This is a genomic window from Larkinella humicola, from assembly GCF_008727875.1.
In the GTDB taxonomy this organism is placed as follows: Bacteria; Bacteroidota; Bacteroidia; order Cytophagales; family Spirosomataceae; genus Larkinella; species Larkinella humicola.
Genome location: NZ_VTWS01000007.1, coordinates 288357 through 346027 on the forward strand (window position 1 = coordinate 288357; position 57671 = coordinate 346027).

At 53.2% G+C, this 57671-nt stretch carries 39 protein-coding genes (2 of these 39 cut by a window edge); 27 read left to right on the top strand and 12 right to left on the bottom strand.

Translation table 11 applies throughout. The annotated features are described in order from the left end of the window. The 8 genes from F0P93_RS25245 to F0P93_RS25280 all read left to right on the top strand — a co-directional run. Positions 1 to 35 carry the 3' portion of a D-ribose ABC transporter substrate-binding protein gene (locus tag F0P93_RS25245; RefSeq protein WP_150880499.1) on the top strand. It extends 937 nt beyond the left edge of the window, so the window shows 35 of its 972 coding nt (coding positions 938–972); its start codon lies off the left edge, out of view; its stop codon occupies positions 33 to 35. A 145-nt stretch (positions 36 to 180) separates the two neighbouring features. Further along, positions 181 to 810, top strand: a complete 630-nt coding sequence (locus tag F0P93_RS25250) for a DUF2291 domain-containing protein (RefSeq protein ID WP_150880500.1) — start codon at positions 181 to 183, stop codon at positions 808 to 810. 1 nt (position 811) lies between these two features. After that, positions 812 to 2314, top strand: coding sequence for a sugar ABC transporter ATP-binding protein (locus tag F0P93_RS25255; protein WP_150880501.1), 1503 nt, complete (start codon positions 812 to 814; stop codon positions 2312 to 2314). Between the two features lie 11 nt (positions 2315 to 2325). Next, positions 2326 to 3306 carry an ABC transporter permease gene (locus tag F0P93_RS25260; RefSeq protein WP_150880502.1) on the top strand — a complete coding sequence of 327 codons (981 nt, stop codon included), beginning with the start codon at positions 2326 to 2328 and terminating at the stop codon, positions 3304 to 3306. A 4-nt stretch (positions 3307 to 3310) separates the two neighbouring features. After that, complete coding sequence (locus tag F0P93_RS25265) at positions 3311 to 4801, top strand: FGGY family carbohydrate kinase (RefSeq protein ID WP_150880503.1); 1491 nt, start codon at positions 3311 to 3313, stop codon at positions 4799 to 4801. 226 nt (positions 4802 to 5027) lie between these two features. Next, positions 5028 to 5192: a lmo0937 family membrane protein gene (locus F0P93_RS25270; protein WP_114407910.1), complete on the top strand. Its 165-nt coding sequence runs from the start codon at positions 5028 to 5030 to the stop codon at positions 5190 to 5192. Positions 5193 to 5337: 145 nt separating this feature from the next. Then, on the top strand, positions 5338 to 5739 hold the full coding sequence (locus tag F0P93_RS25275) for a hypothetical protein (RefSeq protein ID WP_150880504.1): 402 nt from the start codon (positions 5338 to 5340) through the stop codon (positions 5737 to 5739). A gap of 99 nt (positions 5740 to 5838) precedes the next feature. Beyond that, positions 5839 to 6954: a hypothetical protein gene (locus tag F0P93_RS25280; RefSeq protein ID WP_225309637.1), complete on the top strand. Its 1116-nt coding sequence runs from the start codon at positions 5839 to 5841 to the stop codon at positions 6952 to 6954. A gap of 16 nt (positions 6955 to 6970) precedes the next feature. On the opposite strand, the gene F0P93_RS25285 is transcribed toward F0P93_RS25280, so the two are convergent. Next, positions 6971 to 8536, bottom strand: coding sequence for a glycoside hydrolase family 43 protein (locus F0P93_RS25285; RefSeq protein ID WP_150880505.1), 1566 nt, complete (start codon positions 8534 to 8536; stop codon positions 6971 to 6973). A gap of 106 nt (positions 8537 to 8642) precedes the next feature. Between F0P93_RS25285 and F0P93_RS25290 the strand changes: the two genes are divergently transcribed. From F0P93_RS25290 to F0P93_RS25310, 5 genes are all read left to right on the top strand, one after another. Beyond that, positions 8643 to 9410, top strand: coding sequence for a toxin-antitoxin system YwqK family antitoxin (locus F0P93_RS25290; protein WP_150880506.1), 768 nt, complete (start codon positions 8643 to 8645; stop codon positions 9408 to 9410). Positions 9411 to 9548: 138 nt separating this feature from the next. Then, a complete protein-coding gene (locus tag F0P93_RS25295; RefSeq protein WP_150880507.1) occupies positions 9549 to 9872 on the top strand; it encodes an ArsR/SmtB family transcription factor in 324 nt (107 codons plus the stop codon). A 19-nt stretch (positions 9873 to 9891) separates the two neighbouring features. Further along, positions 9892 to 10374 carry an SRPBCC family protein gene (locus tag F0P93_RS25300; RefSeq protein ID WP_150880508.1) on the top strand — a complete coding sequence of 161 codons (483 nt, stop codon included), beginning with the start codon at positions 9892 to 9894 and terminating at the stop codon, positions 10372 to 10374. Between the two features lie 6 nt (positions 10375 to 10380). Then, complete coding sequence (locus tag F0P93_RS25305; protein WP_150880509.1) at positions 10381 to 10770, top strand: DoxX family protein; 390 nt, start codon at positions 10381 to 10383, stop codon at positions 10768 to 10770. Between the two features lie 48 nt (positions 10771 to 10818). Then, positions 10819 to 11382 (top strand): DUF4256 domain-containing protein, encoded by a 564-nt coding sequence (locus tag F0P93_RS25310; protein ID WP_150880510.1) that lies wholly within the window; start codon positions 10819 to 10821, stop codon positions 11380 to 11382. 26 nt (positions 11383 to 11408) lie between these two features. On the opposite strand, the gene F0P93_RS25315 is transcribed toward F0P93_RS25310, so the two are convergent. The 5 genes from F0P93_RS25315 to F0P93_RS25335 are packed head-to-tail and all read right to left on the bottom strand — an operon-like array spanning position 11409 to position 24041. Beyond that, entirely contained in the window at positions 11409 to 15080 is a 3672-nt protein-coding gene (locus tag F0P93_RS25315; protein ID WP_150880511.1) for a sensor histidine kinase, read from the bottom strand. 21 nt (positions 15081 to 15101) lie between these two features. After that, on the bottom strand, positions 15102 to 17660 hold the full coding sequence (locus tag F0P93_RS25320; protein WP_150880512.1) for a HEAT repeat domain-containing protein: 2559 nt from the start codon (positions 17658 to 17660) through the stop codon (positions 15102 to 15104). Beyond that, positions 17635 to 18207 (bottom strand): GNAT family N-acetyltransferase, encoded by a 573-nt coding sequence (locus F0P93_RS25325; protein ID WP_191908916.1) that lies wholly within the window; start codon positions 18205 to 18207, stop codon positions 17635 to 17637. The genes F0P93_RS25320 and F0P93_RS25325 overlap by 26 nt, the downstream gene beginning before the upstream one ends. Beyond that, the gene (locus tag F0P93_RS25330; protein ID WP_150880514.1) at positions 18204 to 20867 is read right to left on the bottom strand and encodes a TonB-dependent receptor plug domain-containing protein; all 2664 of its coding nucleotides are present in this window, start codon (positions 20865 to 20867) and stop codon (positions 18204 to 18206) included. The genes F0P93_RS25325 and F0P93_RS25330 overlap by 4 nt, the downstream gene beginning before the upstream one ends. 6 nt (positions 20868 to 20873) lie before the next feature. Continuing rightward, a complete protein-coding gene (locus tag F0P93_RS25335) occupies positions 20874 to 24041 on the bottom strand; it encodes a WD40 repeat domain-containing protein (RefSeq protein ID WP_150880515.1) in 3168 nt (1055 codons plus the stop codon). A gap of 550 nt (positions 24042 to 24591) precedes the next feature. Here F0P93_RS25335 and F0P93_RS25340 point away from each other — a divergent pair. After that, entirely contained in the window at positions 24592 to 25359 is a 768-nt protein-coding gene (locus F0P93_RS25340) for a DUF2490 domain-containing protein (protein WP_150880516.1), read from the top strand. Between the two features lie 112 nt (positions 25360 to 25471). On the opposite strand, the gene F0P93_RS25345 is transcribed toward F0P93_RS25340, so the two are convergent. From F0P93_RS25345 to F0P93_RS25365, 5 genes are all read right to left on the bottom strand, one after another. Further along, the gene (locus tag F0P93_RS25345) at positions 25472 to 27691 is read right to left on the bottom strand and encodes a ligand-binding sensor domain-containing protein (protein ID WP_150880517.1); all 2220 of its coding nucleotides are present in this window, start codon (positions 27689 to 27691) and stop codon (positions 25472 to 25474) included. A 128-nt stretch (positions 27692 to 27819) separates the two neighbouring features. Further along, positions 27820 to 30039, bottom strand: coding sequence for a hypothetical protein (locus F0P93_RS25350; protein ID WP_150880518.1), 2220 nt, complete (start codon positions 30037 to 30039; stop codon positions 27820 to 27822). 26 nt (positions 30040 to 30065) lie between these two features. Then, complete coding sequence (locus F0P93_RS25355; protein ID WP_150880519.1) at positions 30066 to 31259, bottom strand: sialidase family protein; 1194 nt, start codon at positions 31257 to 31259, stop codon at positions 30066 to 30068. A gap of 4 nt (positions 31260 to 31263) precedes the next feature. Beyond that, a complete protein-coding gene (locus F0P93_RS25360) occupies positions 31264 to 32319 on the bottom strand; it encodes a polysaccharide deacetylase family protein (protein ID WP_150880520.1) in 1056 nt (351 codons plus the stop codon). 124 nt (positions 32320 to 32443) lie between these two features. Continuing rightward, the gene (locus tag F0P93_RS25365) at positions 32444 to 34693 is read right to left on the bottom strand and encodes a ligand-binding sensor domain-containing protein (RefSeq protein WP_150880521.1); all 2250 of its coding nucleotides are present in this window, start codon (positions 34691 to 34693) and stop codon (positions 32444 to 32446) included. Between the two features lie 166 nt (positions 34694 to 34859). Here F0P93_RS25365 and F0P93_RS25370 point away from each other — a divergent pair, with 166 nt between their 5' ends. The 13 genes from F0P93_RS25370 to aac(6') all read left to right on the top strand — a co-directional run bounded on the left by F0P93_RS25370 (position 34860) and on the right by aac(6') (position 57467). Further along, the gene (locus tag F0P93_RS25370; RefSeq protein WP_150880522.1) at positions 34860 to 36254 is read left to right on the top strand and encodes a purple acid phosphatase family protein; all 1395 of its coding nucleotides are present in this window, start codon (positions 34860 to 34862) and stop codon (positions 36252 to 36254) included. A gap of 181 nt (positions 36255 to 36435) precedes the next feature. Then, positions 36436 to 36975, top strand: a complete 540-nt coding sequence (locus tag F0P93_RS25375; protein WP_150880523.1) for an RNA polymerase sigma factor — start codon at positions 36436 to 36438, stop codon at positions 36973 to 36975. A 181-nt stretch (positions 36976 to 37156) separates the two neighbouring features. After that, positions 37157 to 38197 carry a FecR family protein gene (locus F0P93_RS25380; protein WP_150880524.1) on the top strand — a complete coding sequence of 347 codons (1041 nt, stop codon included), beginning with the start codon at positions 37157 to 37159 and terminating at the stop codon, positions 38195 to 38197. Positions 38198 to 38325: 128 nt separating this feature from the next. Then, entirely contained in the window at positions 38326 to 41922 is a 3597-nt protein-coding gene (locus tag F0P93_RS25385) for a SusC/RagA family TonB-linked outer membrane protein (protein WP_150880525.1), read from the top strand. Between the two features lie 22 nt (positions 41923 to 41944). Beyond that, positions 41945 to 43639: a SusD/RagB family nutrient-binding outer membrane lipoprotein gene (locus F0P93_RS25390; RefSeq protein WP_150880526.1), complete on the top strand. Its 1695-nt coding sequence runs from the start codon at positions 41945 to 41947 to the stop codon at positions 43637 to 43639. A gap of 150 nt (positions 43640 to 43789) precedes the next feature. After that, complete coding sequence (locus F0P93_RS25395) at positions 43790 to 47206, top strand: SusC/RagA family TonB-linked outer membrane protein (RefSeq protein ID WP_150880527.1); 3417 nt, start codon at positions 43790 to 43792, stop codon at positions 47204 to 47206. Positions 47207 to 47229: 23 nt separating this feature from the next. Then, a complete protein-coding gene (locus F0P93_RS25400) occupies positions 47230 to 48870 on the top strand; it encodes a SusD/RagB family nutrient-binding outer membrane lipoprotein (protein ID WP_150880528.1) in 1641 nt (546 codons plus the stop codon). A gap of 116 nt (positions 48871 to 48986) precedes the next feature. Further along, positions 48987 to 50249, top strand: a complete 1263-nt coding sequence (locus F0P93_RS25405) for a hypothetical protein (protein WP_150880529.1) — start codon at positions 48987 to 48989, stop codon at positions 50247 to 50249. 128 nt (positions 50250 to 50377) lie between these two features. Continuing rightward, positions 50378 to 51754 carry a PhoPQ-activated pathogenicity-related family protein gene (locus tag F0P93_RS25410; RefSeq protein WP_150880530.1) on the top strand — a complete coding sequence of 459 codons (1377 nt, stop codon included), beginning with the start codon at positions 50378 to 50380 and terminating at the stop codon, positions 51752 to 51754. Between the two features lie 108 nt (positions 51755 to 51862). Beyond that, positions 51863 to 53644 (top strand): purple acid phosphatase family protein, encoded by a 1782-nt coding sequence (locus tag F0P93_RS25415; protein WP_150880531.1) that lies wholly within the window; start codon positions 51863 to 51865, stop codon positions 53642 to 53644. Beyond that, positions 53641 to 54450 (top strand): glycerophosphodiester phosphodiesterase, encoded by an 810-nt coding sequence (locus tag F0P93_RS25420; protein ID WP_150880532.1) that lies wholly within the window; start codon positions 53641 to 53643, stop codon positions 54448 to 54450. The genes F0P93_RS25415 and F0P93_RS25420 overlap by 4 nt, the downstream gene beginning before the upstream one ends. Positions 54451 to 54739: 289 nt before the next feature. Then, complete coding sequence (locus F0P93_RS25425; RefSeq protein ID WP_191908917.1) at positions 54740 to 56824, top strand: T9SS type A sorting domain-containing protein; 2085 nt, start codon at positions 54740 to 54742, stop codon at positions 56822 to 56824. Positions 56825 to 57029: 205 nt separating this feature from the next. Further along, complete coding sequence (aac(6'), locus tag F0P93_RS25430; protein ID WP_150880534.1) at positions 57030 to 57467, top strand: aminoglycoside 6'-N-acetyltransferase; 438 nt, start codon at positions 57030 to 57032, stop codon at positions 57465 to 57467. An 18-nt stretch (positions 57468 to 57485) separates the two neighbouring features. Here aac(6') and F0P93_RS25435 read toward each other — a convergent pair whose 3' ends face one another. Continuing rightward, positions 57486 to 57671, bottom strand: the 3' portion of a protein-coding gene (locus tag F0P93_RS25435; RefSeq protein ID WP_150880535.1) for a sensor histidine kinase. It continues 1110 nt past the right edge of the window; 186 of the gene's 1296 nt are visible here — the last part of the coding sequence; its start codon lies off the right edge, out of view; the stop codon is at positions 57486 to 57488.

Consider the following 57671-nt stretch of genomic DNA (forward strand, 5'->3'; position numbering starts at 1 on the left):
CTAACATCAAGGATTACAGCGCATTGATTAAATAAAACTAGGACTTTCGCTTTTGCCCCTAAATCCCCTAAAGGGGACTTTCTGCATCCGGAATTAGCTGCGTCCAAGTCCCCTTTAGGGGATTTAGGGGCAAAAGCGAAAGTGTAAATAATTATCAGACGTAGTCCTAGAAACTAAACCATGAATAAACCCGGATTAAAGTATGGAGCCTTGCTTCTGCTGTTGGCGGTAGTGGTCTATCATTCCGTTTATTTCAAAAAACTGGACGAAGTGAAGGCCAAAGGAGCCCGGACGCAGTTCGATGCCGCAGCCTACGCCGATGCCTTCTGGAAAACCAAACTGCTGCCCGCAACCACCAAAGCAACCGACCTGAACACCTTGATTCAGGCCTTGAAAACCGATAAAGACCAGGCGTTTGCTGCACATTCCAACGCGATGAGTATCGGCAACATCCGGTATTTTCTGGTCAAAGGGCAGGGTAAAATAACCGCAGTTCGCGATCAGGAGGTCACGGTTTCGCTGACCAACGGACCTGACATCATCGTGGCCACGGAATACATTTTCGGAAATGCCGCCCGCGATGCGTCGGGGCTGATCAGCCTGACGGAGTTTACCAATACGATGGATTTAAACAACGTCTCAGCCGAAATCAACCAGATTATTCGGAAGCGGGTGGTGGCTCCGTTTAAAACCAGCGTAAAAACCGGGATGGAAGTGGAGTTTACCGGGGCCATCGAACTGAACCGGGCCCATTTGCATACCGAAGCCATCGAAGTCATTCCCATTTCCATCCGGTCCGTGGGTACGTGATATGCTAAGAGCGGAAAACATAACGAAGCGATTTTCGGGGGTAACCGCGCTGGACGCCGTTTGCCTGGAATTTCAGGCCGGAAAAGTGACGGCGGTGATTGGTGAAAACGGTGCCGGAAAGTCCACGCTGATGAAAATCCTGTCGGGTGTTTATCCCGACTACGAAGGCCAGATTTGGTACAAGGGGAACCCCGTTCGGTTTGCCTCTCCCCGCGACGCGCAGGACTGCGGCATTGCCATCATCCACCAGGAACTGAACCTGATTCCGTACCTGACCATCACCGAAAACATCTTTCTGGGCCGCGAACTGACAACCCGCTGGGGAACCCTCGACAAGAAGGCCATGCGACTGCGGACCGGGCAACTGCTCGACCGGCTGAATCTGTCCATCAGCCCTGACACGCTGGTTTCGGAGCTGAAAGTGGGACAGCAGCAGGTGGTCGAAATCGCCAAAGCGCTGCTGATCGACTCGGAAGTCATCATCATGGATGAACCCACCTCGGCCATCAGTGAAAGCGAGGTGGAAGTGCTGTTCAGAATCATCGCGGATTTAAAAAAGGCACAGAAAGCCATCGTTTACATCTCGCACAAACTGGACGAACTGTTCAAAATGGCCGACCGGTTTGTAGTACTGCGCGACGGCAAATCCATCGAATCCGGCGAAATGCAGGGCATGACCCACGATAACATCATTCGAAAAATGGTGGGGCGGGCAGTTCATACCATCCGTCGGCAAGCCGGTTTTTTGTCTCCCAAACCGCTGCTGTCGGTGGAGAATCTGTGTCTGAAGCACCCCGAACGAACGCAGGAAAACCAGCTCAGGAACATTTCCTTCACGGTGGGGCGGGGCGAAATCGTCGGTATTTTCGGGCTGATGGGCGCGGGACGAACCGAATTACTGGAAACGCTTTTTGGCCTGCATTCGAAGCGAACCAGCGGCAAAATTCGGCTGGATGAGCAGGAAAGGTATTTTAAGTCGCCCGGCGACGCCATCGCAGCAGGTTTGGCGCTGGTGCCGGAAGACCGCAAAAAAGACGGACTGGTACTGGGGCTGGATGTACGGACGAACATCAGTTTGACCAACCTCAAAAGCATTGAACGGAACGGACTGCTCAGCCGGGCGAAAGAATCCAGTCTGGCAAACCGATACATCACCGACCTGACCATCAAAACATCCTCGGAGCGGCAAACCGCCCGGAACCTGAGCGGGGGCAACCAGCAGAAAATCGTTCTGTCGAAATGGCTGGCGACCCATCCCAAACTGTTGATGCTGGACGAGCCCACGCGTGGCATCGATGTCAACGCCAAAAATGAAATCTACAAGCTCATTCTGCAACTGGCCGACGAAGGCATGGGCATTCTGGTGGTTTCCTCGGAACTCCCGGAAATTCTGGCGATTTCCGACCGTATTTTGGTCATGAGCGAAGGAAATCTGACGACCGAACTCCCCGCCAATGCCTCGGAAGACGAGATCCTGAAAGCCGCTATTCCTCAAACCATTTAACGAAGGCATCCATGCAAATTTCCTTGCAAACCTACCGACCCATTATCCTGAAATTTCAATCGCTGATTGCCCTGCTCCTGCTTTGCATCACGATCGGCGTTCTGTCTGACAAGTTTTTTACCGTGGCCAACGGCTGGAACGTTCTGCGGCAAATCTCGGTCAACATCTGCATTTCCGTCGGCATGACGCTGGTGGTGCTGACGGCCGGCATCGACCTCTCCGTCGGTTCGGTGCTGGCGCTTTCGGGTGCCATTGCCGCCGGTTTGTTGCGAAATGGAATTGAACTCCCCGCCAATAATCTATACATCGGTTTTACGGTTTTCGGGGCCATCGTTGCCGGAATTCTGACCGGTAGTTTGCTCGGCTGGTTCAACGGCTGGGCGATCACCCGGTTCAAACTGCCACCGTTTGTCGCCACCCTGGCCATGCTCACCATCGCCCGGGGTTTGACGATGCTCTGGACCGAAGGATTTCCCATCACCGGTTTGGGCGATTCGTTCACTTTCCTTGGAACCGGCTGGTTTTTAGGCATTCCGCTCCCGGTATGGATTTCCGGTGGCATTGTTCTGGTCACGGTTTTACTCATGGATCAGACCCGGTTTGGCCGGTACGTCTACGCCATCGGCGGCAGCGAAAGCGCGGCCCGGCTGTCGGGCGTCAACATCAATCGCATCAAAATAGGGGTCTACACTCTGGCCGGTGCGCTGGCGGCAGTCGGTGGATTGCTGGTGACGTCCCGGCTGGATTCGGCGCAACCCAATGCCGGAACGAGCTACGAACTGGATTCCATCGCGGCCGTGGTCATTGGTGGCACCTCGCTGTCGGGCGGACGGGGCAGCATCCTCGGCACGGTGCAGGGAGCGGTCATCATTGGCGTGTTGAACAACGGACTGGTGCTGCTGAACGTCTCGCCGTTCTGGCAGCAGGTTGTCAAGGGAATCGTCATTCTGCTGGCCGTTATCATCGACAAATCCAGCGCCAAAGGCGAGTAAGAACATGGAAAATAGCTTCATTCTGGCGATCGATCAGGGCACGAGCAGTACGAAAACGCTGCTGTTTAACGAACACGGAGAAGCCGTTGCGCGGGCATCGGAACCGCTCAGAACCCGGTATTACGGCGACGGTTACGTCGAGCAGGACCCTGAACAGCTATTCGCCAATGTGCTGGTTTCTGTCAAAAAATGCCTCGAAACTTTTGCAGCTCAGGGCGGTGATCTTCGGGCCATTCGGACCTGTGGCATTTCAAACCAGCGCGAAACCTTCGTCGTCTGGGATCAGGCCGGTGTGCCGCTCTATAACGCCATCGTTTGGCAGTGCAAACGCTCGATCGAGGTGTGTGAGCGTCTCAAATCCGAAGGGCTGGAAGAGCAGGTAAAAACGAAAACCGGTCTGTTCATCGATCCTTATTTTTCGGGAACCAAACTGATCTGGCTCTACGAAAACAACGAAAAAGTGCGCCAGGCCGTCGATGCCGGAAATGCGTACTTTGGTACGGTCGATACGTGGCTGCTCTACCAGTTAACCGACGGCCAGGCCTATTTTACCGACTACACCAACGCATCTCGAACGCTGTTTTTTAACCTGAAAACGCTGGACTGGGACATGGAACTGCTGGCAGCTTTTGGTTTATCCCAACTGAATCTCCCCCAGCCCAAACCGTCGGCTTTTTCGTTCGGCGCGTCGAATTTCAACGGTTTATTCGATCATCTTCTTCCAATTACTGCCCTCATCGGCGACTCCCACGCGGCTGCGTTTGGCGAGGGGTGTTTTGAACCCGGCACCGCCAAGGCGACGTTGGGAACGGGCTGTTCCATCCTCATGAACATTGGCTCGGAGCTTCAGGAGTCAAAACGCGGAATGGTTTCCACGGTTTGCTGGAGCACTGAAGACCGCGTGGATTACGCCCTGGAAGGTGTGATCGTCACCTGCGGGGCCACCATCGAATGGCTAAAAAATAGCCTGAATCTCTTTGCTGAAAGCCGGGAAACCGAAGCGATGGCCACGGCCGTCAAAGACAACGGCGGGGTTTACATCATCCCGGCGTTCAGCGGTTTGGGAGCGCCCCACTGGCAGATGGCCCGCAAGGCAACCATTTCCGGACTCACGTTCGGTTCCAGTAAAAACCACCTGGTGCGGGCGGCCCTGGAGTCGATTCCTTACCAGATCAAGGACGTCATTGTGGCGATGGAAGCGGATACCGGAATCCACCTGCAGGAATTGATGGTGAACGGTGGGATGACCGCTAACGGGTTTATCCTGCAATTTCTGGCGGATTTGCTCGGTAAAATGGTCGGCAACGGCGGCATGCCGGATGTTTCGGCGCTGGGTGCGGCTTACCTAGCCGGATTAAAAGCCGGTATTTATCCAGGTCTGACTCACCTCAAAAGTCTGAATACCGGAAAGAAGTCGATCTACCCGGAGGATTCCAAAATGACCCGGATTCATTACGCTGGCTGGCTGGCGGCTCTGGGCGAAACCCGAAACTGATTCTTTTTTTCTCCTTTCAAACGAACCACAAATCGCTCTTTCAACTGAAGTGGGTAGTATTTTCTACACTGTGACACCATTATTGTGTCATTCATGGGTACAACTTTTTACGAATAAAGCTAAAAACAGCCGTTTTTTGCCTCATTAACGCCTTTTCCACAATTGGCACGCATTTTTCTAATCAATAACCGTATCACAGTTTCATTAAACCAAAACAGGAAACGTCATGGGAAATTTGCTTTATGTCATTGCGGTGATTTTAATCATCATTTGGCTGGTAGGATTATTGGGCTTTGGTAGTTTTGGTATGGGTAACATCATCCACGTTTTGCTGGTGATCGCCGTCATTGCCATTATTTTACGATTGATTCGCGGAGACCGGGTTGTGTAGATAGCCGAAATCAACAGACTATATAGGTAAAGCCTCCGGAGTTTTCCGGAGGCTTTTTGCTTTTCAATCAATTTTCTTCTCCCCGTTAAACCTTCGCTGCCAATACGCATCCAAAACACATTAACGAACAACAATTCATACGAACATGAAAAGGATACTGATAATGGTAACAGCCGTAACTCTGATGATTGGCGGTTGTACGACGCAAAGGCCAATATCAAATGACGGACGGTATGACCGGACCAATGACCGCTACGACCGCAATGATGATCGGTATGGTCGTTACGACAACCCCAACGTTCGGGAAATCCCTCTTGAAAATAAACTGGAACGCTGGCAGAACGAACTGAACCTGACCAACCGCCAGAAACGCGAAATCAGGAACATTCAGGATCGCTACGAGCGCCGGGGCCTGACCCGCAATGAACGCAACGACCGTCGGGAATACCGGCAGTTGCAGCAACAGAAACGGAAAGATTTACTCTCCGTGCTGACTTCCCGGCAACGCGACCGGCTTTATCAACTGGAACAACGAAACCGGAGCTAAAACCGGCACAGGCTAATGAACGATGGGCACCCGAACGGTGCCCTTTTTCTTTTTTCGGGAAATCAATACCTTGCCGCCCAATCCCCTTCCTGAACCTTCATGAAAAACCGTTCCCTTACCCTGCTTATCAGCCTGTCTTTTCTGTGTTTTCTCCCTCCCTGGTTGGCCGGCCAATCCAAACCGCCCAAACGAAAAACGACAGTTTCCATCGTGGGCGACCAATTCTACATCAACGGCAAACCCACCTTCCAAGGGCGCACCTGGAACGGCCACAAGATCGAAGGGCTTTTGCCCAATTCCCGCATGGTGCAGGGCATTTTTGACGACCGCAACCCGGAAACCCGCCCCAAGTGGGCCTATCCCGACACCAAAACCTGGGACCCCAACCGCAACACCGCGGAGTTCGTGGCCGCCATGCCGGTTTGGAAAAAACACGGTTTGCTGGCCATCACCCTCAATTTGCAGGGCGGAAGCCCGGAAGGTTACTCCAAAAACCAGCCTTGGATCAATTCGATGTTCAACCCAAACGGCAGTTATGAACCTCACTTTGCCAACCGGCTCAAGCGAATTCTGGACAAAGCCGACGAGCTGGGCATGGTGGTCATTCTTGGTTTGTTCTATTTCGGCCAGGATGAGTACTTAAAAAATGAAGCGGCTGTCGTCAATGCCGTGGACAACACGATGGAAATTTTGGCTAATGGCGGTTACCGGAATGTGTTGATCGAAATCAACAACGAGTGTGACATTCGGTATGACCACGACATTTTGAAGGCGGAGCGGGTTCATGAGCTGATCCGGCACGTGAAGGCAAAGAAACAAAACGGCCACCGGTTTCTGGTCAGCACGAGCTACAGTGGCGGAAAAATCCCGCAAGAGAACGTGGTGCGGGAAGCTGATTACCTGATTCTACACGGCAATGGTGTGAAAGAGGCCGCCAAAATTGCCGACATGGTTCAGCAGACCCGCGCCGTGGCCGGGTACCGCCCCATGCCGCTGGTCTTCAACGAAGACGATCATTTCGATTTCGACAAACCCACCAACAATTTTCAGACCGCTACCAGCGTCTATGCATCCTGGGGATTCTTCGATTACCGCCTGAAGGACGAAGGTTTCAACGACGGTTATCAATCTATTCCCGTCAACTGGCAGATCAGCTCACCGCGGAAAAAAGCGTTTTTTGATTACCTGAAGAAAATGACGGGCGGTTTGCCCTGAAAACCGGTCTGGTTTTTCAATGATACTGCATCCCGATGGACCGCACGACCCCGTAGCCTGGTTTTTCACCCGAAACACTCAGGCCAATGCGCGGGGCACGATCCCAGCGGGGCAGGTAGCCGCCACTGACCGGCATCGCCATTAAAGATTCCGGTTTTCCTCCTTCCGTTGACCAGAAAAAATCATAAAGCTGGCCGAAACGGCTTTTTAGCTGCAAATGAACCGCAGCGGTTGTCGTCGGCAGTGATTGTGATTTCAGGATTTGCCGGACACCCTCTTTCACCTGCCAGAGTTCCAGCGTTCCCTGGCGAACCCCAAACCCCAGCGCATTCGCAGCATCGCCGTAAAGCGTGATGCTTTGCACCACATCCGGTTGCGGCTCAACCGTGGTTGAGAAAGTATAAGTGCCTTTTTTAACCACAAATCCCAGAAAATTCCCGATTGGCGTAGCGACGGTGTTCTGCATTTTGAACGAACCACCTGCCACGTTGAACACCGGTTTTGGCAAGCTGACATCCCACACCCAGGGCAAATCACCCCCCGGTTTTTCAAAGTTAACAGCCAGATTTCCGTCCGTTTTCTGCCCCACTCGGGTGGGCGATTCGGCCTGCGCGGGCGTCGTGGTTCCATACCGGAAAACCGGCCACTGCGTTTTTTCATCCCAAACCAGCTCACTCAGAACACCCTGGCGGCCCGTAAACGTAAAATCGGTGCCATTGTAGGCGTGATGCAAATAGAAATAGCGGTTGTCGGGGGTCGTCACGACGGTTCCGTGTCCGGGGCATTTCCAGGTATCGTCGCCCACCAGCACCGGGTTGCCGGCGTATTTTTCCCACGGCCCCTGCAGTTTTTCGGCGCGAGCAAAACCGACCTGGTAGTTGCAATTGGCTCCGCAACAGGTATTGCCCGAATAGAGCATGTAGAAATACCGCCCCCTTTTAAACAAAGCCTGCCCTTCGGCGCCACCCGCTTCCCAGTTGCCGCGTTCCGCCGTTAGCAAAGTGAACGCCTTGCCGGTCACCTTCAACCCATCGGGCGACAGTTCGGCCCCCAATAGCTCGATGGCCTTTCCTTTGTCCAGCCCGTAGGCTTTCCAGGTGATGTAGCGTTTCCCCTGATCTTCCAGCACAAAGGCGTCGATGGCCTCAGACGTCCATTCGAGCAGGACGCCCTGATCGGAAAAGCCTTTCCGCAGGTCGCGGGTGGTGGCCACGCCGATGAACGAACGCTGGTCTGATTTCCGGCGGGCTGTATAATAGACGTAAAAAATCCCGTTGCGGTGATACAGTTCCGGCGCCCAGAAACTCCCCATCGTCCATTCGGGCAGGGCGGTGAAAACCGGGCCTATATACGCCCAGTTGACCAGGTCCTTCGACGAATAAATTGGGTAGGCGGGTGCCCATTCAGACGACGTACCAGCCGCGTAGTAGGTGTCGCCCACGCGGATGACCGACGGATCGGCAAAATCACCGGCAATAACCGGATTGCGGTACGTAACCGTCGGACTTGGTTGCGGACCTGACTGCGCCAGACCCTGAAAAAATAAAAAAAATGTAGCAATGGTTATATAAATTGACTTCATGCGCTATTTTTAGTTACTGAATGATCAGGCTGACCCGATTTCGTTGAACAAAAGTACGCGTTCGCAGCTATATAGTACGTGAAAAGTAAAATCCATTCCGCGCCCGATGAACAGCTTCTTTCTGATAGCCCTGGCCACCTTGCTGGTCGCCCAGCCCGACGACGAAAACAAGAAAAGTCGCCGGATGAAGAACCGGATTGAACGCCGGGAATTTCAGAATTCGATTGAGGAAGTCACCTACCACGATCGTTGGAAACGCGTGGCAACCTTCCGCGTGTATGACAAAGCCAACCGGCGGCTTTTGGAAGAACATTACCGGGATTTTCAGCTCCGAATCCGCCACGGACAAACCCGGGCCTGGTATCCGAACGGACAACTGCACTGGACCTGCGATTTTAAAGATAGCCAGATCAACGGCCCCTATTTTTCGTATTATGAAGATGGCTCCCCGAAACGCCGGGAATTATACAAACTGGGAACAGCCCGGAAAGGCGAATGTTTTACGCCCGAAGGAACACCGGTCGAGTGCCAGCCTCTTATCAAAAAAGCAGAATTTGAAGGCGGTAAAAAGCAATTTATCACCGTATTGAAGGAGCGGCTTCGTCACATTCAGCCCACCGAACCATCGGTTTTTTTCACGCTGGAAGGAACCCTGTCGGAAGAGGGCATTCTGTTTGGCCTCAAGCCACTGGCCTACATCCAAAACCGCCCCCCGGCCGAGCGCGAACTGGCCCGTCAACTCGTAACGGCTCTGCGAGATATGCCCCGTTGGCAACCCGTTATCGTTGATGATCAGCCCATTGCCAGCGATTTACTGATTAGTATCTACTTCAGCAATGGCAAAGTCTACGGCGGCAGTTACGACATCCAGTAACGCCAGGCCGGTAGGGCCAACCACCCAACCTCTTCACCCAACTTTCATGGGTCAGCCCTCCCCTGACTTATAAAAAAAATCAAAAAAAATTGCGTAGTCAAATAGCTACACGTAAATTTGTAGCCAAATGACTACACAATGAATTTACGACGAGATGTATTCCAGGCCCTGGCCGACCCGACCCGCCGGGCCATCCTGCTGCTGGTGGCTTCCCACTCAATGACGGCAGGAGCCATCGCATCCAATTTTGACACCGCAAGACCGACCGTTTCCAAACATTTGCAAATACTGACCGAGTGCGAATTGCTGGAACAACACCAAAACGGCCGGGAAATGTACTATTCCATCAATGCGAAAAAGATGAAAGAAGTAGCGGATTTTATCGAACCATTCCGTGCAATGTGGGATGATCGGTTCAACAAATTGGAAACCCTAATGAAAAATTATAAACCCGGGCAATAGACGGATACAACAGGCTGGTATGGAACGAAAAACAAAAATAATGGCCGAAGACGGCAAACAGGAATTGGTGATCACGCGGGAATTTGAATTGCCCGTATCGTTACTTTTCAAAGCCTACACAGAAGCTGATCTGGTGGCGCAATGGATGGGAACGAAGGTGCTGAAACTTGAAAATAAAAAGCACGGCAGTTGGCAATTTGAAACCGCCGATGCGCAGGGAAACGTAGTATTTCAGTCCCATGGCGTGATTCATGAATTGGTACCGAACCGGAAAATCACCCGTACCTTCGAGATGGAGAACACGCCCGGTTCGGCGATCCGATTTGAGGCTCAGCTTGAATTCCTGGAATTTGATCACCTGACCGACGACACCAGCAAACTCACGATGCACATTGTCTACCGATCCGTGGCCCTCCGGGACCAGATGCTGCGGCTCCCCTTTGCCCAGGGCATCAACATGGCTCACAACCGTTTACAGGACATCGTACGCCAATTAAACTAACCGGAAATGAAAAAGAGAACTACAGTAATCTACTGGATTGCCACGATCTGGCTGGCCCTGGGAATGCTGTCAACCGGAATCGTACAATTGATTAAAATGAAAGAAGAAGTTGACATGATGACCCGGTTAGGCTATCCCGTCTATTTTTTAACGTTGATCGGAATTTGGAAAATAGCCGGTGTTATCGCCATCCTCATCCCTAAATTCCCGTTACTCAAGGAATGGACCTATGCCGGCTTTTTCTTCGCTATGTCGGGGGCGGTTTTTTCTCATTTAGTCGTACGGGATGACGCTAAAGAATTGTTTGGCCCCCTATTATTGCTAATCTTAATCGGTGTATCCTGGTCTTTCAGGCCGGTGGACCGAAGGTTTACTATGAGCCTGTCAGTAGGATGATGAAGGCTTGAATCAACAGTTAGAAAAAACGTATAAAAATCTATCAGAATGAGCCATCGAAACGAATTGTCTTCCCAACAACGCGAAGAACTTCTGAAAATTTTAAAAGCCCGTTTTGAGAAAAACGCGAACCGCCACGCCGGGCTAGATTGGGCGAAAGTGCAGGCCAGACTGGAAGCGAATCCGGCCAAACTGTGGTCGCTCGACGACATGGAAAGCACGGGTGGCGAACCGGATGTGGTGGGCTATGATCAGAAGACGGACGAATACATTTTCTATGATTGCTCGGCGGAAAGTCCCAAAGGCCGCCGAAGCCTTTGCTACGACCATGCAGCGCTGGAATCCAGGAAAGAGAACAAACCGGCCAACAGTGCCGTTGAGATGGCGTCAGACATGGGCATCGAACTCTTAACGGAAGACCAATACCGGGCCTTGCAGCAACTGGGAACATTCGACACCAAAACATCGAGCTGGATTCAAACCCCTGCCGAGATCCGAAAACTCGGTGGTGCGCTCTTTTGCGACCGTCGCTACAACACGGTTTTCGTCTATCACAACGGTGCCGAATCGTACTATGCGGCCCGGGCGTTCCGCGGCTCGTTGCGGGTTTAACCAGTCCGCAAAACCGCCACCATACGTTAGTCACCCAAAACCGGCAGCGTCATCTGAATCTCGGTGTACTCGCCTTCTTTCGAGCTGATTTCGATTTTCCCCCGGTGGAGTTGCACAATGTCTTTGGTCATGAACAGGCCGAGGCCGGTGCCTTTGGAGGTGGGTTTGGTGGTAAAAAACGGATTGAAAAGGTTGGCAATTTCCCGCTGCGGGATGCCTTTGCCGTTGTCCCGAATGCGTACAATAACGTGGTCATCAACCCGACTGGTAACAATCCGTACTTCGGGCATGAAGTCTTTGGTCAGCTTGCTCTTTTCAAACAGGGTATAATACGAATTGCTCACAATGTTCTGAACCACCTGCCCGAATTCGTTCGGTAGCAGGCTGGTTCGGACGGGCTTTTTGTCCAGATTCAGCACCAGATTGATGGCAAAATCCGGGTAATCGCCTTTCATTTCGTGTAACGCAACCCGGGCTTTGGTTTCGACAAACTGATTGAGATCGGTGTCCTGAAAATCCCGGGATTTTTCCCGCAGCAATACCTGCATGTCTTTCAGAATCCGGGTCGTACTGGCGCTGTGTTCCTGAATTTTAGCCAGATTCATCTTCAACACGTCCAGATCATCCATGATGTCGTCCCGCACATCGGCGCTGAGCACGTCCTGCTCCTTTTTAAGCCGGTCGGCAAATTCGTGGATGATTTCTTCCGACAACTGGGAGAAATTGCTAACGTAATTGAGCGGATTCAAAATCCGATCCACAATGCCTTTGGTCAGTTGACCAACCGACGCCAGCCGCTCCTGACGGATCAGTTCGTGCTGCGTGTTTCGGAGGTCGTGCAGGGTATTTTCGAGATTCTCCAGCAGCCGGGTTTTGATGAAAGCGGCAATCAGGTGTTCCCGCAGATTCCCGATCATGCTGATGTCGCGCTGGTCGAACGCGCCCGACCGGGTGGTGTTTTCGAGCGTAATGAACCCTTCGATGTGGCCTTTGTTCTCGATCACAATGGTAATTAACGACTTGGGCGTATCCAGATCATCGATCGGATTGTTCAGCGGTTCGTAGTAAACGTCATTTTTCAGGTAAATGTCTTCGAATACTTCGACGGTTTGCGACAGGTAGCGGTTTTCGGCCTGTTCGCGCGTGAGCCCAACCGACGCCACGTGCGACAACTCCAGATTACTCCGCAGCGCTTTGAAGAGGTATGAATTCGTCGGTTTGTCATACACCAGAAAGCTCGCGCTCGTCATGTTCCGGATCACCGAAAACTTCGTTAGAATGGTCTGGAAGAGATTGGCGAAGTCGATTTCGGCATTGATCGACTGCACAATGAGGTCGATTTTTTCGAGCTGGTCGTTCTTGATCGCCAGTTCTTCCGACTGCTTTTCCAGCTCCGATTTCTGGCTGACCACCTCTTCCGTCCGCTCCTGAATCAGCGTTTCCAGCGCCTGTTTTTCCCGCATCAGCACCTTCAGTCGCCAACGCACCAGGAGGTAAATGAGCAAACCGGCAGCCAGAACAAATAGCGTGATCACCCACCAACGACCATACCAGGGCGGAAAGACCCGGAAGGAATAGGTCGCTTCTCGACTCGGGGTTTCATAAATATTCCGGGCGCGCACCCGAAACACGTAGTTGCCCGGCGGCAGGTTGGTGTATTCTTTCTTGCTTTCCGACGTCCAGTCCGACCAGGCTTTGTCGTAATTTTCGAGCCGGTATTGAAAAGTCAGTCCTTTTGCAATTGGAAAACTGGCCGCCGAATACTCAAAGCTCACGTCACTGAACTGGTTTTTCTCATCCAGCGTCTGGACTTTCCGAATCAGAGCCTGATACGGCAATTCGTATTTTCTGGCAATGGCGGCATTGTACCGAATCACGCCATCGCGCCCGCCAAACCACACCAGCCCCTGCTGATCCAGGTAAATGACGTTGACCGGCGAGGTGGAAATCGGCAGAAATGGCGTCGTAAATTCAGTAAAACCGCTGCCCTGTTTTTGATACAGCGTCACGCGTTTTTTGTCGCCTTCCACCGTCCAGAGGTTCCCGCTCCGGTCTTCCATCAGGTTATTTTTCCAATACGCCGTCCCTGGTTTTTCCGTACCAAACGGATTGTAGGCGGCAAAGCGGTTTTGCTGCGGATTGTACCGATAAATGCCTTTTTCGTTGAAAACCAGCACGCCCTGCGTCGTAACCGCAACGCGGTTGTAAATCAAGGTGGGCAACCCCTGCTGACTTTCTACCACCTGAACCCCGTTGGTCGTAGCGGTCAACCGGTGTAAACCCGCCGTCAGCGTTTCGAGCCAAACCGTGCCGGATGGGTCTTCGTGGATGCCGACCACACGCTCGGAAAAATCGGAAATGGACCGATAGGACGCCGGTCTTTCGCGGGAAACCGTGAGAATACCCGCACCGTTTTCCGTTCCGACGTACAGACGCGACGGGTCTTTTCGAGACACGGCAAGACTAAGTGCGTACGATTGCGTCAAAGCCTGCGTTTGGCTACCGGTCAGTTGATAAACGCCTTTGCTGGTGGCGATTAAAAGCGAACCGGCGGCTTCGGCCAGCGAAAAACAGCTCATGTTCAGGCCCGGCACCGGGCGAACGGCCGCGTTGGTCAATTGAAAAAGACCATTCACCGCAGCCAGATAAACCGTGCCCCCCATCCGACGGATGTCCATGATTTCGCCCGTCAGCCGCGACGATGTGCCGAACAGAGTCAGTTGCGAAGGTACCTCCATCTGCGCCAGACCGTTGTTGAGCGCCAGCCAGACGGTCCCTTCGCGGTCGGTAAACATCGCATTGACGAGCTGGTCGGTCAGCCCTTCGATGCCCCGAATGGTCTGTTTGAGCTGCCCATCGGGATTCAGGATCAATATGCCACCCCGCAAGGTACTGATGGCCAGGCTACGATCATTCAACACCGCGCCACTGGTGGCCTGATGGGCCGAAAGAAAAGCGTTGACCGGACTGCTGAAAACGTCGATGGTGTTGTTGGACAACTGAAAAAGGCCCTGGTTGCTGGTGATTAGCAGCGACTGATCCTTACTCAAAGGCAAGATATCAAGCAAGTCAAACAGCACCGGCACGTTTCCGTTCTGGCGGACCGGCGCGATCGAACCGTTCCGAAACACGCCTAATCCGCTTTGTTTCCGAAACAGATAGAGTGATTGATTGACCTCAAACGCCGACAGAACCGCCTGCTCCACGGCCCACTCGTTGACGGTTTTTCCGTTCCAGCGAAATACCCGGTTTTGGCAAATGAAGTAGATTCCATCCGGCATTTCGAGCACCGACAGCACCTCATCAAACCGGCTTTTGACCCGCTGACTCAGACTGACAAACCCGAGCGTTCCGGTGCTGTCGGCTTTCAGAACGCCAAATTCGCCATTGGCTCCTACGTAAATGGTGCCGTTTTTGGCCCGCAGCAACGCCGACACTTTCGTGATGTTGGTGGTCGGGATCGTCCGCCAGTTCAATCCGTCGTATTCGAGCACCCCGGCGAAATTGCCGACGTAAATGACGCCCCGCCGATCCTGCGTTACGGCAAAATTTTGCCCGTTCGCGTTGTATTGGTCGGGCAAATACAGTCGCGTCGGCGGCACGCCTTCATCCGCCCCGCCGGGCTGTCCTACCGCCATCCCGGCGTTTACCAGCATGAACAGGGCAATCCCACAAAGGCATGACACAAACCGACTCATTGTTTCCAGCTATTGACACCATTAATGTACACTCACTTCCTCCACCGCAACGGCTTCGTTCCGGCTTATTAACAGCTCGGCTTGCGACCGAAAACCGGCTACCCGACTGGCAAGACGGCAGCGTTCTGAATCGGGCTGTAGCAGCAACATCCGGTGCAACTCCCCAAACCGGGTCGGATTCAGTTCTTTCAGGACAAAGAACGCAGTTTCGGCGATCCGCTCCTCCGGTGACGAGACGTTGGCCACCAAAATGGTCGTCGGATCAGTTTCGTGCCAGACCAACAGTTCGCGAAGGACGACGGCTTTGAGTTCCGGCGTAATCTTGTTGAAATCCTTGTTGATGATGTCGTGTAGCCGGGCTTCTACCGACAACTGTTGCTGCGGGTGATTGACCGCGCTTCTCCGCAGTCGCTCGGCGAACGAGATGTCCGAAAAGAGCGGTAACACGCTGCCTTTCACCTCTTCGGGCAAAGCCGTACTGAGCAATTCGATCAGATAGCCTTTGATTTCGTCGTTTTTTTGTGTGATCAACTGGCTGATCAGATCGAAGCGGTTGTCGCCGTAGAGGGTGGCCAGCAGGTTGAAAACGGTAGGAACGATCCGGTTTTTTTCGTCCCGCAACGCATTGATGATCGGCGCATTCCGGGGATACGAGTCCAGATCTAGCCGGGCCGCTGTTAACCAGACCAGCAAGCCCACCTGCTCGTCGAGTTGCAGCAGCACGTGGGGCCGTTCCAGCACGGTGGCGCGGTGATTCAGGTGATTCAGTCCTTCAAACACTTTGTCGCGCACGACCTGAACGGGGTGGTTGATCCGCGCCCGCAAAAACCGCAAAGCCGCGTCGCCCCCCATCTCGTTGATCATCCCAACGATGTGAGCCTGCTGTTTTCCGGACAAATTGGCCTGATTGAAAAACCGGGCCAGCGACGGAATCACAGCGTCGCCAACCGATAAAATCGCGGAGGTCGCCGTGTCGCGGTAGGATTCATCGAGCAGGTGTTCGAAGAGACGTGGCCACAATTCCGGTTTCCGCAACGCCCCCGAAGCCAGCAAAGCCGCCTTCCGGACGGTCGGATTTTCGTCGTACAACAGTGTCTGTAAGTGGGTGTAGGCATAATACCGCCCCGAATAGCCCAACTCCGTAGCCGCCAGCGCCCGGTCGTCGGGGTTGTCCGATTCGGCCAGCCGTACCATGCTGGAGAACGCCTGAGCCGAACTGAGCGATCGTTCGGCTTTGGGACGAATCGTCGTGTGATCAATGGTATTTTTATACGCCAGCGTCGCCGACCGAATTACGGCGGCATTCAGAGTCGCCCGGTATTCGGATTGAATCCGGAAAGAAACCACCGCCCAAAAAACCAGAATGACCAGAAGCAGATAGCTCAAATGAACGAGCGTAATGGCGCTGAAACTGGTCAGAATCAGCAGTAAAATGCCCGGCAAAATACTTCCCAGGGCCTTGGGACCACCCTCGATGCGGCTTTGGATCAGCGTCCGTTCGGCCGACGGTATGGGTTGAAACAGCACCTGGAAAGCCGGTTCGCTGATCGACCTCCGTACTGAACTCAGAAAAAAGCGACTCAGGGCAATCAGCGCAAAAAACAGGGAGGTCGTTCCGTACACGGTGCCATAAACCGCCCCAACGGTGTAACTGACGAGCAAAGCAATGGGCAAGATCACAATACCGGCCCGAATGGAATACGCACTGATTAGCCGGTTATACAGGAATGACTTGATAATCAATTCAATCACGGCACAGATTCCAAAAAACATACCCAGAAAACCGGCGAGCAGTTCCTTGTTGGGGAAAATCTCTTTCGACAGAATCGTGAACATGAATTCGACGTAAATCAGGCCAAAAACCGTGAGCAACGCAATGATTGCCAGCATCGACTCATACGATTTGCTCGCCATCGCACCGGTTTCGACCGGCTGAGTTGCGGCAACGAGTGAAGGCGGGGCCGTTGTCAGCTTTGGCTGGAAGCGTTTGTAGATGTAGGTCATCAACAAGGCGCAGAGCACCAGCAACACCAGCGCCAGCACCAGCAAATCGTCGGTTGAAACGAACGTCAGCAGAAGCGGTACCGATAAATAACTCAGGATCGACGCAATGACGTCACCCGTCGTAATGAAACTGAGCAGTCGTTTGCTTTGGCCAAAATTGAAAACGCGCCCGGCAGTGGCCCAGAACGTGATGCCGTGGATGAAAACGAAGACGCGGTTCCAGAGGTAGAGCACAAAATAGACCCACTTGTTATTCAGGCTGCTGGCGGCCAGCAGCAAACCAGCAACGGACAGGAGCATGAACGCCAGCAAATAGCCATTGACGCGCAGGAAAGACGCTTTTCGGCGGAGGTAGCGTACGCCCAGGCCGAGGACATAGACCAGCGATCCACTGGCAATGAAGGCCATCGGCAATTGATTACGCTCGAAATTGACCAGAAAAAGGGAGGTGGTACTGGCGAAAAACAGGGCGACCGCTCCTCCCATCAGCAGGGAGTAAACGACGAACAGCAACACCGTTTTGCCTTCGCCCGACTGGAGGTTGAGAAATCTATAGACTGAGTCCCGCCGGAACATCCGCGAATTGTTTTTTAAGATCGTACTGCATGAAAAACAGAGGCCAGTCGGGTCGTTCGGGGGCGTTCCGCAATTCGCAAACCGTCGAAAAACCCAGCTTCGTCAAGGCTCGGATCCGAAAGTTGAGCTGCGTTGAAGCCACAATCACATCGACCTTTTTCTTTTCGGCCATCCGGATGCGCGCCCGGTCCAGTTGTTCGGCAAACCCGTTTCCGCGAAACTGGGGGTCAATCACCATCCGACTGAACGACGCAATGGTCTGATTTTCAAACCGAAAGCGGCTTTCGTTTTTGGGCAGCAGAAACGAATACGGAGCGGTTTCGATGGTTTCGTGAATGTTCATCCGGGCAGCCGCCACAATGACGCCGTTCCGGGTAATGACCCAGTGGTAAGCCGTTTGGTCGAGAGGTTCGATCCAGGTTCGATTGGAAAAGAAAAGGGGATTGGCACCCGGTTCGTTGATCCAGGCCCGCACGCGAAGCACACCAATTTCGTCCATCCGATCCGGATACGTTACCTTTTCCAGACAGTACTTTTCAGCAATCATTGATTCCATGTCACAGGGCCCGACTCCTTGGGTTTAAGGGTGTAAAAAACCGCCAGCGACAGAATCCGGCGATCCATCAGGAAACGGGAAGCGTACGTAAAATTATCGGCTTCCCGGATTCCCGGAACAAAGTATTCCTTGTTGAGCAGGTTGTTCACCGACAGTTGCAGCGACAAGCCATTCAGCAAATTATGGTAGGTAAGGTTCGATTTGAGTACCAGAAACGGGTCGAAACGCCGGGATGGGTTGTTGCTGCCCGCCGTTCCCGCACCGGTTTTTCTCGCACTGACGTAGTTGCCCGCCAGGTAAAAACTCAGCCGGGGCGTCAACTGGTAATCGGCACCGGCGTTGGTCATAAAATCGGCGATGTCGCTGATGCGGAGTTTGGCATCTTCGTCATACGGGTTGGTGTACGTAAAATTCCACCAGATGTTCAGTTTGGCAGACCGGTAGCTGCCTTCGCCCTGCAACCCCCAGATCCGGCGTCGGCCAATGCCCTGAAACTGCTGCGTCATGCTGCCATTTTCCTGCATGACCTGGGCCGTTCCGACGGCGTTGCTGTAGTTGGCAAAATAACCGACCACATTGAACGACATCTGCTTCGTGGCCTGGAGGTACGCGCTCATTTCCAGGTTGTTCACCCGTTCGGGCAGTAGCGTCGGGTTCGGCAACCGACGGGTAGCCGTGGTGCCGTATTTCTGCAAAAACGACGCATCCTTGAAGGCTTCGGCATAAATGGCCTTGAAAATCACTTTGCCCCGGTTATAAATAGCCGCCAGCCGGGGCGTTGCCACGGTGCCGTAGCCCCCGTTGCTCCGAATCCGGTTGTTATCGACCCGTAAACCGCCCACCAGTTTCAGGTCTTTGAGTGGTCGGTAGGTGACCTGCGAATACACCCCGATGTCGTTGGCTTTGAAGTTGTTGCCCCCCGCCAGTCCGGACGCATTGGCCACCGAGCCGGTTTCGTCGGCAAACATCAGCGTCGAGGTGATGTAATTGCCCTGAATCAACCCGCTTCGCAATTCAATCCCCCCGCTGACGTCGAGGTTGTATAAAGGACTCCAGAACAACCGGAGTTCGTTCCGAAACTGGGTCGAAATGCGGTATTGATACGTGGCTGTCGCCTTCGGAATCGAGTCTTTTTCCAGTTCCAGAAAACCGAGTCGCCCATTGTAATAGCCGTTGTAAGTCACCAGGTTCGTTGTGCCCTTGATCTCGTGCAGGAGGTACGACGAGATGTTCATGATCTGAAATTTATCACTGAACGCCTTGTTGTAGGTAATCGAAAACGCCCGGTCCTGCGTCACCCAACGCGGGTTTTTCTCCGTCGAAATCGTGGATTTATTGGTATACCAGGGCGTTCCGCTTTCGTCGGTTTTCCAATTTAGAAACGAAATGGTCAGGTCTTTGAACTCCAGTTTTCCCCGAAAAAACCAGTCGCGTTTGGTATTACTGAACCCTACTGCATTGCCGTTCAGGGTGTTGCCAAACAGATTGTTATCCAACCGGGCGGCTCGTTGAGCCCCTTCGGGTGTCAGGCGCAGGGCCGTAGCCTTGCCATCCGGGGCGTAATCCACTTTATATAGGTTACTGTTTGGATAGAGTTTGGTCAGGTTCGTTCGCTGGAGGTACTGCTGCGCCCGGTAATTACCGCTGGCGTCGGTGCCAAGCTGGTCAAATTGGCCGGTGTAATCCCCCGCTGTCCGGGCATCAAAATTCCATTCCGGGTAGTCCGACAAATCGCGTTCGCCGGATTGGTAAACGCGGCCCGTGACCGACAGGGCGACGTCGGCGTTTTTGGCCGTCAGCACGCCATCGACCTGATTCCGGCCGAGCGCGCCCGACCGGGCGTGACCGTTGAACGCCACCTGTTTGGCCGGTCCCGGCAGATTCCGGAAATTTTTGGTGATGATGTTAATGACGCCCATGAATGCATTGGCCCCGTACAGCGTCGAAGCCGGGCCGTAGATGACCTCCACCCGTTCAATGTCCGACAAGGGATACTGCGGAGCGATCAAAACCGTGTTCGAAACCAGGTCATTCTCCTCCACCCCATCGATCAGAATCAGCGTCCGGTCGTTGGACGTGGAGCGATAGCCCCGCTGGTAGAAATTGGTCGAGCCGATGCCGTTGCCCCGAATGACGTCAAAACCGGGCAGATCGTGCAGAATATCCTCCAGTGACTTGTAGCCCCGCTGGGCAAAATCCTTGCTGTTCAATACCGCCACCGTGGCCGGTACATACAACAGATTTTCCGCTTTTTTGGAAACTGACGTTACCTGTAAAATCTGCTCTTTCGATTCCCGCACCTGCTGAAAAAGCGTTTTGTAGCGCGGAGACGCCGAAAAATCGGGTTCAAATTTCGGATTGAGCGTCAGAAGCTGGCTGATCGACCGCGCACTTTGCGGCAGGGAATCAATCGCCAGGTAAGTCATCGACAGAATCTTGTAGGCCTGCACACGGGCATATTCGCTGAACCCCTTCTCGACGCAGGGATTCAGGAGCGCAAACACCTCATCGAAGTTACCGGTCGCATACCGTTTTTCAGCTTCCGGGATCACAGCCGATTCGTCGCAGTTGGCCTGCGCAAAGGTCGGCAGCCGAGCCCATCCCAGCAGCAAAAAACTCAGTATCAAACCAATCGGGTAAAATTTAGTCATGTACGGTTAATCAGGCTTCGTTTTTTCGTAGGGAATATCCTTCCCGATGTACTTCTCCCACTCTTCTGTGCTCAGGTTGCGCTTTACTTTCCGGGCCAGTTCGGCATACAAATCCGCCGGATCGATGTTACGGATGCGCACCGTCCGGTCGGCCCCGCAGGCAATCAACCGTTTGCCGTCATTGCTGAACCGAATAGCCATCACCCACGAGTCGAAATCGTTGATGACGATGGGTTGCTGCTGTTTGATCAAATTGTTGTAATCCCAAATGTGTATCGACCAGTCGGCGCTGCTGCTGGCCACCAGTTTGCCGTTGGGCGAGAAAACAATGTCGCTGACCGTAGACGAATGCCGCCCCGACAGGAGGTTTCCCACCGCTTCGGGGGCATTTCCGGTTAGTTTCCAGGCATAGAGCAGGCCGGTCGAGGTGCCGGTCAAAAGCTGCGTTCCGTCCGGGCTAAAGGCCAAGGCCGTCACCCGGTTGCCAAACTGCCGACGGGCAATCACTTCCGGTTTTTTCGTCAGATCCGCTGCGTCGAAACTCAGAATCTGCCCGTTGTTCGAACCACACACCAGCCGTTTGCCGTCGCGGGTGAGCCGGGCGCAGTAGATCGCAAAACCGGAACGGTTGTTCTGCAACGAATCGAGCCGGTTGGCCGCCGGTTTCCAGCTCCGAACCTGCCCGTCGCCACTGACCGAGATCAGCCGGGATAAGCCATCGGCCGGCAACAACGCCAGCACCGGAACTGCATGAGCTTTGATTGCCGATGGCATGGCCTCCGGTTTTTCGATATTCCAGCCGTACAGCCAGCCGTTCTCACTGCCGCCAAACACGGTTTTCCCATCCGGACTAACGGCCACGGCCCGGACGCCATTGGCGTTCCGGCGGGGTGTTTTCAGAGACACAGGTACACGATTCGCATCGCCGGTTGCCCACAGTTTCACCGTACCGTCGTCGCTCCCCGTTGCCATGAGTGATCCGTTAGTACCGGGTTGCATTGCCACCGTTCGTACCACATCGGCATGAGGGCGCAGCACGGTATTGGCGTCCGACGATTTGGATAAGGCATTGAAAATGTCCGGATTATCGGGCAAACCGCCGTTCTTCACATTCAGGCGATAGGCTTCCAGCGCCAGCAAAGCCGGCAGATCATCCTGCGTGTTTTCGTTGAGTTGATACGACTGAATCGCCACTGTCCGGGCCACGGCCTTTCCGCGTTGCTGTTCGGCAAATTGCTGGGCCGTCTGCGCCACGGATCGCTGCGATTCGGCTTCTTTCTGCGAGCCTTCCGCCCGGCTTTTTTGCTGTTCCGCTTCTTTCCGGGCTTCCTCCGCCTGCTGGCGTTGCCGCTGCGCATCATTTCGGGCTTCTTCGGCGCGTTGGGTCTGGGCCACGGCCAATTGGCGGGCGGTTTCGGCCTCCTGCCGTTTCAGTTCAACGGTTTGCTGTCCACGGACGGCAATCACCCGCTGTTCTTCGGTCAATCGCTTCTGCTGCTCGGCCATGATTTCCTGCTGTTCGGCGATTTTCTTCTGCGTGATGGCTTCACGGGTCTGGGCTTCGGCGCGGTTTCGCTCAAAAAGGGCAATCTTTTTCTCGGCAATCGCCGTTTCTTCGCTCTGGAGGGCTTCGGTGCGCAAAACCGCCGAAACAATCAGAAAAAAAAGCGAGATCAACGCACCCACGCCCAGAAAAGCCGCAAAAAACCGCGCCCGTTTCAGCTCCCGTTTCTGCCGTTCTTCCTTGTTGCGGATTTCAAATTCGTATTGGTTCCGACTGTATTCCAGAAAGTTAACCGCCCGTTCAAGATACGGATCGTAGCGGTTGGCCCAGGCGGGTGTCGGGCGGTTTTCGACCAGCCACTTCAGGCCAATCTGCAATTCGGGGTTGACCCACAACCCGGTTTTTCCTTCGTGATACAGCGTCGCCGACTGGCTCACCTGCTTGTAAAATTTAGCCGAATCGGTTTCCTCCTTAACCCAGGTTTGCAGCCGTTCCCACAAAATCATCAACCGCTCATGGCTAATGTCGATGATCAGATCGGGGTCGGCGTGCAGGGCAATCGACGGCGTTAAAAAGGCGACATCCCGCTCCCGAAACCGGTTCAGAACATCGATCAACAGGTATGGATTGACCCCCGAAATCTCGCTGATGGTCCTCACGGGAATGGGCCGGATTACGCTCGTGTTGCCCGCTCCCAGCACGATCAGGGCTTTGAACAGCTTTTCGGTGGCCAACTGGCTTTTTTCATCGGGCAAATTCCCGTACACCTCCTCGGCGTGTACCGTAATGGCCTTCTGCATTGTGCCAATGGCTTCGTAGTCAGACAGATCGATGGGATTATCGGTATTGCGGTTGAGCTGCCAGTAGTTCCACGTTCGCATGAGCGCGTGTTGCAGGATCGGCAATTGATCGGCCCGGTTTCCAAGGTCGGTGAGCAGCCGGGCGGTAAGTTCTTCGGAAATACCGGCCCCCATCACCTGAATCGGCGTCACGATGGCCTTCCGGATTTCGTCCCTGTTCATCTTGGGCAACAGATACGAGCCGTGGTTGATGGCTTCCGTCAGCCCTTCATAATCCGTGCAGTCATCGAGGTAATCGGAGCGCATCGTCAATACAACATACACCGAGTCATTCTGCCGGCGGCTCAACGCCAGAATCAGGTTGATGAACCCCGCCACTTCTTCGTGGCCGTCGTCGGTCGATTGGTAGCGAAACACGTCCTCAAACTGATCGATCACGAGCAGCAGGTTTGCGTTTTCACACCAGTCCAGCAGGGTTTCAGGCTCGGTTCGCAGCCACGTTTCTACCTCTTCCGGTGAAAACTGTTCGGCAAACGGGCGGTTTTGCCGGGCAAAAGTCTGGTGAAGCGCAAGGGCAAAATTCCGGTTCGGCGTTGCTTCGGGATTGAATGAAACGACCTGCCAGGTTTTAAACGGAGCCGACGGCAGATTACTCGTCAGCAGTTGCGGAACCAGACCGGCTTTGACCAGCGACGATTTTCCGCTTCCGGACGAACCCACAATGGCTAAAAAATGCGCATCCGCCAGCCGCTCCTTTAAATCGTGAATCTGGTTCTCACGTCCAAAGAACAGCCGGGAGTCTTCCGGCTCGAAACTTCGTAAGCCCGGAAACGGGTTAGCAAAAGCAACTTTATGGTACGTTTCAATCATTCCCAGTCACAGCGGACTCCTGACAGCCCGGTTGTCATTTTAGTATCGGCTTTCGAAACAGCCATTCGCTTTCGTCCCAGGTGTGTGTTTTGTTGTCTATGGCCGATGGAAATGCTGTTTGAAGCAAATGTAGGGGGCCTTTTCCAAAAAGAGTGTCGCAATTATCCCAACCACTATCGCATTTGTACCAAAAAACAACTCAATTTACGTTCAGAGCCGATTGTTACCAAAAAAATGCATGTTTTTACTTAGTAATCTATCATTCGGTAGAAATCAGGCAAAAATCTGAGTAAAAACCGCTATTGATCTCCCTCCCTACCAGTCCAAAAAGTGAATCCATTTAACGTTCGTTGCCAAGGCGAAAAAAAGAACTCCTTATACTCAGTGTTACCACAAATAACGTACCAGTAACCGGATTCAAAAACCAGGCTGTTTCGCAGAGTGGAGCGGAGTTTAAACCCCTTCTCCGCGTTACTTTGCGAAACAGCTCTTTACTTTTTAATCCTACTGAATGGCTCAGCCTTTATGGCTTCGGATTGGTTCTACAAAGATGAGTCTACGAACGCTTGGGTGGGTATCGGTATTCTGGCTGGTATCGATTGTCAGTTTTGGTCAACAGAAGCGCATCATCGATCGCAACCCCATCGGTTGGTTTGTTTATACCGGCGATCACAAGCTGAGTGAAAAGTGGTCGCTCCACACGGAATATCAATGGCGTCGCATCCAATATGTGAAAACCTGGCAACAGTCGCTAGCGCGGCTGGGAGCGAATTACAAGCTGACCGACAAAGTCCAGCTCGGAGGTGGTTACACCCATTTTGTAACGTTTCCCTACGGCGATCACCCGGTGGCCGACCAGGGTGTACCTACGCCGGAACACCGGCTGTATCAGGACATTCAAGTGAACGACACCGTGGGCCGGTTGCTTCTTTCCCACCGATTTCGGTTCGAGGAGCGTTGGCTCAGTCAGATTGCCGAAACCGGTTCCCGGCGCATCAGCGGCTGGGACTACGAAAACCGGGTGCGGTATCAAATTGCCGTCGAATTGCCCCTGCAAGGGGTCACCATCGACGACAATGAATTTTACCTGACGTTTTTCGATGAGCTATTCATCAGTTTTGGTAAAAATGCGGGAGTCAATATTTTCAACCAAAACCGGATTCTGGGCGGTTTGGGCTACCAGTTCCGGGACCATTTCAAGCTGGAACTGGGGTATTTGAATCAGATCTCGCAGCACGCGGAAACCGACCCGGTGTCTGGCAACCCGGTTTTTGAGTTTAACAAAGGGTTCCGGGTTAATGTGGTGTTTGATTTTTAATACGAGTTGTGTCGCGGAGTTGAGCGGAGGAAAGGGGAGTTAAGCAGAGTAAAAGAAAGTAAAAATAACTCTGCTTAACTCCCCCTTCCTCCGCTCAACTCCGCGACACAACTCATTTTACCGGTGCGGAGATGACGCCCAGATAACGCCCCATCCAGTACGGCAGCAGGAACGAATCGCCGGCGCTGAGTTCGCTCATGCCGTTGCCGCCGGGCCGGTCGAGTTTAAAGAGGTTGCGGTTGTGTTTGAGTTCCGGGCGCTCGTCGGGTGGCAGAACGGAGGTGGTGGTTTGTTCGCGGAAATTTTCCGGCACAAATTCGAGGTCTTTTCGGTGGCTGTTTACGACGCTCCACTCGATCATGTCCAACGGAAACTCCTGCAAATGCCAGATGCTTTCCTCCAGATCGAAGGCTTTGGCACCTGTCCCGGCATAAATAAAGTTCCAGAGGCTGTTTTTCTCGGGCCGTTCAAATTCCCAATGCTCTTTGATCGTGGCCCCGAACCGGGTTTTCAGTGTGGTGTCAAATGCGTAGCGGTACAGGCTCCCGTACGCCAGAAAATACATTTCGTCGTCGGAGTGGTTCCACTCTTTGGAGAGCATTTTGGCCCAGTCGCTGGCGTTGGGCGGAGTTTTTCCGATTTCACCCATGGGCCGCAGCAGGTTTTCGAGGTAACCATGTTTCTGCATCAACTCATACGCCTTCTCCTTATAAATCGGCTTTTGGGTGAAGTGATAAGCTGCCTGTAAAAACGCAATGATGTTCGACGAGTTAATTTTTCGGTCGCCCACCATCGTCGGAAAACCGTTCACATAATCCGGATGCCATTTTCCCCAAAGCGTCGGTTTGCCGTCAAAATCAATCAGATACCAATTATTGTTGATGATGTTTGTCATCAGTTTATCGATCAGGTCGATGGCCCGTTTGCGGGTAGCGCCGTCCGTTAACTCGGCAATCTGGGTGAGGGCGAAAAATTGCCCGACGGTCTGATCGCTGCTGGTCGTGCCACGCCAGTCCCAGTTACCGTCTTTGGCGTGGGTCCAGCCGTTGGTTAAACCGCCGTCCCATTGTTCCGGTTTGAACTTGAAATACCCTTTCCGCTCGAAGCCCCGCGCGAAGTAACCCTTCATGCCGGTGATCGTAAAAAGCCGCTCCATCGCGTCGAATGACTCCATCCAATTTTGCTGAGCCTCGGGGTCGCCGGTTACTTTATGGCGATACAACTGGCTGACCAGATACATGGCCGTCCACAGATTGTCACTGTCGCGCTGGCCCATTTCGAAGGTAGACAAATCACCGTTTTTGAGCGTCGAAACGTCGCAGTTGAAACCGTAGCGGATGTGTCGTTGCCGCACCTGTTTTTCGTATACGAGCGATTTGTCGTACAGCGTCATCGGCTTGAACCGGATCTCGCCCAGCCCTTTGTTCGTCAAGAGCAGCACACTATTTTCCGGGCCTTCTGAAATATGAATAATCCGATTTCCCGGCACCCAGCGTTCGCCGTAGTAATAATTAAATTTCCCATCTGGTCGCAGCATAAAGGCACCGAGTTTGGAGCCAAACCAGAGGTTGCCGTGCGCATACGAAATCGTGGTCAGATCCGTCACCGGAAGTTTCTTCTGCATCGGGCCAACGGGTTTATTCAGGGCCGGATCAAAAACCAGGTAGCCGTCGGGCGTTCCCAGGTAAAGCTGAGTTTTAACCAGTTCAAAACAGGTTAGTCCGGGTTGGCGGAACACGGTTTTCAGGGATTTGTCCGCTAGCGAAAACGCACTCACGGACTGTTCACCAAGAATCCAGAAGCGGTTTTGAGCCGCTTCGAACCGGATGTCTTTCACCTGATCCGCTGCCAGTTTTCCCGTCCAGATCACCGCCGAATCCTGAAGCATTCTCAGTGTGGTGCCATCCGAAACCAGAAACGAAAACCGGTCGGCACCCGGACAGAAAATCCGGGCCTTCGGCAAACCGTGCCGCGCCAATAGCTTCCCGGCCCAGGCATTGCTCAGAACGGTTTGATCGTCGAGGTATACGAATTGCTTCTGAACGATGGCCAGACCGGCCAGCTTTTTATCGGCCATCGGCCGGTAAGCCCGAACCGGTTCCAGCGTTCCCGGATATTGAAATTGACCGCCGTTGGGTTGCAGCAATCCTTGGGCCGAGAGCACCTGAATGACGCCGTTTCGATCCGCGAAAACCCGGGAGAGTGCGAGCGTCGTGTCTTTCAGATAGTGCTTGACGCTGTAGTCCTGATCGTAGACAATATCCTGATATACTGCCTGTTGTGCATTCGCAGTAAAGACAACTAAAAGAAGTAAGGCGTAAAAACCTTTCATAAATCTTGCGTGAGGGTTAAAAAGTTATTTCGCAGAGTTGAGCGGAGAAAATCAGAGTTTATCAGAGTTTTTTTCTCTGTGTAACTCCCCTTTTCTCTGCTTAACTCTGCGAAATAATTCTTTCTTTTCTATTTCACCGGCGCAGAAATCACCCCCAGATACCGCCCCATCCAGTAGGGCAGCAGCCAGATATCACCCGCGCTATTTTCCGAGCCGCCACTCCGGCCTTTGCGATCCAGATTGAACATGTTGCCGTTGTGCCGTTGGATGGGCCGCTCGTCGGGGGGCAGCACTTCCTTCGTCGTTTGTCTGCGGAAGTTTTCCGGCAGCAGTTCGATGTCTTTGCGGTGGCTGTTCTGAATCGACCAGTCGATGAGGTCAAGCGGGTGTTCGCGCAAATACCAGGCGGCTTCGTTCAGGTCAAATTCCTTCGTGCCGGTCAGGGCCGTGAAGATGTTCCAGGCACCCTCCTTTTCGGGCCGTTCCGCCTGCCAGTGGTCAATGATCTGCTGCTTGTATTTAGCCTTCAACGTGTCGTTCAGCGCATACCGATACAGTCCCCAGTAGCCAACGAAATACATCTCGTCGTCCGAGTGATTCCAGCCATCCGACATGTGTTTGGCGTGTTCGTCCGCATCCGCAGGGGCTTTTCCGATCTCGTTCATCGACCGCATCTGGTTGGTCAGATAGCCGTGTTTCTGCATCAAATCCAGGAGCTTCTTTTTGTACTTTTCCTTTTTCGTGAAGTGGTAAGCGGTTTGCAGCATCGCCGTAATGTTCGACGAATTCAGCTTCCGGTCGCCCACATTGGTCGGGAACGAATTGACGTAGGCCGGATTCCATTTGCCCCACATCGTCGGTTTTCCGTCGAAATCGATGAGGTACATGTCATGGCTGATGATGTGACTCATCAGCGTGTCGATGAGCGTGATGGCCCGGCTTTTCAGGTTTTTGTCGGGAATCAGTTCGGCCATTGCGCCAAAGGCGAAAATGTGACCAATCACCTCGTCACTGCTCGTGGTCGATTTCCAGTCCCACTCCTTATCACTGGCGTGTTGCCAACGCTCCGAATCGGAGAGTTCCTTCATATGCCCACTGCGTTCGAACGATCGGGCCGGAAAACCCGGCACCGGCGTGATGGTGTAAAGCCGCTCCATGGCATCGAGCGACTCCCGGCAATTTTGCAACGCTTCCGGATCTTTGGTAGCGGCATAGCGGAAAATCTCCCCGCCCAGATACATGGCAGTCCACAAACCGTCGTTGTCGGAATCGTCCAGATACCCCGTTGCCAGATTGCCTTTTTCCATCCGGTCCAGCGTCGAGTTGAACCCCACCCGAATGTGCCGACTCCGAACCTGATTATCAAAAAAGACGGCCTTGTCATAAAGCGTCATCTGCTTGAAACAGATTTGCCCCAAACCGGCTTTGGTCAGAATCAACACTGAGTTTTTGGGGCCTTTCGAAATGTGCGTGACCTCATCGCCCGGTAGCCAGCGTTCACCGTTGTAGTAATCGAACTTGCCGTCCGCGCGCAGGGCAAACGCGCCTTTGGTCGAACCGAACCACAGTTTCCCGTCCACTTCCGCCACGGCGGTGATTTCGGTCCACGGCAGTTTCCGGCGAACAGTTCCCACCTGCTTTTTCGTGGCCACATCGAATTCCAGGTATCCGTCGTTCGTTCCGACAATGACTTTTTTGCCCTGATTGGTCACATCCAAAGCCGTGAAACCGGCTCCATCCAGCACTTTCGTCAGTTTTGTCCCCGAAACCGACAGGGTATACAACGATTTTTTACCCAGAACCCAAAACTGATTTGCGCCGGGCTGGTAGCGAATCGCCACGGTTTCATCACCCGGCAAACTGCCTTTCCAAAGGCTTTTTGAATCCTTCAGCAAATTCAGGGAAGTGCCGTCGGATACCAGAAACGTAAAATCCGGCCCTCCCTGAAAGAATTTGGCATTCGGGAGACCGTGTGCGGAAAACAACTTTCCCGCCCAGGCATTGGCAAACACCACCTGATCGCTGAGGTAAACGAATTGCTGCTGGTAGCTTCCCAAAGCCGTGAGCTTTTTGTCCTTCATAAACCGGAAGGTGTTATCGGGTTGCAGGGTGCCGGGATAGAGAAACTGGCCGTCGTGCGGGTGCAGCAAATCGCCTTTGGAAGTCAGAATCTGAATGGCACCGTTGCGGTCGGCTTGTGCTTCCAACAAGTCGCCATTGGGTTTGTCCGCGTAAAATTTAATGCTGTAATCCTGCCAGTAAGGTTTATCCTGGTAAACCGGCTGCGTCTGTGCGTAACCAACGCTGGAGAAAATGACAAAAAGAAAACTGTAAAGTGGTGTTCGCATAAAAAGTGGGGATTTTGCCCACCCCCTCAGCGGTCGGAGACCCTGCCAGCGGTGGGAATGACAACTACATATTTGATTGATTTCCGGCCTTTTTCAAGATGATAGGAATACGTCAGGTGAATCAGTCCGTCCGGCGTCTGAATCATCGACGGGTAAGAAAAACCGCCCTGGCCGGGTTGTTTGTCTTCGATCCGGGTCTTCCATTTCCAGGTTTTGCCCTCATCGTCCGACAAAAAAAGGCTCAGCCGGTGGCGTCCGTCGTCGATGTCATTCCCGAAAAACGCCCATTTTCCATCCCGAAGCCGAAGCAGTTCGACACTGGCGGTGTTGGCAATATCAGACTTCACGGTGGCCGTCCAGCTTTCTCCCTGGTCGGTCGATTCGCTGATGTGAACCCGGCTGGGCTGATCACCACTATCGCGCATATACGCCACAATGCTTCCGTCGCGCCGTTGCGCCAGCGCCGGTTGAATCGGTCCGCGCCCCACAATCGGCAGACTGGGGCGCCAGGTGGTTCCGTCGTCGTCGGAGATGGCAACCATCGACAGATTCAGCCCGTCGGAATACAGCGGCAGCAGAATCCGGCCCGTTGGCAGCAGCAGCGGTTTGATGCGCGTCATCCAGCCGGTACTGCGTTTGCGCAAATCGCGGCTGGCTTCAATAATCATATCGTCGTATTTTGGCGCATATTCGGCCCATCCGGCGGTATTTTCGGGCAGCTTTTTGAATTTTGCGGCCACTTCCTTTTCAAACCGCTCATCGGGTTTGAGCAGCATGTTATCCTGCCAGTTCCAGACCGGCGCACCGGGTTTGGCGTAATCAATCGCGGTTTTAAACCGCAGAATCGAATGCTCCCAGCGGTTGGCCTGAACGGCAATCCAGACCAGAAAAAGGGTATTCTGCCGGTTCAGGAACAGCACGGGATTACAGTCCGGCAAACCGGGGGTGTCGGCCATCAGAAACGGTTCGCTCCAGATTTTCTGTCCTTTTGTCAGACGCGCGCCCATGATCCGCACATCATCCGCCGTGCGTTCTCCACTGCCCTGAAACCAGGTAGCCAGAAAATCGCCGTTGGGCAGGACCACCAGGCTACTACCGTGAACGTGCTCGTTCTGATACGGAAAAATCAGTTCTTCCCGAACAACGGATACGGGCGACTGGGCCAGCAACCCGTTTGTTACCAGCACAAAAGCCAAAAAAACCGCACGAAGTTTCTTCATGGTTTTATTTGATCGCTTTCCTGCGTTGCATGAGTTCGCGCCAGGTCGTCAGCACGATGCCTTCGGATTCGACAAACGCTTTCAGTTCGGGGTCCATCATCGACAGCATGTCGGCATACCGCGAACCGCCGGAACCGCTGATGTATTTGAAGGTTTCGTTCAGGTCGTTGCTGTGAATGATGATCATGGCGACGCCCGGTTTCATTTTCGTCAGGATTTCCTTAAACCGCTTCGTTTTGTATTTCCCCCAGACTTCCGGACTCGGGTCTTTCACGTCTTTCGGTTTCCACTGTCCGGTATCGGCATAGAGGTCATCGAGGACGGGCAACCCCGCTTTCCAGATTTTATCGCCGATGGCCGGGGCCTGTTTGAGCGACTCCGGAATGGGCAGATTCATGCCTTCCCGGTATTTGCCTTCCGCTTTGAGTTTGTCGATCACCGGCTGAATTTCGCTGTCGACCAGCAGCGTGTTGTTGCCACCGGGAAACATGATCGGAAGGCCGTAATCGACGCCCACTTTGATGTATTTTTCCAGGAAAGCCGGGGTGGCAAACAGCGTCCCCATGTGCGAATCGAGGTGCGTCGGTTTCAGGCCCATGGTAATGGCCCGGTCGATCTGCGCCCGCATTTCCAGTTCCAGCTCGTCGGGTTTGGCGTGCTTCACCACGTCGGCGACTTCCGGCCACAAGGCCCCTTCCGAATCGGTCAGGCTCGGCACCTGCTTGATGCCCGCCAAGGGCGACCAGCGGTAATCTTTCCATTCGGAGGTGAGCGTCAGGTGAATACCGGCATCGACCGTCGGGTTTTTCAGCACGTATTTGATAAAGCTGGCCGACCACGCACACGGCATCATGATGCTCGTCGAGGTTGCCACGCCCTGCTCGATGGACTTGATGGTTCCCTGATTGGCCGACAGAAACATACCCGCATCATCGACGTGGAAGATGACAATTTTCTTGCCCTTCGGGTAGCCGAGCTGCTCGGCGTAGGTGGTTTTCGGCTGCGCGACCCCGTAGGAACTAGTTACCAGAATAAGGATGCTTGTTAGTAATTTGTTCATATCGTTAAAATTTACTGTTTCGCGGAGTTGAGCGGAGGAAAAGGGAGTTAAGCAGAGTTTTTCTGAAACTTCTTTTCTCTGCGCAACTCTCTTTTCCTCCGCTCAACTCCGCGAAACAACCCTCTCATTCAATCATTTTCAAATACCGCCCCATCCAATACGGCAGCAACCAGAAAACCGGTTCGCGTTCGATGGCGGGGTCGCCGTTGATGGCTGACCACGGGTTTTTGTCCCAGCGAACGACGGTTCGGATGCTGGCGGGCGGCAACTCATTGATCTGCAATTCATCCAGAACCGGGTGTCGCGAAATCCGAACGTCTTCCCGCTTCGTGTGATCGAATGGCCAGTTGACCAGATCCAGGGGTGTATCGACCAGAAAAACCACGGATGCCGCCAGCTCGGTTTTTGTATTTCGTGCATAGCAATAAAAGAAATTGACGAGCGGATTGCGGTCATTCCGACGCCGTTCCATCCACGCATCCATGTGTTTTTCGTAGAATTCCCGCAGTTTGGGATCTTTCTCGCATTGGATCAGAATCGGATAGACATACGCCTGCAACATGACGTCGAAATAGATGAACCAGGCCGGATTCTGCTGCGCAATCTGCGCCATGTTGTCGAGGTAATGCTCCTGATCGATGAGCCGCCGGTATTCGGTTTCGTATTTCGCCTGACCCGTCACGTGGTGCGCCAGCTTCAGAAACGACAGCATTTCCATCGAATTCTGGCTGCGGTCGGGTGTCCACTCGGGGTCGTGATTCAGTTGCTCCGGCGACCAAACCGCCCAGCGCGTCGGCTTGCCATCGACATCGACCAGATTGTAGTTGTGTTTGATCAGATAGTCCACAATCCGGGCGATGTGCTGGCGGACGACGGTTTTTTCGGCCTCATCCGCCACCAGTTCATAATACAGGTAGTAGCCAATCATGTGGCCGCACAGTTCATCGCTGCTCGTGTCGCCTTTCCAGAGCCACTTTCCATCTTTCGATTTCCGCCATCGGGTTTCGACGGGTTTGAAACGCGGTTCCTTCACCAGTTCGTCGGCCCGTTCCCGTGCTGTGAAGGTGCGGTTTCCGTCGTGAACGCTTGTCCAGTTAACCGGCACAATGGTTCGGGCAAAAAAACCGTCGGTGTCCGTTACTTCCTGCAACAGTTTCAAAAAACGGAAGGCTTTGGTGGCTTTCGCCTTCGCATCCAAACTTTGGGTGGTGGCATACCGGAAGCATTCCATCGCCAGGTAATTGCCGGTATATTCGCCGTCGTTGTCGTCATCATCGGGTGCCCAACTCGTGGTGTCGCCGGGTGTCAGCAGCTTACACTGCCCCGCAATCCACGGTTCGCGGATGTGGCGTTTCATCAGGACATCGTAGAAATAATCGTTTTTCTGCGCCAGATTCATCTTCCGTTTTTTGATCGCGCTTACGCCTTTCGCCGTGGCAATCCAGGCGTTTCCGGCGGCATCGAACGCCAGGTCGTTGACGTGATCATCGAGCAGCCAGCGTCGGCTGAACCGCAGCGAATGACGGCCATCGGGCTGATACCGCACGACCCCCACCTCCGTTCCCACCCACATCGACCGGTCGGGCGATTGTTTGACGCAGGTGACAAAATTGGACGGAATGCCTTCCTGCTGCCGCAACGTTTTCACGTTTTGATGCTGGTTCAGAATGGTCACCCCCCCCAGTCCGCCCGCCCATACGTTTTGCGCCGAATCGAAGGCAATTCCCTTGATGTAGGCACTCATCAGGTGATCGGTTTTGTAAAGATGCACCGTCGAGTCGGCCTGGCTGTGGTACAACCCCACATCGGTGGCCACCCAGATACCGCCCTTCCGATCCGAGATCACATCCCGAATCGAGCGGGCTATCGGGTATTTTTTTGGTTGCCAACCCGCAGCCGTATGAAGCCAGACGCCGTGGGGGCCGAGTGCATAAACGCCTTCGCTGGCGGCACAAAGCGCCGAAATGGGTGCGACCGGCCCGTTCATCCGCTCCAGTTTCCGGTCTTTAAACCGATACACCCCATTCCAGGTCCCGAGCCAGACCGCCGAATCGCCAGCCACTTCGACGGCAAAAGCCGGGCCCTGGTCGGCTTCCGTCATCACCGGGGTCCACGTGTTTTGATCGGCTTGTTTGCTAAAAATACCGGCGGCCGTAGCAACCCAAACCGTAGATTCCCGATCAACAGCCACGCTGCGCACCTCATTTTCTTCCGGTCGGGTGCCGATCGGATACGCTTCGTGGTATTCCTGCCAGAAAGCCGAATCCTGGTAAACGGCCCCTTCTTCCACGACCCGATCGCCCGATCCACACGACCAGAACAGGCCGAACAGCAGGTACAGCGGGAGGGTATAAAGACTTCGTTTTAGGCTCATGAACGATCCGGAACGGTTTCTGCTGTAGTATACTCCGCAATCGGAATTCCGGGCTATCGGGCCGGGGACGCAAATTTCAGGTTTTCCTAAAACCAAAAGATTAACACAGCGGTAATAGTCCTTTTAGCACCTTTGGCAGTATTTCCATTGGTAAAAATGAGTCCTTATGAAATTTCACCTGCCATTTACGCTGCGTTTTGCTTCTTTTCTGGTCCTTTTTCTCTCTTTTCAACCCACCCATGCCCAGGAGCATAAACCGTATCTCCCATCGGTTTACCCGGACCGTCTGACGTTGGGATGGCAGGACAATCCGGCCACTTCGCAGTCGGTCAACTGGCGAACCGATTCGACCATCACCAATGCCGTGGGTGCGATTGCGGAAGCTGATCCATCCCCGGAAGTGGCTGCGAAAGCCATCACTGTTCCCGCTACGACCCAGGCGGTCAAGCTGGATGGTACCACGAAGCTGTATCATACCGTTCATTTCAAAAACCTGAAACCGGCCACGAAATACAATTACCGCGTGGGAAACGGAACCTACTGGACGGAATGGTTTCAGTTTACGACGGCCAGCGACAGCCCGGTTCCGTTTTCGTTTATCTACTTTGGTGATGCACAAAACGACATCCGCTCGCTCTGGTCGCGGGCCATTCGCGGGGCGTATTCCACGATGCCGAAAGCCGCTTTCATGATTCACGCGGGGGATCTGATCACAACCTCCAACGCCGACTGGCAGTGGGGTGAGTGGTTCGAAGCCGGTGGCTGGATCAACGGTATGGTGCCGACGCTGGCGACACCCGGCAATCACGAATATTTCAAGGATGATGACGAACAGCGGAAGGTGTCGCGGCACTGGCGGCCGTCGTTTGTGCTGCCCGAAAACGGCCCCGAAAAACTGAAAGAAACCGCTTATTACGTCGACTACCAGGGCACCCGGTTTGTTTCGCTGGATTCGCAGGGAGCCTTGCTCGACTCGACGGTTTTGAACCAGCAGGCCGACTGGCTTGTGAAGGTGTTGACCAACAACCCCAACCGCTGGACGGTCGTGACGCACCACCACCCGATTTATTCGACCAAAAGCGGACGCGACAACCAGGAATGGCGCGACAAAATGGAGCCTCTTTATAAAAAATACGGCGTCGATCTGGTGTTACAGGGGCACGACCACACCTACGGGCGCGGCCTGAACATGCCGCTGGGAAAAAGTCGCAAATATCCCGACGGGCCGGTGTATGTGGTGTCGGTTAGCGGGCCGAAGATGTACGACATCGGGTTGCAGGACTGGATGGACCGGGCGGCCTCCAATACGCAGTTGTACCAGATCGTTTCCATCGACGGCGGGAAGCTCGCCTACCAGTCGTTTACGGTTACGGGCGAACTCTACGACTCGTTTGAACTGGCTAAAAATGCCAAAGGCAAGAACCAGCTCACCGATCGGTCACCCACTCTCAAACCCGAGCGACTCGACCTGCCGACCGAGTACCAGAAGCGATTCAAACCCGAGCAACTGGAAGAATACAACCGCAAATACAAGGAATACAAAGCCCGAAAAAACCAGTAAATTCACCTAAAAACCGTCTTGCGCAAATTGAGGATAGATTTACGCATTTTGCGACGTATCTATCAAAAAAAATGACCAATTTTAGCTTAACAACAGCCAGTTAGCTGGTCAGGTCACACCATTGAAGAGAACGAGTACCCAATCGCCCGTAATTTTTAACGTTTCCTAATCACCCACGACAATGGATTGTCTAAATGAACGTATTCTCCGCAGAGTGATCCAGGGCGATCAGGCTGCTTTTGCGGAGTTATATAAGTACTACCGGACACCGGCTCTCAAATTCTGCATCACGCTTCTGAAGGACGAAGAAGAAGCCGAAAACATGATTCACGAAGTCTTTATCAAAATCTGGGATCGACGCTCGCAAATTAACCCTACCCTTAACTTTACCTCGTATCTGTTTACCTGTTTGCGGAATATGGCCTTCGATCATCTGAAAAAGATGGAGAAGAACAACCAGCTCAAACAGCAGTACATGGAAAAAATGACAGCCGCCCGCGACGAAGAACTGGAAGATAAAGAAATGAAGTTTCAGCTCCTCTATACGGCGGTAAACCTGTTGTCTGAAAAACGGAAGCAAATTTTATTCCTCAACATCGAGGAAGGTAAATCTTACCAGGAAATTGCAGAAATGCTGATGATTTCAAAAAATACCGTCAAGAACCAGTTGGTAAAAGCGAAGCAGTTTCTTCGCGAAAAGGTTGACATGGCCGCTTTATAATTTGACTTACTCCTATTCCCGGTTTCTGTTCAGAAAGCCATTCGACTCCCACCGTTCGAATGGCTTTCAGCTTTTATATCCCCATTGATTAGAACCGGCATTGTCAAAAATATTTCTCTGATCAATAGTCTTTTACCAAGTCGGCACAGTATTATAGGCAACTTACCAAACTACCAATAGAATGGTACGGTCCCGCGCCGAATATTTGATTAACAAACTCATCAGCAACACGCTGACGGGGAAAGAATTGGATGAATTGCTGGAGGGGCTGGGAAAGGATGAGACATTACAGGAATATTCGCCGATTCTGGAAAACTATTTCAATGAGCTGGTCGAAGAGGAACGCTCACCTTCCAGCTCTGACCCGACTATAAAACCGGATGATGAGGCCGCCCACACGCGGTCAAAAGGGATCCCCCTGCCGGTTCGAACATTCTATACCGATTACCGGGGAATAGCCGCTTTCATCACCCTCCTGTTTAGTCTGGGCACCTTGTTTTATTTTTACACCACCGGCAATTCTCCCCTTCCCATTACTTTAAACCACCCCAAAGCCGGTGCTTTTGCACCGAATACGCCCACCAAAGAAGAAACCGTACCGCGCGGAAAACGCAAAAGTGTACGCCTGAGCGATGGCAGTGTGGTGAAACTCAATTCGGACACCAAAATGCGGTTTCCGGATGCCTTCGGTCAGGCCGTCCGGACGGTTACTTTGCAGGGAGAAGCTTTTTTTGACGTGGAACGGGACGAATCAAAACCGTTCGTTATTTCGGTGGGTGATCTCCGTATAAAAGTACTCGGAACCTCTTTTAACGTGAAGAATTATGACGACGAAAATGAAGTGGAAATAACCGTCCGGTCCGGCCGGGTTAGCGTCAATCTGAATGGCGAATCATCGGCACCCATTATTCTGATAAAAGATCAAAAATTAATCTATTCCAAATCGACCGAATCCTTCCGGATTACCGACGTCAATGCCGTGCAGGAAAGCAATTGGGTAAACGGATCCCTGCAATTCAACAATACGCCCATGGTATCCGTGGAGCGAACACTTGAAAAGTGGTATGATGTCGATATTATCATTGAAAACAAGTCACTTTATAATACCTCGTTCACAGGTGTTCATCTAAACGAAAGTCTTGATTCTATGTTAGAATCAATCACGTATGCGATTGATGCACAATACGAAATAAACGGAAAGACGGTGACCATACGAAATTAACAATATCATAAAAAGAGAAAAGATGAAAATGAACGAAAACACTTCTTAATTTGATGTCACGTGCAACCTAAAGGATAAAATTAAATTCATTTTTATCTACAGATAATTCCTACTTAATTAATACTTCTATGAACTCGAACTCTATTATTCCACGGATGCTAAGGCATTTGTGTACAGTAGCACTGTTGGCGGGGTTGTGTTTCTCGGCAGCATGGGCAGATCGACCGGAAATCGATCTGGAAAACGTTAAAATATCCCTGGTCCGGGAGGAAGGATCGATCCAGAAAATCATCGGTAAAATTACCAAAATCACCGGGTATGTATTTCTGTATGAGGACAACTTGAAAACTGAACTCGAAAAGCGTGTCAAAATCGAGAATGGCAACAATTTACAAAGCATCCTGGCCAGCATTTCCCAACAATCGGCACTGGAATTCAAAGCAGTAAACAAAAACATCGTCATTCGGAAACGTTCCGGCCAGCCATCGGAGCCGAGTGAGGTCAAGCAGGGCCGCAAAGTGAGTGGCCGGGTAACGTCCAGCGTCGACGGCGCTTCCCTGCCCGGTGTGAACGTGGTGCTGAAAGGCTCGCAAACCGGTGCCAACACCGACGGAAACGGCCAGTATACCATCGATGTAACGGGTTCAAATCCGGTACTGGTTTTTTCGTATATCGGTTTTGAGACCCAGGAAATTGCTGTCGGAAGCCGCAGCTCGGTTGACCTGACGCTGACCGAAAGCGGTGTAACACTGAATGAAGCCGTTGTGACGGCCCTCGGGATCAAACGCGAAAAACGGTCCCTCGGCTACGCTGTTCCTGAATTGAAAGGAAACGATCTTACCAATGTAACGCAGGAAAATGCCATGAACTCGCTGGCGGGTCGGGTGCCGGGGGTTGCCATTAACCAGACCAGCGGGGTGGGTTCCTCCATCAGCGTTGTGATCCGGGGAGCCAAATCTCTGACGGGCGACAACCAGCCGCTGTTCGTCATCGACGGGGTGCCGGTGGCCAACGGATTGAACAACCTCCGCTCCATGGGCGACCGCAACAACGTCGACTACGGGAACGCCATCTCCGACCTGAACCCGGAAGATATCGAAAGTATATCGGTGCTGAAAGGCCCCAGCGCAGCCGCACTGTATGGCTCACGCGCCGGGAACGGGGTTATTCTGGTAACGACCAAAAAAGGCACCAAAGGCAAAGGCGTCGGCATCACCTTCTCGACCAGCAATGTGTTTGAACGGCCCTACCGCTACCTGGATTTTCACTACAAATACGGCAACGGCGACCGCAATAACCGCCTGGACGAAAGCTCGGCCTACTGGGGTGGCCCGGCGCTCGATGCCGGCATCAACGCCGTTCAGTGGAACAGCCCGGTGGGTGCCGATGGCAACAAGGTGGCTACACCACTGGTGTCGTACAAGGACAACATGAAGAACTTCCTGGAAACCGGGATTACGTCAACCAATAACATTGCACTGGCGGGTTCAGGGGACAAAACAACCTACCGGATTTCGTTCAATAACATGACGAACAAGGGCCTGATTCCGAACTCGGACTTATTCCGGAATTCGCTGGCAACGGCGGTGGCGTTCGACATCAGCAAAAATTTCAAACTGAGCACGAACCTCAACTTCGTTCGGTCGAAATCAAATAACCGCCCTTCCACCAACAACCGGGGTGCTAACCCGCTCGAGGCTGTTTACCTCTATCCACACGTCGATGTTCGTCAATTGACCAACTATTGGGTGCCGGGAAGCGAAGGAATTCAACAGCGGTCGGTTTCTTCCAACGGCGATAACCCGTATTTTCTGGCCTACGCCCTCAACAACGGCTTTGTACGGGATCGCGTTTTCGGAAATATCAAACTCGACTGGACCATTTCGCCCGAACTGTCGGCTTACGCCCGGGTTTCGCACGACCAGTTTGCCGAAAACCGGGAAACCAAAATTCCCTGGAGCTACTCCCGGGGCCGGAATGGTGGCTATTACCTGCAGGACATTGCCCGGTATGAAACCAATGCCGACGCCATGGTGACCTACCGCAAGAAAATCAGCGATTTCGACTGGAGCATCTCCGGCGGTGGAAACGTCATGAAGCAAAATTACCGCGATTCCTACATGGGCGGAGCCATCCTGACCATCCCGAACCTGTACCGGATTTCCAATATTCCGAATACCGCCCTGCAATTCTCCAACAGCACGTACGAGAAGGCTATTTACAGTTTGCTGGGAACGGCATCGCTGGGGTTCAAAGACCAGCTTTACCTGGATTTGACGGCCCGGAACGACTGGTCGAGTACGTTGCCGGCCGCTAACCGCTCCTACTTCTACCCCTCGGCTTCGCTGAGCTGGCTGGCCAACTATACCTTCAACCTGCCATCGGAAATCTCATTGCTGAAATTCCGGGCCAACATCGCACAGGTCGGGAACGACACCGACCCCTACCGGCTAGTTCCGGCGTTGGGAACCGGTTCGTGGGGAAGCCTGATTACGACCAATGTGTCGGGAACTCTGCTGAACCCGCAACTGAAACCGGAAATTCAAACCTCGACTGAATTCGGGGTGGAATTGAATCTGTTCAATAACCGCCTGCGGTTCGACGGAACGTATTACAACGCCGAGAACAAAAACCAGATTCTGACCGTTACGACGCCCACCTCCTCGGGTTTTGGCAGCAAGCTGATTAACGCCGGGGCCCTGGTGAGCAAAGGCTGGGAAATCGTGTTGGGCGGAACACCCATCAAGAGTACCAACGGCTGGAACCTGGATCTGAACGTCAACTTCACCCGCAACCGGACGACCATCAAGGAACTGGCACCGGGTATCGATTTCTACCAATTGTGGGACGACAACAACGGGGGTGCCTTCTCCTTCGTGGGTGAAGAAATCGGAAATCTCTACAGCCGGGGTTTTGCCACGGTGCAGGATGCCTCTTCGCCGTATTACCGCTGGCCAATCCTGACCCGCAACGGCGAATGGACAGCCGTCAATGACCGGGATAAGCGGGTGAAAGTCGGCAACTTCAACCCCCGGTTTATGATGGGGATGCAGGCATCGCTTTCCTACAAACGCTTTACGCTGAATGCCAGCTTCGACTGGCGGAGCGGTGGGAACTTCCAATCGTATACGTACCGCTACGGCGAGTCGGACTGGCGGTCACAACGGCAGCTTGACAACCTGATTCCGGGTGGAACGATGTCTTCGACGGACCTGGTGAACCTGCTCAAGTCGGATCCGGAAAAATACATCATCCCGGAAAACGGAAACTTCCCGCGCGTCGGAGGGCATACGCAGGCGACGGGTGGTATGGGCTTCGATTCCAACGGCGACGGTGTACTTGAATACGATGGCGGTTTTATTCCGGGCGTAATCCAGAATGCCGATGGCACGTATACCGAACACCTGGGCGGCACCGGCACCAACATTTACCCGATCACCGATACCTATCCCTGGAGCTTTAACCAGCAGATCACCTTCGACGCTTCGTTTGTCAAACTGCGGGAAATCTCCCTGGGCTACAACATTCCGAAACTGTTCGGACTGCGCAATGCCAACATTTCGGTCTATAGCCGGAACATTATTCTGTGGACGGCGGCTAAAATCGGGATCGATCCCGAACGGGCTTTCCAGGCCGATGGTGGCCGGTTCCGTCAGGGCATCGAATTGCAGAACGTCATGCCGTGGACCATTCCGGTTGGCTTTAAAGTAGGCTTCAGTCTGTAATCGTAACAACATCTTATTTACCATGAAACGATTTCACCTTTTTTCCAAAGCGGCTTTCATTCTGGCGATGTTCCTGTTCTCCTCCTGCGAAGAGCAACTGACCGAACTGAATGAAAACCCCAATGTGGTTGACCCCGCTACGGCCAACCCAAACATGTTGATGCCAACGGTCACTACCGGCCTGGCAACCAGTTATCTGGGACTTGGCTACGGCGATATTGCCGGGGTTGTGCAGCACACCCAGAAAGACGGCTGGTTTGGCGGACATAACCATTACGACTGGACGCCCAACGACTGGAGCAATTATTATAACCTGCTGCGTAACAACGAGTTTCTGTATCAGCGGGCGTCAGAACTGGGCTTTAAATTCCATCAGGGTGTGGCTCTGACCATGAAGGCCTACATTTTCGGGCTGATCACCGACCTCTGGGGCGATGCGCCTTACACCAATGCCTTGAAGGGCAACTTGTCTAACGACTACATCCTGCCGACGTATGACAGCCAGGAGGTAATTTACAAGGGTATTATCGAGGATCTGAAGGCCGCTTCTGCCCTGTTTGCCACCGGCGAAACAACGGGCTATCTGACCAACTACGATGTGTTCTACAAGGGCAATGCGGCCAACTGGCACAAGTTTGCCAACTCGCTGCTGCTGCGGTATTACATGCGGATTTCGGCCAAATTGCCAGACATTGCCAAAGCCGGGATCGAGAGCGTTTACAGCTCCGGTATTTATATCAAAAGCCCCAGCGAAGATGCCGTCATGGACTACATTGGTGCCACTGCCGCCAACTCCTGGCCCGGTGCCGTTGCGTTTGAAGCCGACCCCTCGGAATACCGTCGTCGGAAACCCGCTAAACCGCTGGTCGACAAACTGCTGCAACTCAACGATCCGCGTCTGAAAATATGGATTGCGCCGGTTTACGTGCAGTGGGTGGCTGATCCGACCCTTGCTACCCCGGTCGATCCGTTTATCCGCCGAAACGGGGTGATTCAGACGGGTACGGTTTCGCTGACTGATGCCGCCTTCCTGCCCCTGGTGAAAGCCGGTACGAAGTTTACCCGGAACTTCAACCCCAACACCTTCTCCGTAGCGATCGATACGCGTGAATACGTGGGTGTTCCGCCCGGTTTGATTGACCCAAGCTCGTACAACTACAATCCTACGACGGGACAAGTTGTTCAAAATCAGCACGTTTCGCAACTTGCCGAACTCTATCGCGGAAGCAGTGGCGGTTTGCTGAAAGCCCGGCTGATGTCGGCTTCCGAAACCTCGTTCATCCTGGCCGAAGCGGCCATGAAAGGCTGGGCGGTTGGAAGTGCCGAAACCCACTACAACGCCGGGGTGAAAAATTCGCTCGAAACCTGGGGTGTGGGAACGCAATACAACACCTACATTGCCACTGCCGGGGTGAAATTCGATAATACCCTGGCCCAACTTATGGATCAAAAATGGATTTCCAGTTGGACGGCGGCTCCCGAAGCCTGGTTCGATTACCGCCGAACCGGCCTGCCCGCCTTTAAACCCGGACCGGCTGCGGCTGAAAATGTATTGCCGGTGCGTTTCATTTACGGCGATAACGAAACCAACTACAACAACGCCAATGTGACGAGTGCACTGAGCAAACTGGAAGAAAATTCCCATACCAAAATACGGGGTAAAAACAGCCAGTGGGCCAAACCCTGGGTAATTCAGGGAACGGGCAAGCCCTGGTAAATAAAATACAGTGATCAAGTGAAAAGGGTGGATGGGTTTCCACCCTTTTTCACGTAAATTATTTATATTTCAGCATTTTATTTTCATACCGCTTACCGACCCTTTCGTGTTTCCTCTTTCTCCTTTTCTGTAAACTTTTATGCAAAAACTATGAACCGAACCTCTATTTTCTCGAAAACGCTCAGGTGTTTGTTTGTCACCACATGGTTGCTGGGAATGGTTCTCGCGCCGGCCTGGTCGCAACAATCCCGGCGGGTAAGCGGCACCATCAAGCTGGGCACCGACAATTCCCCCATTCCCGGCGTCAATGTGCTCATCAAAGGCTCCACGCTCGGAACCACCAGTGACAACAATGGCCGGTATTCGCTGGAGGTCAGCGGTACCAATCCGGTTTTGATTTATTCCTTCATCGGTTACAAAACCGAAGAAGTGCCCGTTGGCAACCGCAGCACCATCGACGTGACGATGACCGAAAATGCGGAAATGTTGCAGGAAGCCGTGGTGACGGCCCTCGGGATCAAACGCGAGGAACGCTCGCTGGGCTACTCGGTTGGCAAAATTGACGGCAAAGACCTCACCCGCGTCGTTCAGGAAAACGTGCTCAACAGCATGGCCGGCAAAGTGGCTGGCGTCAACATCAGCGCCACCGGCGGAACCGGCTCGTCGGTCAGCATGGTGATCCGGGGTGCCAAATCGCTCAGCAGCGACAACCAGCCGCTGTTTGTGGTCGACGGCGTGCCGATTGCCAACACACTCAACAACGTCAGCCAGGTTGGAAACGACAACCGGGTCGATTACGGCAACGCCATTTCGGGTCTGAACCCCGACGACATCGAGAACATTTCGATCCTGAAAGGGCCCAGCGCAGCCGCACTCTACGGTACGCGCGCGGGAAACGGCGTGGTGTTGATCACGACCAAAAACGGCTCCAAAGTCAAAAAGCTGACGGTAACGATTACCTCGAATACGGTGTTCGACAAACCGTATAAATTTCTGAAATGGCAAACTAGTTTTGGCTCGGGGCAGTTTTCGGCCATTCCGGTTTCCATCAGCAAAAACCCGCTGACCAATCCGTTCGGCAAGCTGATTCAGGAAGAAATTGGTGCCACCTACGGTGCAGCCCTGGACAAAGGCTACGAAGAAGTGCAGTGGAACAGCCCGCTGGATGCCAACGGAAAACCGATTCCGATGCCGCTGGTATCGCACAAAAACAACGTCAGGAACTTCGTTCAGACCGGTATCACCACCACCAACGGGATTTCCATCGCCAACAGCACCGACCAGATTACGTACCGGATTTCGTATTCAAACATGCAAAACCGGGGGATTATTCCCAACTCGGATTTGTTTAAAAACACGCTGAATTTCAGTTCGTCGCTCAAACTCAGCGAGAAACTGCGGATGAGCACCAACCTCGACATCAGCCGCAACAATTCCAACAACCGCCCCGCCGGAAACCGGGGTTCCAATCCGTTGCAGGCAGCTTACAACACCTCGCCCCACATCGACCTGCTCGAGCTGAAGAACTACTGGATGCCGGGTCAGGAAGGCTTGCAGCAACGTACGCAGTATAACGGAATTTACAACAACCCGTATTTTCTGGCGTATGAAATCAACAACGGTTTCACCCGCGACCGCGTTTTCGGTAACCTGCGCGCCGACTGGCAAATCACGAAGGACATCAGCTTCATGGGCCGGTATTCGCTCGACACCTACCAGGAACAGCGGGAAACCAAGATCGCCAACAGCTACACCAACGATCCGCGCGGAGCTTACGGTTTGATCAACATTGGCTCGTTCGAAAGCAACGCCGACTTTCTGGCCACCTACAAAAAAGACATCGGCAACATTGGCCTATCGGTTTCGGCGGGTGGGAACTACCGCCACCAGAAAGGCTCAAACCTCACCAACGCCACCCGCAATGGCACCGGTTTGATCGTTCCGGGCGTTTTCACCATTCAGAACATTGCCCCGGCCAACCTCGACTACAGCAGCACGAAATTCGAACGCGGCATCTACAGTCTATACGGATTGGCCAACCTGAGCTTCAAAGACATGGTGTATCTGGATTTGACGGCCCGCAACGACTGGTCGAGTACGCTGCCAGCCGCCAACCGCTCCTACTTCTACCCCTCGGCGTCGCTGAGTGTGCTGCTCAATGAAATCCTGCCGGTTTCCAACACCATCAGTTTGCTGAAACTGCGGGGCGGGGTTGCGCAGGTGGGGAACGACGCCAATCCGTATATGCTGCTCAGTACACTGGGCAACGCCGGAAGCTGGGACGGGATTCCGCGCCTGAACGTGCCGGGCACCCTGCTCATTTCGGACTTAAAACCGGAAATTGCCACCTCCTCGGAAGTTGGTCTTGATGTGAATCTGTTCCGGAACCGACTGCGCGCCGGTGCCACCTATTACGTGTCGGAAAACCGCAACCAGATTCTGAGCACCAAACTGCCACCGTCATCGGGTTATACCCTGAAAAACATCAACGCCGGTTTGCTCGTCAGCAAAGGAATAGAGCTAACGCTGGGCGGAACCCCTCTGGAAAAGAACGGCTGGCGACTGGACCTCAACGCCAACCTGACCCGCAACCGGACCACCATCAAAAAACTGTCGGACGACCTCCCCTACTTCACGCTCTGGACCGACGCCAAAGGGGGTGCCTGGACGTATGTGGGGGATGAAATCGGCGATTTATACGATGCCAAAGTTGTGACGGTGGAAGACAAGAATTCACCCTACTACGGCTATCCCATTCTGGATCAGACCGGCAAGTGGCAGTCCATTGACGCCATCAATACCAAGAACAAGATCGGAAATTTCAACCCCCGGTTTATACTGGGTATGCAAACCTCGCTCAGCTACCGCGGTTTCAGCCTGAACATGACGTTCGACTGGCGGAACGGCGGGGATTTTGTCTCGCAAACGTACCGCTACGGCGAAGAAGACGGCCGCTCGCAGTTGTTTCTGGATAAACTCATCAACCCCAACGGTTTGACCGGCGACGCGCTCCGCAACTACCTGGTGGCCAACCAGGACAAAATGATTCTGATCAATGGCAATAACTTCCCGCTGGTGGGTGGCCCTACCCCCGACTACAACGGTTATCCGTTCAAGTACGGCCCTTACACCCTCCCCCACGGCGGGGTGTTCATTCCGGGCGTGGTGGCAACTGGCTACGACGAAAATGGCAAACCAACCGGCTATAAGGAAAACCTGGGCGGCCCCGGCACCCTGATGCTGCCGTTTGCCGGTTCAACCTCCTGGGCGTTCTCGCGGGCAGTAACGTTCGATGCATCGTTCCTGAAACTCCGCGAAGTGTCGTTCGGCTATGACCTGCCGCAGAGCTTTGTCAAACGCATCGGGCTGCAAAATGCGAACGTTTCGGTCTACAGCCGGAACATCATTCTGTGGACAGCCGCCAAAATCGGCATCGACCCCGAAATGGCCTTCCAGCTCGAATCCGGCGTCCAAAGCTCCGGGATTCAGTTCAAGCAAGGCATCGAACGGTATAACGTCACGCCCTGGGTTATTCCGGTGGGCTTCCGGCTTGGTTTAACATTTTAAGCAACCCGATCTTCTCAAAAATCATGAAAATCGTCACTCATAAAGTTATCGGTCTCGTTGTTCTGTTTTCCCTGACAGTATTTTCCTGCAAGGACCTCACAGACCTGAATGTCAATCCCAATGGGGTTGAGCCCACAACGGCGCACCCGAATCTGGTGCTCTCGACCGTCCTGACTGAAGCAGGAAAAGCCTTCGTAAACCTGGGCTATCAGGACATTGCCGGGGTGATGCAACACACCCAGAAAGACGGCTGGAGCGGTGGTCACAACGATTACGACTGGGGTGGTAGCCAGAGCTGGAGCAGCTATTACGACGTTCTGCGGAATAATCAGTATGTCTACGACCGCTCGGTAGCCCTCAATTTCGAACTCCACCAGGGCATTGCACTCGTCATGAAATCCATGCTGTTCGGACTCATCACCGACCTGTGGGGCGATGCGCCCTACAGCCAGGCGCTGAAAGGAGAAGTGGGGGGTGCGGCCAATACGTTCCCGGTTTTCGACACGCAGGAAGCCATTTACACCGGCATTCTGGCCGATCTGGAAAAAGCCAACACGCTGTTATCCAAAGCCAAAAGTGCGTATACGAGCACCGCCGACGCAGCCGATGTGTATTACAAAGGCGACCCGACCAAATGGCGGAAACTCGCCAATTCCCTGGCGTTGCGGTATTACATGCGGATTTCTTCGAAAAAACCGGATGTAGCCAAAGCCGGTATTGAAAAAATCGTCGCCAACGCCACGCAATATCCAATCATTACGGCTTCGGCCGACGACGCAGCCATGGCCTTTGCGGGCAACAGCAACGACGATTCGTGGCCGGCCAACGCAACGTACGATGCCAGCGAAAGCAATTACCGTCGGTTGAAAATGAGCGATACCTTCGTCAAAGCCCTGCTGGCGGTTAACGACCCCCGGCTGGCGATCTGGGCCAATAAAGTACAGATTCCACTGGTGGTGGACGCCACACTTCCGGCGAAAACCGACAAAATTATCGATGGAAAACGGTATCTCTCCCCCGACATGGTGGTGGGAAAAGAAGTCAATACCAATCCCTTGTATGTTGGTCTGCCAACCTCCATTGTCGGCGGCTCGGCTTATAACCTGAGCCCGACGGCCGAACAGGCGGCTAAAAACCCGCACGTTTCGTGGCTGAACGACATCTACAAAGCCGCCAAAGGGCCTTTGCTGAAAGCCCGGCTGATGTCGGCATCGGAGGTGAACTTCATCCTGGCTGAAGCCGCCCAGAAGGGCTGGGCCGCCGGTGATGCCAAAGCCCGCTACGAAGCCGGGGTGAAAACGTCGCTGGAAACCTGGGGACTAGCCAGTGCCTACCCGACCTACGTCGCCCAGAAGGACGTGGCCTACAACGGAACCCAGAAGCAGATTATCGAGCAGAAGTGGATTGCCAGTTGGACAGCCGCCACCGAAGCCTGGTTCGACTACCGCCGGACCGGTTTTCCCGAACTCAAAACCGGCCCCAACGCCAAACGCAAGGTGCTACCCGTCCGGTTTTATTACATGCTCGATGAGCGGAATCTGAACAAAGCCAATTCCGATGCTGCCCTCGGTCGCCTGGAATTGACGCCCAACTCAGAAGCCGACGGCAAGAACAGCCCCTGGTCGAAACCGTGGGTCTTGCAAGGCACCGGAAAACCGTGGTAGTTTTTTGAGAGTCAAGAGGGTAGACAAGAGAATAGAGACGGCGGGCTGATCGGGATTTGAAAATTTCGATCCCGCCTGTCCGGGATTTGTAATCCGATTTTGGGAAGAAATTATCGATGAAAAAGACGTTTTATTTCCTGTTCGCATTTCTAATTTCAACGGTTTCCGCTAACGCGCAGCAATTTCGGGCGGGGGCGGCTTTGCGGGTGATTACGCCAAATCCGCTGTTGCCCATTTCCGGCGGGATTGGTACGCCTAAAAAAGCGACGGAGAAAAAGGGCGACCTGTTCGTTCGGGCGTTTGTGCTCGAAAAAGGCTCCACCCGGATTGCCATCGTCAGCGTCGATAACCTCGGCTGGCCTTCGGTTCTGGGCAATAAATCCCGGGCGCTGATCAAAAGTGTTCCGCCCGGTAACGTACTGATCGGGGCCACACACACCCACAGCGGCCCGGATGCCTACGGTTTTCCGGATCAGTCGGGCAAGGCGTTGGCGGATTTGCCGTATCTGGAGAAATGCGTAGCCCAGATTGCCGAAGCCGTTGAAGAAGCCGTTAAGAACCTGCAACCGGCGAATTTGAAAGTAGCCGTGGGTGAAGCGAAAGGGAAAATTGCGTTTAATTATTACGCGGCCGACTTGTACGATCCGCGCTGCGGGGTCATTCAGGCCATCGCTTCCGCAGGAGCCAACAAAGGGAAACCGATTGTAACGCTGGTCAATTACGCCATCCACCCCGAGGTGATCGGGTCGGGACGCGGCATTTTGAGTCCGGATCTGTGCGGCCCATTGTACGACAAAATCGAGTCGAAAACCGGGGGTATGGCGATTTTCATGAACGGTGCGCAGGGCGGTATGGTCACGGCGGACGTCCGGCGCGAGGGCGGAACTGAAGCCAATACCTGGGAAGAATGCATCCGGATTGGTGAACTGCTGGGCGACGAAGCCCTGCGGATCGTCGGAACGGCCCCCACGCTCGAAAATCCATCGGTCTATTGTGCGACCCGCCTGGTCGAATTTCCGATTGAGTCGGAGATGATGAAATACATCATCAAAAACTCACCGCTCGGGTATCAACTTACCGGTTCGGACAAAGTGACCACCCAACTGAATTTGCTGAACATTGGTCCGGCGCAAATCCTGACGGTTCCGGGGGAAGCCCTACCGAATATTGGGTATTACGTCAAACGGCACATGAACACCAAATTTCCGTTCCTATTTGGCTTAACGAATGACGCCTTCGGCTACATGCTCACCAAAGTTGACTTTAATAGTTTTAAACGGTACGACTACATCAGCCGGACCAGCCTGGGCGAAATGACCGGCGAAATTTACATGGAACAGGCGTTAAAAACCGTGACGGAATGCCCGAAACCGGAGTAATAAGATTGCCCCTAAATCCTCTAAAGGGGACTTGGACACAGCAGCAACCAGGCGATAAAAGTCCCCATTAAGGGATTTAGGGGCATCTGCAACTGAAATTCCCGAATAACTAAAAACCACTTATACGAATGAAACGATTCACAACACCATTTCTTCTGCTGTTAACACTGGCTTTTTCATCTTTTGATTCTCCCCAAAAAGCCCCCATTACCCCTGCTACAGCCCTTCAAAGTTATTTAAACAATGGCGATAAAACCTATCAATGGGAACTGAAAGATTCGTACGAAATGGGCGATGTAAAAGCCTATAACCTGTTGCTTACCTCGCAGAAATGGCGCGAACATACCTGGCGGCATCAGATGACTATTCTGGTTCCAAAAGAAAACAAGTACGACGGTTCGCTGCTGTTTATTACCGGCGGTTCCAACAAAAATGAACAGCCCAACTGGAATGCCAAAGGTCAGGAAGATAAAGTAATCAAAGGTCTGGTGGACATTGCCTCCAAAAACAAAGCGATAGTTACGCTGCTGAAACAAGCCCCCAATCAGCCGCTTTATGACAACCTGACGGAAGATGCGCTGATTTCATACACGCTCCATCAGTTTAAAAAAGACGGCGATTATTCCTGGCCCCTGCTGTTTCCAATGGTGAAAAGTGCGGTGCGGGCCATGGACGCGGTGCAGGAATTCGCAAAGCAAACGCTGAAGCACGACATCTCCCGGTTTGTGGTTTCGGGCGCGTCCAAACGCGGCTGGACCACCTGGTTAACGGGTGCCAACGACAAACGGGTGGTGGCCATTGCTCCGATGGTGATCGACATTCTGAACATGCCGGTTAGTCTGGATTACCAGGTCAAAGTGTGGAAAGACTATAGCGTTCAGATCGAGGATTATGTCAAACTCGGGATTCCGCAAACCGCCAAAACCGAGAGCGGAAATGCGATCAATACGATGGTTGACCCCTACTCGTACCGCAAAAATCTAACGATGCCGAAGATGATTTTTATGGGAACGAATGATGAATACTGGGTGGTGGATAACATCAAGAATTATTTCGACGATATTCCGGGCGAAAACATGATTCATTACGTGCCGAATGCCGGTCACAGCCTGGGCGATGGAAGGTCGGCCTTCGAAGGACTGGGTGCTTTTTTCGGGATCACGATGGCGAAAAAACCGTATCCCGTTTGCAAGTGGAATGCCACGAGTACCAAAAAAGGCGTCGATGTGTCGATCAAAACTACAGCGGATGCGCTGGTCGATGTGATTGTCTGGTCGGCCAATTCGCCGGACACTGATTTCCGGAATGAAACCTGGACGAGCAAAAGCCTGGGTGTTAAAAACAAAGCCAAAGTCGACGTTTCGGAAGCCTATCCGGCATCGGGGTATCACGCCTTTTACGTAGACCTGAAATATGCCAACCCCAACGGCGGCACTTACACCGAAAGTACGCGCATGTTTGTGTCGGACAATGACGAAGTATTTTTGAAACCCAGTTCGTTTTGACAACTTAACCATTTAGCCGTTGTCAGGGCCTTTGGCCGCTGACAGAGCGCCGTAACCCTGTCAGCGGTCGAAGACCCTGACAGCGGTTTCATATTCTTATACTGACCAATGAAGTCAACATTCGCCTTCTTATTCTTCGTTCTTTCACTCAGCTTTTCAACCTGCCGAACCACCTCCAACCCAGCCACGGCCTCGGTCAAAGACGTCATGGATGGGGCCGTCACCCGGCTGTATCAAACCCTCAAACCCGAACAACTCGACACGATCAGCCAGGCCTATGTACTTCAGTTTCTAACCGAGGAAGAAAAAACCGCCCTGGCGAAGCAGTATTTGACCTTCGACGTTGATGTGCCGGTAACGGTTTCGCTGATGCGCCATCAGGAGCAGAAGGTACTGCCGTTCTGGCTGGTAGACAGCGGTTTTCAGAAAACCGCTCAGGTCGTTAAAAACGAAGAATACACCTATGAAGTCTGGCAAAAAGCGTTTCCGGCCGGCAAAATAGAACTGGGAATCAACGGATTCGACAAACACCGGCCGGTTTATTTCATCAGCGTGGGGCCACAGAAAGCGGGCGAAAAAGTTACTATTTCCAACGTATTTCCAACCCACCAAACGCTCGACACCATTCGGGTGGGAGCCTTTACCTACCACGACTGGAGTGATCTGACACTAACCGAAGTGCCCGAACCCTTGCGCGGACAAACGCTTTTCCAGACCATTCGCGGACGCGCCCGGGAAGCCCATCTGGTGGGGGCATTTCGGAAAACGATCGCTCCTTCTTCAGACCAACCGGATCAGGTGCTGCTGACCATGAGCGGGGATCCCACGAGCACGATGGATGTGCAATGGCGGACGTCATCCACAGTTGCGGACGGGCAGGTAAAATACTGGCAAACCGGCACAACGGATACGGTGACCGCTCCGGCGACGGCGTTTCGGATCGAAGACCGCCTGTTGCAGAATGATCGGTATGCCAACCGGTTTACCGCAAACCTCACGGGCCTCAAGCCGGGCGGTTCGTATGGCTATTGCGTGGGTTCGACGTCCGGCAAATGGTCAAAACCGGCCACGTTCAAGACCCAGAGCGCCACCGCCGAAGGCTTCTCGTTCATCTGGTTTGGCGATACGCACAAGTCGCCGGATTGGGGGGCGATGGCCCGAAAGACGTTGGCAAAACACCCCGAAATTGCGTTCTATTCCATCGCCGGGGATCTCGTCAGCACTGGTTTACACCGCGATGAATGGGATGAATTGTGGCAATATTCCGGTGGTATTTTCGAGCAAAAACCGCTGATGCCGATTCCGGGCAACCACGACAGCCAGGACGGGTTGGGAGCGGGAATGTATCAGGAAATGTTCAGTTTACCGAAAAATGGCCCCAAATCGCCGGACGTTCCGGCGGAGCAAACCTATGCGTTTACGTACCAGAATGCCCTCTTTCTGATGATCGACGCGACCTCGCCGATCGAGGCCCAAACCGCCTGGATCAAAGACCAACTGGCGAATTCGAAAGCGACCTGGAAATTTGCCTTTTTCCATTTCCCGCCCTACAATTTCGAAGAAGATTACGCCGGCATCCGCAAAGAATGGTGCAGCCTGTTCGATCAATACCACGTCGACATGGTGATGAGCGGCCATGTGCATTATTACCTGCGAACCCAACCGATGTTGGCCGAAAAACCGGTTTCGTCCCCCGCCCAGGGGACGATTTACACGATCTCCATCGGCATTCCGAGCGATCATGAAGTTTGGCCGGACGAGAAATACGCCGTGATCCGGCACAAAAACGGCCCGCTGTACCAGCATTTGAAAATGGATGGCAAAACGTTGGTCTACCAGAGTTTCGACCAGGATGGAAAGGTGAAGGATGAATTGAAAATCGTGAAATGATGCGCCTACTTCCATTTCTACTTCTAGCCTTCGGTGCCATTTTCCAGAATACCGCCAACGCCCAACCCTTTATTTCGGCCCACCGGGGGTCGTCGCTCGTGGCACCGGAAAACACGATGGCGACGTTCCGGGCGGTTTTGACCATGCCCGTCAAGTACATCGAAATCGACGTTCGGACCACCAGAGACGGCCAGTTGGTCATCCTCCATGATGGCAAACTTGACCGAACAACCTCCGGTTCGGGACCGGTTGAGAACCTGACGCTGGCGGAAGTAAAGCAGCTTTCGGCCGGAAAAGGATTTGACGAGAATTTCAAGGACGAACGAATTCCAACCCTGAAAGAAGTCTGCCGGTTGATCCGCGACTGGAACGCCGGCCACGTTGCGAAGGTAAATCTGTATGTCGACTGCAAGGCGGTTGCACCGGAACCCTTAGTGGCCGAATTAGCCGAGTTTGGCGTATTGACCGATGCGGTTTTCTACGGTTCCGACGACTATTTGGTGGCCTTAAAACGAGTTGCTCCGACGGCAAAGCTGATGCCGTCGTTAAAGAACGCCGACGAGTTGTCCGCCAAAGTTGAAAAATTTCATCCGTATGCATTTGACGTGCGCTGGTCGTCACTCACCCCTGCTCTGGTTCGGCAAATTCATGACCAGGGCATTCAGGTTTTTTCGGACGCTCTCGGTTTTTTTGAGCATGCCGACCATTATAAAAAAGCAGCACAAATGGGCCTCGATGTCATTCAGACGGATTATGTACTGAAAGTCCGTCAGGCACTCGACACCTTAAAACCCAAAAACGAATAGCCGGAATACCGGATGTCCTGCTTATCACAGCATTACAATATGAAAAATTGCTTGATCATACATTTAATTGGCGCATCGTTTTTATCATTCTCCATTAGTTGTACTTTTACAGGGAATATACACTCCAAGTTTATCTATTTTCATGTAAAACAACTTACGTATGATACACACCTTCTATCAAAAAACGTTTTTATCCCGCCTTCTTCCCAAACCCAGTGCTTCCCGTTCAGGACTGACTCGCCTATACCCTTTTTGTTCATTGGCTCTCGTTTCTTTTCTACCCAGTAAATTGCTTGCCCAAACACCTTTTACCTGTGGATCATCCGGTTATCAGGTATCCGCTCCGGGTGGCGGCAGCAACTCCACCTTGTATGCCTATGAAATGAGCACCGGAGTCCGTACCACCATCGCGGCTCTGACCCGCAACATCAACGCCATTGGCTACAATACACTCGACAACCTGATCTGGGGCTACGACACCAATTCACACGAGGTGGTCCGGATCGATGCCACAGGAGCCGTTTCGGCCTTCACCATTCCAAACCTGCCAGCCGCAGCTTTCAACACGGGAGATATCATTGGCAACGGTTATCTAATTCTTTACCAGGGCAATGGCTCCGGCTATTTTGTCGTCGACATCAATCCGGCCCGCCCGGCAACGTATCTCCAGGTCGTCAACCCCACCACGGGTTTCAACCTGTTCTCGGTCTCGCCCTACGGAATTCCTACGGCGGCCATCCCGGTGAGTGACTGGGCCTACAAACCTGCTGACGGGCTGCTGTACGGGCTGGCCAACACCTCCGCTCTGCTCACCACCCTGAATCCGGTTACGGGAGCGATCACGACGGCAGCCACGCCGGTGACCGGTGGCGGCATTGAAGCCGATGCTCCCGGCGGTTTTGGGGCAGCTTTCATCGACAATGCGGGGGATCTGTACGTGTTTGCCAACGGCAGCGGCAAATTCTACAAGATCGATGTTTCTGCCAACACCGCCACCCTGCTGTCGTCTTCTACGCCTTCCGGTTTCAACGACGGTGCCCGGTGCAGCTCCGCAGCCCCTGTCACTTCTGCCCCCACGCCGGTTCCTTTCTCCTGTACGGGTAACTACTACCAGGTGGCCGCCGGCAGCGGAGGAGCCGCTTCTACCCTGTACCAATACGATGTGGTTACCGGTACGCGAACGGATGTAGCCACCCTGGACCGCAACGTCAACGCCATCGGCTACAACACAGTCGACAACCTGTTGTGGGGTTATGCGCCCAACTCGAACGAAATCGTCCGGATCGATGCTGCCGGTACGGTAACAGCCTTTACGGTTCCGAACCTTCCGGGATATTCCTATAATGTCGGTGATGTAGTAGGCGACGGTTATCTGTTTCTTTACCAGGGCAATACCGATGCCTACACCGTCGTCGACATCAATCCGGCCCGTCCGGCTACCTATCTTCAGGTCGTGAAACCAACGGCGGGCTACACCCTCGCCACCAGTGCTCCCTTCGTGACGGGAATCCCGATTACGCCCCTGACCGACTGGTCGTACAGCTCGGCCGACGGTTTACTGCACGCGATCGTCAACGGCTCCCGTTTTCTGATGACCCTGAACCCCGCAACGGGCGCTACCACGACCTCGGCCGTTGCCGTCACTGGCGGGGGCATCGAGTCGGAAACCGGTTTTGGTGCGTCTTTCCTCGATAGCGAAGGAAACTTGTACGTCTTTTCCAACAGCAGTGGGAAGTTCTTCCGCATTAATCCGACGACCAACACCGCCACTTATTTGTCAACATCCATTCCTTCCGGTTTCAACGATGGTGCCCGCTGTAATCTGGCGGCTGCCCCTCTGCCGGTTTCATTGATCAGCTTTTCGGTCAAACCGCTCTCGCCCGTCACGGTGGAAGTTAACTGGATGACGGCTTCGGAAACCAACAACAAAATGTACGTGGTTGAACGCAGCATCGACTTGAGGAAGTTTGAAAAAGTGACTCAGGTTGAGGATGTGGCTGGTACGACCCCGGGCGAACACCGCAGCAAGTACCGCATTGTTGACCAGGCCCCTTACCGCGGAACAAGCTATTACCGATTGACGCAAGTGGACATCGACGGCAAAACCACCCGCTTTCCGATCCGTTCCGTGATTCTGGACCGGACTTATGGCGTGTTCCCGAATCCGGTGGAAAGCTCCACGTTCACCCTGCAACTGGACGAGCCGCAAACGGCTACAATTACGCTGAAAACCGTGGATGGCCGCAACCTGTCGTTCACAAAGTCGGTCACCAACGAAAACGCCCTGATCCACGCCAGCTTGGCCAGTGGGGTGTATGTCATTCAGGTAACCGAGCGCGGCCAAACCCGGGTGCATCGGGTAGTGGTCAAATAATTCCGAGTTACGACTTTTATTTACACCCAAAAGCGGACCCGGTGGTCGATCGATCACCGGGTCCGCTTTTTAGTGTGAATCGTGATTCAACAATCCCACACCAGTCGTACGTTTACCAACTATCAGTCGGTTTTTCTATCTTTATTCGCCAACATTCGGGAGGGCAGCCTGTCAACTCCGTTGAAAAAACCGGAAACACTTCGAAATGACGTTTGAACCACTGGCAATAGCTACCGTCAAACCGCTAACGGAACTGGCTTTAGAACTCTGGCCGGACTGCACGTTTGACGAAGAATACGACTACTACACAAGTGTTGTGAAGGCGGAGAATGAGATCAGCTATCTTGTCCGTGAGCAAGACCAGTACATCGCCTTTATCCACCTGACCATTCGTACTGACTACGTTGAAGGTGCCACCGGACCGCCCGTGGCTTACCTGGAAGCGATTTATGTAAAACCGGCTTATCAAAAGCGCGGCATTGGCCGTGAACTGGTTCGGATGGGTCAGGATTGGGGAAAACGAAACGGGTGCCGTCATTTTGCCTCCGATGCGGAACTGACGAATGCTGCCAGCATCGATTTTCACAGAAAAGCCGGTTTTACCGAAGCCAACCGCATCGTTTGTTTCATCAAAGACTTATAACACAACTGCCGTGGGAGGTTAGTTTTTTGCCCGCATTGGCAGCGGCAACGCCAGAAAAAACGTAGTCCCTACGCTTTCCTGGCTTTCAAACCAGATGGCACCCTGCTGGGCTTCGGCATACTGTTTGCAGAGAAAAAGGCCCAGCCCGACGCCCCGCTCGTTGTTAGTTCCGAAGGTGGGCTGAGCTTTCAGCGAAAAAAGCCG

Bases quoted from the DNA above. Each gene is read 5' to 3' on its own strand.
- F0P93_RS25390 (WP_150880526.1), top strand. From the start codon at position 41,945: ATGAAACGATTTCACCTTTTTTCCAAAGCGGCTTTCATTCTGGCGATG.
- F0P93_RS25360 (WP_150880520.1), bottom strand. From the start codon at position 32,319: ATGAACAAATTACTAACAAGCATCCTTATTCTGGTAACTAGTTCCTAC.
- F0P93_RS25255 (WP_150880501.1), top strand. From the start codon at position 812: ATGCTAAGAGCGGAAAACATAACGAAGCGATTTTCGGGGGTAACCGCG.
- F0P93_RS25260 (WP_150880502.1), top strand. From the start codon at position 2,326: ATGCAAATTTCCTTGCAAACCTACCGACCCATTATCCTGAAATTTCAA.
- F0P93_RS25250 (WP_150880500.1), top strand. From the start codon at position 181: ATGAATAAACCCGGATTAAAGTATGGAGCCTTGCTTCTGCTGTTGGCG.
- F0P93_RS25280 (WP_225309637.1), top strand. From the start codon at position 5,839: ATGAAAAACCGTTCCCTTACCCTGCTTATCAGCCTGTCTTTTCTGTGT.
- F0P93_RS25300 (WP_150880508.1), top strand. From the start codon at position 9,892: ATGGAACGAAAAACAAAAATAATGGCCGAAGACGGCAAACAGGAATTG.
- F0P93_RS25365 (WP_150880521.1), bottom strand. From the start codon at position 34,693: ATGAGCCTAAAACGAAGTCTTTATACCCTCCCGCTGTACCTGCTGTTC.
- F0P93_RS25290 (WP_150880506.1), top strand. From the start codon at position 8,643: ATGAACAGCTTCTTTCTGATAGCCCTGGCCACCTTGCTGGTCGCCCAG.
- F0P93_RS25275 (WP_150880504.1), top strand. From the start codon at position 5,338: ATGAAAAGGATACTGATAATGGTAACAGCCGTAACTCTGATGATTGGC.
- F0P93_RS25380 (WP_150880524.1), top strand. From the start codon at position 37,157: ATGGTACGGTCCCGCGCCGAATATTTGATTAACAAACTCATCAGCAAC.
- F0P93_RS25340 (WP_150880516.1), top strand. From the start codon at position 24,592: ATGAGTCTACGAACGCTTGGGTGGGTATCGGTATTCTGGCTGGTATCG.
- F0P93_RS25370 (WP_150880522.1), top strand. From the start codon at position 34,860: ATGAAATTTCACCTGCCATTTACGCTGCGTTTTGCTTCTTTTCTGGTC.
- F0P93_RS25320 (WP_150880512.1), bottom strand. From the start codon at position 17,660: ATGTTCCGGCGGGACTCAGTCTATAGATTTCTCAACCTCCAGTCGGGC.
- F0P93_RS25350 (WP_150880518.1), bottom strand. From the start codon at position 30,039: ATGCGAACACCACTTTACAGTTTTCTTTTTGTCATTTTCTCCAGCGTT.
- F0P93_RS25295 (WP_150880507.1), top strand. From the start codon at position 9,549: ATGAATTTACGACGAGATGTATTCCAGGCCCTGGCCGACCCGACCCGC.
- F0P93_RS25270 (WP_114407910.1), top strand. From the start codon at position 5,028: ATGGGAAATTTGCTTTATGTCATTGCGGTGATTTTAATCATCATTTGG.
- F0P93_RS25385 (WP_150880525.1), top strand. From the start codon at position 38,326: ATGAACTCGAACTCTATTATTCCACGGATGCTAAGGCATTTGTGTACA.
- F0P93_RS25420 (WP_150880532.1), top strand. From the start codon at position 53,641: ATGATGCGCCTACTTCCATTTCTACTTCTAGCCTTCGGTGCCATTTTC.
- F0P93_RS25330 (WP_150880514.1), bottom strand. From the start codon at position 20,867: ATGACTAAATTTTACCCGATTGGTTTGATACTGAGTTTTTTGCTGCTG.
- F0P93_RS25305 (WP_150880509.1), top strand. From the start codon at position 10,381: ATGAAAAAGAGAACTACAGTAATCTACTGGATTGCCACGATCTGGCTG.
- F0P93_RS25335 (WP_150880515.1), bottom strand. From the start codon at position 24,041: ATGATTGAAACGTACCATAAAGTTGCTTTTGCTAACCCGTTTCCGGGC.
- F0P93_RS25285 (WP_150880505.1), bottom strand. From the start codon at position 8,536: ATGAAGTCAATTTATATAACCATTGCTACATTTTTTTTATTTTTTCAG.
- F0P93_RS25410 (WP_150880530.1), top strand. From the start codon at position 50,378: ATGAAACGATTCACAACACCATTTCTTCTGCTGTTAACACTGGCTTTT.
- F0P93_RS25375 (WP_150880523.1), top strand. From the start codon at position 36,436: ATGGATTGTCTAAATGAACGTATTCTCCGCAGAGTGATCCAGGGCGAT.
- F0P93_RS25415 (WP_150880531.1), top strand. From the start codon at position 51,863: ATGAAGTCAACATTCGCCTTCTTATTCTTCGTTCTTTCACTCAGCTTT.
- F0P93_RS25405 (WP_150880529.1), top strand. From the start codon at position 48,987: ATGAAAAAGACGTTTTATTTCCTGTTCGCATTTCTAATTTCAACGGTT.
- F0P93_RS25395 (WP_150880527.1), top strand. From the start codon at position 43,790: ATGAACCGAACCTCTATTTTCTCGAAAACGCTCAGGTGTTTGTTTGTC.
- F0P93_RS25325 (WP_191908916.1), bottom strand. From the start codon at position 18,207: ATGATTGCTGAAAAGTACTGTCTGGAAAAGGTAACGTATCCGGATCGG.
- F0P93_RS25310 (WP_150880510.1), top strand. From the start codon at position 10,819: ATGAGCCATCGAAACGAATTGTCTTCCCAACAACGCGAAGAACTTCTG.
- F0P93_RS25400 (WP_150880528.1), top strand. From the start codon at position 47,230: ATGAAAATCGTCACTCATAAAGTTATCGGTCTCGTTGTTCTGTTTTCC.
- F0P93_RS25315 (WP_150880511.1), bottom strand. From the start codon at position 15,080: ATGAGTCGGTTTGTGTCATGCCTTTGTGGGATTGCCCTGTTCATGCTG.
- F0P93_RS25265 (WP_150880503.1), top strand. From the start codon at position 3,311: ATGGAAAATAGCTTCATTCTGGCGATCGATCAGGGCACGAGCAGTACG.
- F0P93_RS25355 (WP_150880519.1), bottom strand. From the start codon at position 31,259: ATGAAGAAACTTCGTGCGGTTTTTTTGGCTTTTGTGCTGGTAACAAAC.
- F0P93_RS25345 (WP_150880517.1), bottom strand. From the start codon at position 27,691: ATGAAAGGTTTTTACGCCTTACTTCTTTTAGTTGTCTTTACTGCGAAT.